Source organism: Vibrio splendidus, from assembly GCF_003345295.1.
Lineage (GTDB): Bacteria > Pseudomonadota > Gammaproteobacteria > Enterobacterales > Vibrionaceae > Vibrio > Vibrio splendidus_K.
Window position 1 is genome coordinate 1,383,540 of record NZ_CP031055.1, and the last position, 56,578, is coordinate 1,440,117.

At 43.2% G+C, this 56,578-nt stretch carries 65 protein-coding genes and 3 pseudogenes (2 of these 68 only partly in view); 42 read left to right on the forward strand and 26 right to left on the reverse strand.

Translation table 11 applies throughout. From position 1 onward, the window contains the following. The 8 genes from DUN60_RS06195 to DUN60_RS06230 all read left to right on the forward strand — a co-directional run. A protein-coding gene (locus tag DUN60_RS06195) for a GNAT family N-acetyltransferase (RefSeq protein WP_114633507.1) crosses the window boundary here: on the forward strand, window positions 1-375 show its 3' portion. Its footprint begins 33 nt before the window's first position; only the last 375 of its 408 coding nucleotides appear in the window; its start codon lies beyond the left edge, outside the window; it ends in the stop codon at window positions 373-375. Between the two features lie 67 nt (window positions 376-442). Beyond that, window positions 443-1,024, forward strand: a complete 582-nt coding sequence (locus tag DUN60_RS06200) for an HD domain-containing protein (protein WP_114633508.1) — start codon at window positions 443-445, stop codon at window positions 1,022-1,024. A 122-nt stretch (window positions 1,025-1,146) separates the two neighbouring features. Then, window positions 1,147-1,533 (forward strand): hypothetical protein, encoded by a 387-nt coding sequence (locus DUN60_RS06205; protein ID WP_065205259.1) that lies wholly within the window; start codon window positions 1,147-1,149, stop codon window positions 1,531-1,533. A gap of 199 nt (window positions 1,534-1,732) precedes the next feature. Beyond that, window positions 1,733-1,990, forward strand: a complete 258-nt coding sequence (locus tag DUN60_RS06210) for a hypothetical protein (protein ID WP_065205258.1) — start codon at window positions 1,733-1,735, stop codon at window positions 1,988-1,990. Window positions 1,991-2,130: 140 nt separating this feature from the next. After that, on the forward strand, window positions 2,131-3,135 hold the full coding sequence (locus tag DUN60_RS06215; protein WP_114634305.1) for a S66 family peptidase: 1,005 nt from the start codon (window positions 2,131-2,133) through the stop codon (window positions 3,133-3,135). A 151-nt stretch (window positions 3,136-3,286) separates the two neighbouring features. Beyond that, complete coding sequence (locus DUN60_RS06220) at window positions 3,287-3,745, forward strand: DUF302 domain-containing protein (protein WP_029222242.1); 459 nt, start codon at window positions 3,287-3,289, stop codon at window positions 3,743-3,745. Between the two features lie 266 nt (window positions 3,746-4,011). Then, a complete protein-coding gene (locus DUN60_RS06225) occupies window positions 4,012-4,527 on the forward strand; it encodes a P-loop NTPase family protein (RefSeq protein WP_114633509.1) in 516 nt (171 codons plus the stop codon). Between the two features lie 132 nt (window positions 4,528-4,659). Beyond that, a complete protein-coding gene (locus tag DUN60_RS06230; RefSeq protein WP_032555842.1) occupies window positions 4,660-4,884 on the forward strand; it encodes a hypothetical protein in 225 nt (74 codons plus the stop codon). 96 nt (window positions 4,885-4,980) lie between these two features. Here the strand turns inward: DUN60_RS06230 and DUN60_RS06235 are convergent, their stop codons facing one another. Beyond that, window positions 4,981-5,313 (reverse strand): PBPRA1643 family SWIM/SEC-C metal-binding motif protein, encoded by a 333-nt coding sequence (locus DUN60_RS06235; RefSeq protein ID WP_004733856.1) that lies wholly within the window; start codon window positions 5,311-5,313, stop codon window positions 4,981-4,983. Window positions 5,314-5,566: 253 nt separating this feature from the next. Between DUN60_RS06235 and DUN60_RS06240 the strand changes: the two genes are divergently transcribed. From DUN60_RS06240 to catB, 4 genes are all read left to right on the forward strand, one after another. Continuing rightward, a complete protein-coding gene (locus tag DUN60_RS06240; RefSeq protein ID WP_114633510.1) occupies window positions 5,567-6,283 on the forward strand; it encodes an HAD family hydrolase in 717 nt (238 codons plus the stop codon). A gap of 35 nt (window positions 6,284-6,318) precedes the next feature. Further along, window positions 6,319-6,702 (forward strand): nuclear transport factor 2 family protein, encoded by a 384-nt coding sequence (locus tag DUN60_RS06245; protein WP_114633511.1) that lies wholly within the window; start codon window positions 6,319-6,321, stop codon window positions 6,700-6,702. Between the two features lie 124 nt (window positions 6,703-6,826). After that, window positions 6,827-7,558, forward strand: a complete 732-nt coding sequence (locus DUN60_RS06250) for a glucose 1-dehydrogenase (protein ID WP_004733853.1) — start codon at window positions 6,827-6,829, stop codon at window positions 7,556-7,558. Between the two features lie 93 nt (window positions 7,559-7,651). After that, window positions 7,652-8,278, forward strand: a complete 627-nt coding sequence (gene catB / locus DUN60_RS06255) for a type B chloramphenicol O-acetyltransferase (protein ID WP_017112034.1) — start codon at window positions 7,652-7,654, stop codon at window positions 8,276-8,278. A gap of 82 nt (window positions 8,279-8,360) precedes the next feature. Here the strand turns inward: catB and DUN60_RS06260 are convergent, their stop codons facing one another. After that, on the reverse strand, window positions 8,361-9,539 hold the full coding sequence (locus tag DUN60_RS06260) for a BamA/TamA family outer membrane protein (RefSeq protein ID WP_114633512.1): 1,179 nt from the start codon (window positions 9,537-9,539) through the stop codon (window positions 8,361-8,363). A gap of 118 nt (window positions 9,540-9,657) precedes the next feature. Continuing rightward, window positions 9,658-10,023, reverse strand: coding sequence for a c-type cytochrome (locus tag DUN60_RS06265; RefSeq protein WP_114633513.1), 366 nt, complete (start codon window positions 10,021-10,023; stop codon window positions 9,658-9,660). Between the two features lie 244 nt (window positions 10,024-10,267). On the opposite strand from DUN60_RS06265, the gene DUN60_RS06270 reads away from it, so the two are divergent. Genes DUN60_RS06270 through DUN60_RS06280 form a run of 3 tightly spaced genes read left to right on the forward strand, consistent with a single transcriptional unit; the run spans window position 10,268 to window position 11,259 of the window. Further along, window positions 10,268-10,519, forward strand: coding sequence for a Rho-binding antiterminator (locus DUN60_RS06270; RefSeq protein ID WP_114633514.1), 252 nt, complete (start codon window positions 10,268-10,270; stop codon window positions 10,517-10,519). A gap of 8 nt (window positions 10,520-10,527) precedes the next feature. Continuing rightward, the gene (locus DUN60_RS06275) at window positions 10,528-10,761 is read left to right on the forward strand and encodes a hypothetical protein (RefSeq protein ID WP_029225054.1); all 234 of its coding nucleotides are present in this window, start codon (window positions 10,528-10,530) and stop codon (window positions 10,759-10,761) included. Window positions 10,762-10,809: 48 nt separating this feature from the next. Next, complete coding sequence (locus DUN60_RS06280; RefSeq protein WP_114633515.1) at window positions 10,810-11,259, forward strand: GyrI-like domain-containing protein; 450 nt, start codon at window positions 10,810-10,812, stop codon at window positions 11,257-11,259. Window positions 11,260-11,483: 224 nt separating this feature from the next. Here the strand turns inward: DUN60_RS06280 and DUN60_RS06285 are convergent, their stop codons facing one another. Further along, window positions 11,484-12,074: a glutathione S-transferase gene (locus DUN60_RS06285; RefSeq protein ID WP_244212216.1), complete on the reverse strand. Its 591-nt coding sequence runs from the start codon at window positions 12,072-12,074 to the stop codon at window positions 11,484-11,486. A gap of 173 nt (window positions 12,075-12,247) precedes the next feature. On the opposite strand from DUN60_RS06285, the gene DUN60_RS06290 reads away from it, so the two are divergent. Then, window positions 12,248-14,503, forward strand: coding sequence for a peptidase U32 family protein (locus tag DUN60_RS06290; protein ID WP_114633517.1), 2,256 nt, complete (start codon window positions 12,248-12,250; stop codon window positions 14,501-14,503). A gap of 132 nt (window positions 14,504-14,635) precedes the next feature. Here DUN60_RS06290 and DUN60_RS06295 read toward each other — a convergent pair whose 3' ends face one another. After that, a complete protein-coding gene (locus tag DUN60_RS06295) occupies window positions 14,636-15,100 on the reverse strand; it encodes an acyl-CoA thioesterase (protein WP_016786146.1) in 465 nt (154 codons plus the stop codon). A gap of 220 nt (window positions 15,101-15,320) precedes the next feature. Next, window positions 15,321-17,156 carry an ABC transporter ATP-binding protein/permease gene (locus DUN60_RS06300; protein ID WP_114633518.1) on the reverse strand — a complete coding sequence of 612 codons (1,836 nt, stop codon included), beginning with the start codon at window positions 17,154-17,156 and terminating at the stop codon, window positions 15,321-15,323. A 576-nt stretch (window positions 17,157-17,732) separates the two neighbouring features. Between DUN60_RS06300 and artP the strand changes: the two genes are divergently transcribed. From artP to DUN60_RS06330, 6 genes are all read left to right on the forward strand, one after another. After that, on the forward strand, window positions 17,733-18,461 hold the full coding sequence (gene artP / locus DUN60_RS06305) for an arginine ABC transporter ATP-binding protein ArtP (protein ID WP_102339720.1): 729 nt from the start codon (window positions 17,733-17,735) through the stop codon (window positions 18,459-18,461). Window positions 18,462-18,581: 120 nt separating this feature from the next. Continuing rightward, window positions 18,582-19,313, forward strand: coding sequence for a lysine/arginine/ornithine ABC transporter substrate-binding protein (locus tag DUN60_RS06310; RefSeq protein ID WP_054546341.1), 732 nt, complete (start codon window positions 18,582-18,584; stop codon window positions 19,311-19,313). Between the two features lie 3 nt (window positions 19,314-19,316). Next, entirely contained in the window at window positions 19,317-20,003 is a 687-nt protein-coding gene (gene artQ, locus DUN60_RS06315; RefSeq protein WP_065205245.1) for an arginine ABC transporter permease ArtQ, read from the forward strand. Then, window positions 20,000-20,668, forward strand: coding sequence for an arginine ABC transporter permease ArtM (gene artM / locus DUN60_RS06320; RefSeq protein WP_017074936.1), 669 nt, complete (start codon window positions 20,000-20,002; stop codon window positions 20,666-20,668). The genes artQ and artM overlap by 4 nt, the downstream gene beginning before the upstream one ends. Window positions 20,669-21,491: 823 nt before the next feature. Further along, window positions 21,492-21,923 (forward strand): hypothetical protein, encoded by a 432-nt coding sequence (locus DUN60_RS06325; RefSeq protein WP_065205241.1) that lies wholly within the window; start codon window positions 21,492-21,494, stop codon window positions 21,921-21,923. A gap of 109 nt (window positions 21,924-22,032) precedes the next feature. Further along, complete coding sequence (locus DUN60_RS06330) at window positions 22,033-22,425, forward strand: hypothetical protein (protein WP_065205240.1); 393 nt, start codon at window positions 22,033-22,035, stop codon at window positions 22,423-22,425. A 30-nt stretch (window positions 22,426-22,455) separates the two neighbouring features. Here DUN60_RS06330 and DUN60_RS06335 read toward each other — a convergent pair. Continuing rightward, window positions 22,456-23,411, reverse strand: a pseudogene (locus tag DUN60_RS06335) (IS110 family RNA-guided transposase). 362 nt (window positions 23,412-23,773) lie between these two features. Here DUN60_RS06335 and DUN60_RS06345 point away from each other — a divergent pair. Further along, the gene (locus DUN60_RS06345; RefSeq protein ID WP_114633520.1) at window positions 23,774-24,202 is read left to right on the forward strand and encodes a bleomycin resistance protein; all 429 of its coding nucleotides are present in this window, start codon (window positions 23,774-23,776) and stop codon (window positions 24,200-24,202) included. 30 nt (window positions 24,203-24,232) lie between these two features. On the opposite strand, the pseudogene DUN60_RS06350 reads toward DUN60_RS06345, so the two are convergent. Together DUN60_RS06350 and DUN60_RS06355 are read right to left on the reverse strand one after the other, a co-directional pair. Continuing rightward, window positions 24,233-24,511, reverse strand: a pseudogene (locus DUN60_RS06350) (transposase); the annotation flags it as partial. A 1-nt stretch (window position 24,512) separates the two neighbouring features. Continuing rightward, a pseudogene (locus tag DUN60_RS06355) lies at window positions 24,513-24,647 on the reverse strand (IS110 family transposase); the annotation flags it as partial. A gap of 91 nt (window positions 24,648-24,738) precedes the next feature. Between DUN60_RS06355 and DUN60_RS06360 the strand changes: the two are divergent. The 19 genes from DUN60_RS06360 (at window position 24,739) to DUN60_RS06450 (ending at window position 35,212) form a co-directional block, all read left to right on the forward strand. After that, a complete protein-coding gene (locus tag DUN60_RS06360) occupies window positions 24,739-25,341 on the forward strand; it encodes a DUF922 domain-containing protein (protein ID WP_114633521.1) in 603 nt (200 codons plus the stop codon). A gap of 422 nt (window positions 25,342-25,763) precedes the next feature. Continuing rightward, entirely contained in the window at window positions 25,764-26,189 is a 426-nt protein-coding gene (locus DUN60_RS06365) for a hypothetical protein (RefSeq protein ID WP_017083679.1), read from the forward strand. A gap of 156 nt (window positions 26,190-26,345) precedes the next feature. Continuing rightward, window positions 26,346-26,687, forward strand: a complete 342-nt coding sequence (locus tag DUN60_RS06370; RefSeq protein WP_114634306.1) for a hypothetical protein — start codon at window positions 26,346-26,348, stop codon at window positions 26,685-26,687. Window positions 26,688-26,879: 192 nt separating this feature from the next. After that, entirely contained in the window at window positions 26,880-27,251 is a 372-nt protein-coding gene (locus DUN60_RS06375) for an acyl carrier protein (RefSeq protein ID WP_114633522.1), read from the forward strand. A 78-nt stretch (window positions 27,252-27,329) separates the two neighbouring features. Beyond that, window positions 27,330-27,974 (forward strand): HAD-IA family hydrolase, encoded by a 645-nt coding sequence (locus tag DUN60_RS06380; protein WP_061024348.1) that lies wholly within the window; start codon window positions 27,330-27,332, stop codon window positions 27,972-27,974. A gap of 116 nt (window positions 27,975-28,090) precedes the next feature. Then, a complete protein-coding gene (locus DUN60_RS06385; RefSeq protein ID WP_065205237.1) occupies window positions 28,091-28,438 on the forward strand; it encodes an SH3 domain-containing protein in 348 nt (115 codons plus the stop codon). A gap of 152 nt (window positions 28,439-28,590) precedes the next feature. Further along, entirely contained in the window at window positions 28,591-28,929 is a 339-nt protein-coding gene (locus DUN60_RS06390; RefSeq protein ID WP_017083684.1) for a hypothetical protein, read from the forward strand. A gap of 148 nt (window positions 28,930-29,077) precedes the next feature. Beyond that, window positions 29,078-29,479, forward strand: a complete 402-nt coding sequence (locus DUN60_RS06395; RefSeq protein ID WP_114633523.1) for a hypothetical protein — start codon at window positions 29,078-29,080, stop codon at window positions 29,477-29,479. A gap of 133 nt (window positions 29,480-29,612) precedes the next feature. Beyond that, window positions 29,613-30,425, forward strand: coding sequence for a class I SAM-dependent methyltransferase (locus DUN60_RS06400; RefSeq protein ID WP_114633524.1), 813 nt, complete (start codon window positions 29,613-29,615; stop codon window positions 30,423-30,425). 132 nt (window positions 30,426-30,557) lie between these two features. Then, window positions 30,558-30,974, forward strand: coding sequence for a GFA family protein (locus DUN60_RS06405; protein WP_114633525.1), 417 nt, complete (start codon window positions 30,558-30,560; stop codon window positions 30,972-30,974). A gap of 119 nt (window positions 30,975-31,093) precedes the next feature. Beyond that, the gene (locus DUN60_RS06410) at window positions 31,094-31,498 is read left to right on the forward strand and encodes an NUDIX domain-containing protein (protein WP_017087944.1); all 405 of its coding nucleotides are present in this window, start codon (window positions 31,094-31,096) and stop codon (window positions 31,496-31,498) included. A 213-nt stretch (window positions 31,499-31,711) separates the two neighbouring features. Next, window positions 31,712-31,909, forward strand: coding sequence for a hypothetical protein (locus tag DUN60_RS06415; RefSeq protein WP_102456313.1), 198 nt, complete (start codon window positions 31,712-31,714; stop codon window positions 31,907-31,909). After that, on the forward strand, window positions 31,906-32,451 hold the full coding sequence (locus tag DUN60_RS06420) for a GNAT family N-acetyltransferase (RefSeq protein ID WP_114633526.1): 546 nt from the start codon (window positions 31,906-31,908) through the stop codon (window positions 32,449-32,451). Before DUN60_RS06415 ends, DUN60_RS06420 begins: the two co-directional genes overlap by 4 nt. A gap of 112 nt (window positions 32,452-32,563) precedes the next feature. Continuing rightward, window positions 32,564-33,043 carry a P-loop nucleotide/nucleoside kinase family protein gene (locus DUN60_RS06425; protein WP_114633527.1) on the forward strand — a complete coding sequence of 160 codons (480 nt, stop codon included), beginning with the start codon at window positions 32,564-32,566 and terminating at the stop codon, window positions 33,041-33,043. A 70-nt stretch (window positions 33,044-33,113) separates the two neighbouring features. Further along, window positions 33,114-33,518, forward strand: coding sequence for a DUF1801 domain-containing protein (locus DUN60_RS06430; RefSeq protein WP_114633528.1), 405 nt, complete (start codon window positions 33,114-33,116; stop codon window positions 33,516-33,518). 193 nt (window positions 33,519-33,711) lie between these two features. Beyond that, entirely contained in the window at window positions 33,712-33,993 is a 282-nt protein-coding gene (locus DUN60_RS06435; protein ID WP_050621360.1) for a hypothetical protein, read from the forward strand. Between the two features lie 64 nt (window positions 33,994-34,057). Next, window positions 34,058-34,507 carry a DUF3291 domain-containing protein gene (locus tag DUN60_RS06440; protein WP_114633529.1) on the forward strand — a complete coding sequence of 150 codons (450 nt, stop codon included), beginning with the start codon at window positions 34,058-34,060 and terminating at the stop codon, window positions 34,505-34,507. Window positions 34,508-34,629: 122 nt separating this feature from the next. Beyond that, complete coding sequence (locus DUN60_RS06445; protein WP_004733816.1) at window positions 34,630-34,962, forward strand: YnfA family protein; 333 nt, start codon at window positions 34,630-34,632, stop codon at window positions 34,960-34,962. Between the two features lie 34 nt (window positions 34,963-34,996). Further along, on the forward strand, window positions 34,997-35,212 hold the full coding sequence (locus DUN60_RS06450; RefSeq protein ID WP_017101670.1) for a DUF6434 domain-containing protein: 216 nt from the start codon (window positions 34,997-34,999) through the stop codon (window positions 35,210-35,212). Between the two features lie 124 nt (window positions 35,213-35,336). Here DUN60_RS06450 and DUN60_RS06455 read toward each other — a convergent pair whose 3' ends face one another. The 17 genes from DUN60_RS06455 to DUN60_RS06540 form a co-directional block, all read right to left on the reverse strand. Further along, window positions 35,337-36,860 (reverse strand): efflux transporter outer membrane subunit, encoded by a 1,524-nt coding sequence (locus tag DUN60_RS06455; RefSeq protein WP_114633530.1) that lies wholly within the window; start codon window positions 36,858-36,860, stop codon window positions 35,337-35,339. 2 nt (window positions 36,861-36,862) lie between these two features. After that, window positions 36,863-39,982 carry an efflux RND transporter permease subunit gene (locus DUN60_RS06460; protein WP_208638355.1) on the reverse strand — a complete coding sequence of 1,040 codons (3,120 nt, stop codon included), beginning with the start codon at window positions 39,980-39,982 and terminating at the stop codon, window positions 36,863-36,865. Between the two features lie 10 nt (window positions 39,983-39,992). Further along, window positions 39,993-41,126, reverse strand: a complete 1,134-nt coding sequence (locus DUN60_RS06465; protein ID WP_114633532.1) for an efflux RND transporter periplasmic adaptor subunit — start codon at window positions 41,124-41,126, stop codon at window positions 39,993-39,995. Window positions 41,127-41,225: 99 nt separating this feature from the next. Continuing rightward, entirely contained in the window at window positions 41,226-42,104 is an 879-nt protein-coding gene (locus DUN60_RS06470) for a LysR family transcriptional regulator (RefSeq protein WP_114633533.1), read from the reverse strand. A gap of 217 nt (window positions 42,105-42,321) precedes the next feature. Next, entirely contained in the window at window positions 42,322-42,981 is a 660-nt protein-coding gene (locus DUN60_RS06480; protein ID WP_017083640.1) for a sugar transferase, read from the reverse strand. Between the two features lie 9 nt (window positions 42,982-42,990). Further along, a complete protein-coding gene (locus DUN60_RS06485; protein WP_114633535.1) occupies window positions 42,991-44,178 on the reverse strand; it encodes a glycosyltransferase family 2 protein in 1,188 nt (395 codons plus the stop codon). Further along, window positions 44,175-45,275 (reverse strand): glycosyltransferase, encoded by a 1,101-nt coding sequence (locus DUN60_RS06490; protein ID WP_114633536.1) that lies wholly within the window; start codon window positions 45,273-45,275, stop codon window positions 44,175-44,177. Before DUN60_RS06490 ends, DUN60_RS06485 begins: the two co-directional genes overlap by 4 nt. A 348-nt stretch (window positions 45,276-45,623) precedes the next feature. Beyond that, window positions 45,624-47,048, reverse strand: coding sequence for a GumC family protein (locus DUN60_RS06495; protein ID WP_114633537.1), 1,425 nt, complete (start codon window positions 47,046-47,048; stop codon window positions 45,624-45,626). Then, window positions 47,045-48,181 carry a glycosyltransferase gene (locus DUN60_RS06500; protein ID WP_114633538.1) on the reverse strand — a complete coding sequence of 379 codons (1,137 nt, stop codon included), beginning with the start codon at window positions 48,179-48,181 and terminating at the stop codon, window positions 47,045-47,047. Before DUN60_RS06500 ends, DUN60_RS06495 begins: the two co-directional genes overlap by 4 nt. After that, on the reverse strand, window positions 48,174-48,959 hold the full coding sequence (locus DUN60_RS06505) for an acyltransferase (protein WP_017094511.1): 786 nt from the start codon (window positions 48,957-48,959) through the stop codon (window positions 48,174-48,176). The genes DUN60_RS06500 and DUN60_RS06505 overlap by 8 nt, the downstream gene beginning before the upstream one ends. Before the next feature lie 92 nt (window positions 48,960-49,051). Then, window positions 49,052-50,428: an O-antigen ligase family protein gene (locus tag DUN60_RS06510; protein ID WP_114633539.1), complete on the reverse strand. Its 1,377-nt coding sequence runs from the start codon at window positions 50,426-50,428 to the stop codon at window positions 49,052-49,054. 251 nt (window positions 50,429-50,679) lie between these two features. Further along, window positions 50,680-51,804, reverse strand: a complete 1,125-nt coding sequence (locus tag DUN60_RS06515) for a glycosyltransferase family 4 protein (RefSeq protein WP_114633540.1) — start codon at window positions 51,802-51,804, stop codon at window positions 50,680-50,682. Next, on the reverse strand, window positions 51,785-53,296 hold the full coding sequence (locus tag DUN60_RS06520; protein WP_065205220.1) for a sigma-54-dependent transcriptional regulator: 1,512 nt from the start codon (window positions 53,294-53,296) through the stop codon (window positions 51,785-51,787). Before DUN60_RS06520 ends, DUN60_RS06515 begins: the two co-directional genes overlap by 20 nt. Window positions 53,297-53,563: 267 nt before the next feature. Then, window positions 53,564-53,968: an Hpt domain-containing protein gene (locus DUN60_RS06525; RefSeq protein WP_114633541.1), complete on the reverse strand. Its 405-nt coding sequence runs from the start codon at window positions 53,966-53,968 to the stop codon at window positions 53,564-53,566. A 307-nt stretch (window positions 53,969-54,275) separates the two neighbouring features. After that, on the reverse strand, window positions 54,276-55,508 hold the full coding sequence (locus DUN60_RS06530; RefSeq protein WP_114633542.1) for a quaternary amine ABC transporter ATP-binding protein: 1,233 nt from the start codon (window positions 55,506-55,508) through the stop codon (window positions 54,276-54,278). After that, a complete protein-coding gene (locus DUN60_RS06535) occupies window positions 55,501-56,400 on the reverse strand; it encodes an ABC transporter permease (protein WP_054547760.1) in 900 nt (299 codons plus the stop codon). Before DUN60_RS06535 ends, DUN60_RS06530 begins: the two co-directional genes overlap by 8 nt. Window positions 56,401-56,544: 144 nt before the next feature. Then, a protein-coding gene (locus DUN60_RS06540) for an ABC transporter substrate-binding protein (RefSeq protein ID WP_065205217.1) crosses the window boundary here: on the reverse strand, window positions 56,545-56,578 show its 3' portion. It continues 959 nt past the right edge of the window; the window shows 34 of its 993 coding nt (coding positions 960-993); the start codon falls outside the window, past its right edge; it ends in the stop codon at window positions 56,545-56,547.

Here is a 56,578-nt window from a genome sequence, read left to right on the forward strand (position 1 = left end):
CTTCCGGTTAGGCATCAAGTGCTTTGGCCTGATAAACCGATGTCGTTTTGCATGGTGCCAGATGACGAACAAGCAACGCATTACGGCGCGTTTGTTGGTGAGCTGCTGGTATGTGTCGCATCTATCTATATTCAAGACAATGAAGCTAGGTTGAGAAAGTTTGCTACGCTGCCTGAATTCCAAGGGCAGGGAATCGGTTCCAACGTGATTGAGCATGCGATCTCTAACCTCAAAGATTTAAACATCCAATACTTTTGGTGCGATGCACGTACAACGGCTTTAGGTTTTTATCAAAAGTTTGGGATGGCTGTAGAAGGCTCTGAATTTGAAAAATCGGGTGTCGCGTATTACAAAATGTCGGTTGATTGGGAGTAACGGTTCTCTGTAGCTCTGTTAACCCTCCGTATCGCCAAATCATCAACTTAAGTTAAGGAAGCTCATCGTGGAAGAAATAAAAGGCATTCTGCAATTCATGGTCGAAATTGAAAAATTAAAGGATGTTCATCGACAAACAAAGCCAGTTGGATTGGCTCGATATGAAAACTCCGCTGAGCACAGTTGGCATGTCTGTTTGAGCGCGCTCATGTTGAAAGGCTATGCCAATGAAGAAATCGATATTACGCGAGTGATGAAGATGTTGCTGATTCATGACCTTGGGGAAATCGATGCCGGAGACACCATCATTTATGCCAGTGAAACCGAAGAAAACAAGCTCAAAGAGAGAAACTGCGTCGAGCGCTTGCTGAAATCATTGCCGAGCCATTTAAGCACTGAGTACTTGGATCTATGGCTTGAGTTCGAAGCGGGTGAGTCACCGGAAGCCAGATTTGGTAAGGCGATCGATAGAGTGCCACCTTTGCTTCATAACATCCATGGAGGCGGTCACAGCTGGAAGAAGCACAACATATCTAAAGATAAAGTACTGACCTTTAATGGCGAGCGTATTTCTAAAGGCAGTCGTGCTCTATGGAAAGAGCTAGAAGTGCAACTTGAAGGGGCTGCGGACAAAGGGCTATTAAAGTAAAAATTAACTATCTTGCCAAGGAATGACAAAGAAGTTTCAACCTAACAACGTTTAAATTAAACTCGAGAATTCATAGTGTTACTTCAGCGTAGCAAGCCCATTGTTAAAGGAATAAGAACCACATGAAAACCACTGCTTTAGCTTTATTGTTGCTTAGTGTTTCTGGTAGTGCATTTGCAACCAATATTGAAGCGATCGATTACCAAGTGTCGGTCACTATCGAGGATTCTGAATCAAAACTCAACTTCCCAACCTTTAAGTTCGACTCTTTCGGACAGGAAGTCTCATCTCAAATTGAAGAATGCATTTATTCGGGTGTTCTTTCTAAGCATGAAGCTAACGCTATTCTATTAGAGGCCAAAATGTCATGCGATTATGAAAATGGTGAGTCTAGTCGTGAGATGCCTGTTTTTATTCTTGATAAAGAGGGTGGAGAAGCAAGTATCGGGCTTGGAGAAGATGAAGCAAACCTGTGGAAATACACGGTTCTAATTAAAGCGCTTAACTAAATTTCAAACGATACACGGTTACTCTTTTTGTTCTGCTATTGAACACCGCAATGCCAATTAAAGTAGATGCATGACACATGGTATTATCTTGTGTCTCATTTCTTTCTAATAAAACTCTAATGGACAACAATAAGTTCGAGAACCGAGTGATAAGTTGTTAGTATGCATAAACTTTATAAATATTAGTTGGTTTATATAAATGCTTGATAATAAGTATATTAAACACCCTTATCACTGTGAACAGTGCAACGCACTGACCCCACACCTTGCAGTTAACTCTTCCGATGCTGAATCTAAAGCGGACGCTGAATCTGAAAAAAAACAATGGAAGTTAGGCGTGTTGATGGAGTACCTGATGACGTTATTGTTTAAAGGTGACAATAACGTTCCCGGTTTTTATGTCGACAGTGATTATGAATACCAATGTGAAAAGTGTGGGACTAAGTCGTGGCATTAATTGGGTATGAAAATTTGATTCAACCCTAATTTTCGAGCGCTAATCCCCAAAATCAATTAGCTTAAAGAACTAGTTAGCTTTAATAATTAATGAGTTTCAATCAGGCGTATTATTCTTACTTTGTTATGGAGGACAAACGAGTGATATACCCAAAAACTTTAAATATCGGTGACAAAATCGGATTTTTCTCACCGTCATCGCCTGCAACTGTCTTTGCTCCTAAACGGTTTGCTCGTTCTAAACGCTATTTGGAAGAGCAGGGCTTCATTCTGGTTGAAGGTTCGTTAACTGGAGAGTCAGAAGGGTATCGTTCTGGTTCCATTCAAGCACGAGCCGAAGAACTCAACCAGCTCATTCGAGACCCAGACGTGCGCTGCATTATGTCGACCATTGGTGGTAACAACAGCAACTCACTGTTGCCATACATCGATTATGATGCCCTTAGAAACGACCCTAAGATCATCGTCGGCTATTCAGATGCCACCGCATTACTGTTAGGCATCTACGCCAAAACTGGATTGGTGACTTTCTATGGTCCAGCACTCGTCGCGTCATTTGGTGAGTTCCCGCCGTTAGTCGACGAAACCTTCCAATCATTTACTGACATCTTATGTTCGGATTCAAGCCAACATCAGTACACGATGCCTGAGAGTTGGACGGACATCAAACACGACTGGGAAACTCAAGATTCGGCAAAGCCAGTTTACAATAACGAATGGCACTTCATGGGAATAGGTCAAGTAAGCGGTCGCGTGATTGGTGGCAATCTGAGTACCATGGCGGGGATTTGGGGCAGTGAATACATGCCAGAAATTCAGCCTGGCGATATTCTCCTTATTGAAGATTCACTAAAAGGCATTGAAGCGGTAGAGCGTTCATTCGCACACTTATTGGCTTGCGGAGTATTCGATAAAGTAGGCGCTATTGTACTCGGCAAACATGAGCTCTTTGATGACAAAGGGACAGGGCGAACACCCCTCGATGTACTTCTTGAAGTGTTGAACGGTAAAAATGTCCCGATCCTGTATGGCTTCGACAGTTGCCACACCCATCCTATGCTAGTCACGCCACTAGGTGTGCAAGGCACTATTGATTTTGATGACCAGACATTCAAGCTTCAAAGCCAATGGTTAGCGTCGAGTTAGCCTAAACTGATGATAATAAGACGCATTAGAAAAGTGATCCTCTCTGCAAACTGAGAATGGAAACGCGTCTATACTGACATGGGTTACGTCGCTGATTTTGGAAGTGGCGCTATGAATGTAAGTTTGATTAGGTTAAATCTCAGAGGTGACGATGAAAAAATTACTACCACTATGCGCCATTTTACTCTCGGCATCATTTTCAGCTGCGGCTTCTGATGGTTTGATTAAATACCAAAGTAATTACTCAGTGAAAGAGACTGCTGACCGCTTTGAAGAAATCGCCAAAAGCAAAGGTTTGACCTTGTTTGCGAGAATCGACCATCAGAAAAATGCGAGTAAGGTCGATCTTGAATTGAGACCAACGGAAGTCATCATCTTTGGTAACCCAAAAGTAGGGACACCATTAATGCAATGCGCTCAAGATGTCGCGATAGACTTACCGCAGAAGGTGTTAGTCACTGAGGATTCTAATAAAGAAGTATGGCTATCTTACAACGATCCTAATTACTTGGTAGAGCGTCACGCAATCAATGGCTGTGACGAAGTGGTTAAGAAGATATCGGGTGTACTAAGCAAGCTTTCAGAAGCGACAGTGGCGAAAGCTGAATAACCGAGCCAATAAGCACTCATTTAGACCATTAATGGGTGCGACTTGACGATGATATAGCTTCCCAATCAACGTTTGGCTGCATTGACAACTAAGCAACAATATATAAAAGTAGTGTTATGAAACTGAATTTAGCGTCATCTAACCAACGAATTACCATCATTCCATAGGAATGGTGGGATTGTTGATGCGCTTTGTTTATCAAACCCACCCGTAAGGTGGGTTTTTTGTCGCTGTCTTATGGGTTTTATCTGAATAGAGGAAGTCATATGAAAAAGGTCTCGGTTTTTGGCAAGCCTGGGAGTGGAAAGTCCACAATCAGCAAGGCGTTAGCTCTAGCTACAGGGATAGAGCTTCACCAGTTGGACTCTATTGTTTATAAGGCCAACGGAGAGTTTGTTGAACGTGAAGTATTCGAGCAAGCTCATGAGAGCATACTTAAGTCAGAACGCTGGATCATCGATGGTTTTGGCCCTCTAGGCTCGTTTAACACACGGTTAGATGTAGCTGATACCTTGGTTTATATCGACCTTCCTTATTCAACTAGCTACTGGTTTGTGACTAAGAGAATGCTCAAAGGTTTATTTGTTAAACCTGAAGGTTGGCCTGATGGAAGTTCAGTGATAAAAGGCACGATACAAAGTTATAAGACACTAAAGCTGTGCCCTAAATTTTGGAATGATGACTTTAGAGCGCAGTTAGAATTGCGCGCTAAAGAGAAAGAGGTTTACATCATCAGAAGCGTGACTGAATTGAATAACTTTGTCCGCCAACACGTCACTTAACAGGTGAGAGCTTACCTTTCTTTGAAACGCTTTAATTTGCTCATAACTTCATGAAAATATTTAGATTTAATTCAACATGTGGCATATTTGCCATGTGTTGAATTTGTGCTTTAAGTTAAGGCTATAGATATTATGTATGGAAGTGAGAAGACGAGAGCGTTCTGCTGTAACTGTAAGGAACTTACACTGCATAAGTACACTATGTTCAGTAACCAAGCCGAAAAAGCGCCACAAGATGTAAAGAAGCCAGGGTTGCTGGGAATGATTTTATCGTCATTAGCTTCAAGCGGCGGAACCGGTGATTATAAATGTATAAAGTGTGGAACCAATTTGCGAACACCAGACAATCTAGACTGAGTTTGGCTTGGACAAATAAAAACGGGAAGACCTCAATGATCTTCCCGTTAGGCATTACTTAACTCAGCGTGCTATTGGCAGTTTGAGTGAGAAGTCTTATGCACAACACTTCTTGTATTTCTTACCGCTACCGCAAGAACATGGGTCGTTACGGTTAGGTGTCTTTTCGAACGTCATTGTTTTTGGCTTATTTAGCAACGTGTCGAACTCAAGCGTGTTTTCTTCTTTAGTTGCATCAACAGATACAGTAACAAAGATTGAATGCTCGGCCGCGATTGCTTCAACTTCTGCTTTACGAGCTTCAGTTTGAACCATTACCGCAACTGGTGACTCTTCAGTACCCACTTTAACATCGCGGTTTACATTGTAGCCAGCAAGAACGTGGTTCTGTCTTGTTTCGATACGGCCTTTGAAAAATAGTTTCGACATTGGGTACTCACAAAATTTGGGATGACGCTATTCCTATGCTAGGTAGCGTTATAGAGCGGGGGATTATACGCATATATTCCAATTGATAAAGCAGTGATGTGAGTAAAGATTGTTGGTTTTTGTTTGCCAGCAATTATTTGTTTTATAGCTTTGTTCTAATTAGACTAATTTTGAAACTCAAGACAATAAGATTTCCCTTAACAGGGCTTCAAGTGATAAATTAAAATCGTCAATTTAAACAACGAGATACCCCATGAAGTTAGATGCCATTCTGTGGGATTACGATGGAACCTTAGTCAATTCAGTTCCGAAAAATATCGCAATCACCAAAGACATTATCTCTGTGGTCGCGCCACATTTGTCCGGTGATAATTTACCAAAATATTTGTTGAGTGAGGCGCTTTATCACGAAGCCAACCACGGCGCAAAAAACTGGCAAGCCTTGTATGTCGACTACTACGGCCTATCGCATGATGAAATGTTGATCGCCGGTGGAATGTGGGCAGAGCATCAAGAGAAAAATCAAACTGCTGTCACCTTGTTTGACGGGATGAACACTGTGGTAAGTCAGTTTGCTCATCTTCCTCATGGGATTTGTTCTCAAAACTCTCAATTGAATATTCGTGGTGTACTCGACAGTTATGGCATTGGCGATTTCTTTAAATCGGTCGTGGGTTATGACGATGTCTCGAACGGCCACCAAAAGCCACACCCGTTTGGTGGCGTGAAATGTGTTGAGAACATATTTGGCGCCGATCAGTCTAACGAGCTTTGTTTGATGTACATCGGTGACCATGAAGCGGACACACAGTTTGCTCGCAATATTGAAGCAGCATTGGGTAAGAACGCAAAAGTGATTGCCGTGGCCGCCGGCTATAGCCGATCTGAGCCTGAAAACTGGCAAACCAAGCCCGATTATATTGCCAACCATGTCGATGATCTTTTAACGATCATCGGCAAGTACGTATAAAAATCACTACACCTGAATGAATTTAAGGAAGAATAATGACACCAAAACAAGTGGTATTAGGTTTTTGGGATGCAATGCGCAGCAACGATTTTGCCAAGGCAAGCGAATGGCTGGCCGCAGATTTTGAAGGCTTTTGGCCTCAGTCGTCTGAATTGACGGTAGGCCGCCACAACTTCACGGCAATCAACGCTGAATACCCAGCCAATGGTGTTTGGGAATTCACCCTCAATTCAATTGTTTGTGAGGGTAATACCGTAGTAACAGACGTTTCGGTTACTGACAGTGTATTGAAAGACCGAGTGATTACCTTTCACACGGTGGTTGATGGTTTTATTCAAAAGCAAACTGAGTTTTGGCCAGACCCATTTGAAGCGCCGGCGTGGCGATCGCAGTGGGTTGAGGTTGTATCGAGCAATTAAGTTTGTATCGATACGATCAGTTTGTAACGAACAACCAGGTCGTATCGAATAATCAGCTTATATCGAACAATCAGGTGCATCGAAAAATCAGGTTATAACAAACAAGTGGTATTAGGAGGTTTCATTGAGCAAGGTAGTGATTGTAACAGGCGGAAGCCGAGGTATTGGCGCAGCGACGTCTAAATTGTTGGCCAGTAAAGGCTATGCCGTATGCGTTAACTTTATACACAATGAGTCGCGAGCTGAAGATCTAGTGAACGAGATTCGCGAACAAGGCGGAACCGCGATAAGCGTGCGTGCGGATGTGTCTGTTGAATCGGACGTGAAATCCTTATTCGAGATTGCTCGTAACAAGCTAGGTCCAGTGACTCACTTAGTCAATAATGCAGGGATCTTGTTTACCCAGTCACCATTGGTTGATATTGAATTGGATCGCTTTGAAAAGGTGATGAAATCCAACGTATCAAGCTGCTTTCTGTGCAGTAAAGCCTTTATCAAACAAGCTGATGGCGCGGGTTCGATTGTGAATGTATCGTCTGCCGCTTCTCGCACAGGCGCACCGTTTGAGTATGTGGATTACGCAGCATCGAAAGGTGCGATGGATTCACTCACCAAAGGCTTATCGCTTGAATTGGCTTCACGCAATATCCGAGTGAATGGCGTAAGGCCTGGTTGTATCTACACTGAGATGCACGCAGACGGCGGAGAACCTGATCGCGTAGACAGACTAGCTTCGCAGCTACCATTACAACGAGGTGGTACACCAGAAGAGGTGGCTAACTCTATTGCATGGTTATTATCAGACGAAGCTTCGTATGTAACCGGTTCGTTTATTGATATTGCGGGCGGTCGATAAGGCACGTTGGCATTTACACTAAGATAAACCTGTTAAAACCATAAACACGCAACAAAAGTACCTAACTAAAAGAACGAAACTAAGAGTACAAACATGAAAAACTATTTTGAGAGCCCGTTTGTCGGAAAGTCACTCAAAGAACAAGTGACCAACCCAAACATCATCGTGGGCGAGCACAGCTACTATTCAGGCTACTACCACAATCACAGCTTTGATGATTGTGCGCGTTATCTGCTGCCTGATAGAACAGACATCGACAAGTTGATCATCGGCAGTTATTGCTCGATTGGTTCTGGCGCTGTGTTTATGATGGCGGGCAACCAAGGCCATCAAAATCAGTGGGTGAGCACTTTCCCGTTCTTCTACCAAGACGACGAGAAGTTTGAAGATGCGATAGACGGCTTCGAACGCTCTGGTGATACCGTGATTGGTAACGATGTGTGGATTGGCACAGAAGCCATGATCATGAGTGGTGTTAAGGTCGGTGACGGAGCAATCATCGCAAGTCGAGCTGTTGTGACTAAAGATGTAGCGCCATACTCGATTGTCGGCTCAAACCCTGCGCGTCACATCCGTTATCGTTTTAATGAAACTGAAATCGCTCAGTTGCTAGAAATGAAATGGTGGGAGTGGAGCGAAGAACAGATCAAAGGCGCAATGTCGTTGATGTGCTCTTCAGATATCAATGGGCTTTATCATTATTGGAAAGCGATCAAGTAATCGCTGTTACCTGAGCACTTTGTCTCATCGTTACCGCTTTAGTTTATCGCTCTAGTTTGCCGGGTAAGCACAGCGTAATGAATTAGATACCCGCACCGACTTGGAAGTAGAGGGCGGTATCTTCTTCACTAAAAGCAATATCAATCCCTGAAATCAAACCATAGCGTCTTGCGATAAGGTATCGGAAACCGACGCCATAAGCAGCGTGAGAACTTTGATCAAACATGTCTTTATCGCTGTCACCCGCATAGCCAATTCCCGTAAACACCGCGGTTGACCAACGTGGTGTCCATTGTTTGCTTACTTGAACTTCTGCCGCGACGGTGTGTTCACCTTGATAGCGATTGCGGGCGATACCTCTGAGTTCAATGTCTGGGTAATATTGAGGGGAAAGCACGCGTTCATTGGTCGACAATGATTTGTACTGTCCTCGCAATGCTAGGTTCCACTCCTTGTTTAACTCCCAATAGTTCAGCCCTTCCAAATTAAACGTTTGGTAGGTGTAGTCACTGCCAATCGCATCACCAAACCAAAGATATTCCGCGACATAGTTGTATCCTTGCGTCGGATTCAAGAAGCTGTTCTTGCTGTCGTACTCGGCGATGAGACCCAAACCGGAAGAGGTCGGTGAGGTGTTGCCAATGTTGTTTAAGATTTCTTGCGCTTTAGGATGATTATTAAGTGAGAGTGTTGGTGCGAAGAACTGTTGAGAAAAACCCAGTAACCATTGCGAGTCGGGTATTCTAAATTGGAGCTTCTGTATCCCGCCCATGCCTTTGAGTCCTAGCTCAACACCTTCGTTTGGATCGAGTGGAGACAAGGCGTTCGGAGAGCTTTGTCTATAAAAGGTCATGTTGATATCGCCATAACCTAATCCACCAAGGTAGCGTATTGAGTCTTCATTCCAACTGCGTTTGTGACCAACAAACGCCATCCAAGTGCCATTTTCTGTCGCAAAGCCGCCAATCGCAGTGATTGCAGGGGTGAGAAGTTGCGCGCCACCGTCGATGGATTTTTCGGCGAGTTCTTTACGCGTGTTTTTTTGCTCTTCAGATTCGTGCATGAAGATACCAGTGAAGCCGCCACCGTATCCTACCGCAGGCTCTGTAATGAGAATTGGGACAGGAAGAAAGCCGTAGGCATTTTCTGCGAGGTATTCTCCCATATCGAGTTGGCCATCAATTTCATCGATAAAGCTGACGGAGTGTGTCGCCGTAGAAACAAGGATCAGGCTACTTAGTGCTAAAGGTATAAAGGTCATAACATTCCGTATTATTCACTATCCATTAAATTGAGTGTAATCAATCAAGTAGATAGCGCAATAGAACGAGGAGTATTAACCGATATCTCTGTTTAAAAGGCGAATGGAACAGCGTTTACTATTGGATAGTTTCTACGTACGTCAGAATATCCAGAGCATCTTGCTTGGTAATTGTACCTTTCCACGCTGGCATGCCTTGTTCTACATCGCCCTCTAAAATGTCATCCGCCAAAGAGCTTGGGCTGGCAAAAAAGCCGCTCAGTTTATTAGCGATGTTGGCAGGTTTGTGTGGTGATGAAGCGGCAGTGGGGCCATCACCGTGTCCTTTGTCGCCATGACACACCTGACAAAGCTGCGTGTATTTGGCTTTACCATTGGCAAAGTGCCTCGCATCGATTTCTGAGGCGGCACTCGCATTAAACGTCATCATTGCAGCGACTAAACCTAAGAAAGCTAACACGTGTAAGTGGTTCATGGTTTTCATTGTATTGTTCTCAATTATTATTTAACAACGAAAGAATAAGCAGTCGCGAGTAGAAGAAACGTGAATAGGTAAAGCGGGATTAAGCTAAGTTTACAAGTAAGTTTAGAAGTAGCTTTAGACGTAAATTTATAAACAAGTTTAGTTGCGGACGAACATCAATGTGATTTGGGTAAATGATTGATTATATGCATATTGCATAGTATGGCGTGTCGCATTAGCGTGGTGGATGAATTGGAGGGGTATTATGATTAGTTGCAACGATTACGATTATATTGAGATTGTGTGTATGCACCGATACCCAATCAAATTAACGCTGAAGTCTGGTGAGCAGATTGAATGTGTCGGATTAGATACTCAACGCAATGACAGCCGTGAAGAGTGCATTAAGGTCAGTATTCAAGGTGTAGAACAACTTGTCGTACTCACTGATCTTTCCACACTAGAAGTCTGTATCGACAATCCTCATTTTCAGCAGATTTCATTCAAAACGTCATAGGCTTTCAAATGAATAACACCATAGAGCAATGCTATTGCACCGCGTGCCGAGAAGACACACAACACGTTGTTGTGTTGGTCAGAAAGACGAGTGCGTTTGCAGACAAACCTAATCAAAAGCGACACGAGTTTTGGGCGGGAGTGGTTAAAGGTTGGTTCCTTGGCCCGTTTATCGCGTCAATGGATGAGTTTTCTCGTCACCTTGTGTGTGAGAAGTGCGGCCATAAAGAGATTGAAGACTAAGTATTGATTTAATATGCTGAGACTAACGTTGGCTAGGAATGAAAACAAATGAAAGTTGAAACGATTGAAGCCGTAAAGGCGTATGGTTTTTCAGTAAGAACCACTAATACCGATGAGATGGACTCAGCCAAAGCCAAGATAGGGCAATTGTGGCAGGGCTTTTTTGACCAAGCGTTTCCAAAATTAACGCCGGATTCAAAAGTGTACGGTGTCTACACCAACTACGAGTCAGACTTTACGGGTGAATTTGATGTTATCGCTTGTACTAGCGCACTCACCGATAACAATTTAGATGCGCTTGTAGAAACCGAAATACAAGCAGGCAAATACTTAACGTTTTCTGCTGAAGGTGAACTCCCTCAAGCGGTGATCGATCTATGGGGTGAAGTCTGGGCGTATTTCAACGCAGTGGATTGCCCACATGTTCGAACTTACACGACAGATTTTGAATTCTACAAAGGCGAAACTGAAGTCGAGATTTCGATAGCGATTCAGTGATCAGTTTAAAATAAACAAAAGGCTTAACTTAGACTCTAACATCCGGTTAAAGGACTGCAGTATCCAGTTAAGAGACAGTAGTTATCGGTAAAGAGACTGCGAAAAACCAGTTAAGCCTTTGAATATCTGTTCATTCCAAATAAGATACAGTGTCACGTAATTACCTTAATACCCACGCCTTATCTAACCCTGAATTCCCCTAGCTCACCCCAAATTCCCTTAGGTCACCCAAAAAGGCATTCTTGCTTGGTTTCATTCCACAAAGGGTATTGCTTCATGACTTGGGTGTAGAGCTTACTTTCCAAGTGAGCTCTTAACCAACGTCCTACGTTTTGATATTCAGATTGCACAAACCACTTCTTTTCGACTCGTACAAACTGGCTGACAAAAGGCATCACGGCAAAGTCGGCTAAGCTTGGGGTTTCTCCGAAAAAGTAGGGCTGTTCGGTGAGTAGCGTTTCTAGCTGACTAATGAACGCTTCGCAGGCTTGTCGACGTAGTTCAACATCGATGTTTCGATAACGAACAGACGCTCTGTACTTTTCTAAGTGGCCAATAAAATCTTCATCGTTGATTTTGATGAGCTGGTGGACTTGTTGGCTAAGTGTTGGATTACTTGAACGAAGAAGATCTTGAGGATCGTTTTGCTGAAGTGCCCAGTTCATCACATCCAAGCTCTGCTCAATGATTTGTCCATCTGGCAACACCAATACCGGAACGGTACCTTTTGGCGAACTGGCCAATAGTTCGCTAGGCTTGTCTTTGGTAACGATTTCTCGAAGTAACACTTTTTGCTGTGATAGTGCGATGCCCATTCGTCCGCGCATGGCGTAAGGGCAGCGACGTAAAGAATAAAGGATAGGTAAATCGGATTCGTTTGGCATTATTGAGGTCATTTAGTTTGAAAAGTGTTGTTAGGTGGTAAAGAGATCGTGATGTAGGTAGAATACGCGGCTTAAAAATTATAAGTAAGTGAGCGACTTCAAAAATGAGCAGAAAGATTGAGTTATTAGCCCCAGGTGGCGATGTAGAGGCGATTAAAGCAGCTATCGTAGCGGGTGCTAATGCGGTTTATTGCGGTTTAGACACCTTCAACGCTCGTAACAGAGCCTCTAACCTATCGTTAGATGAGTTGAATGGTGTGATTCGCCTTGCTCATGAATACGGTTGTGAAGTGTTTCTGACTCTTAACGTTGTGCTGCTGGAGCATGAAATTAAGAGCATCACTAAACTGTTGAACCAGCTTGTGAACACTAAGCTTGATGGCATCATCGTTCAAGATCTTGGTTTGTTCGATTTGGTGAAAAAGCATTTCCCATCGTTAGATGTTCACGCATCGACTCAGTTAACGACACACAACGAAGGCCAGATTAAGTTCTTGTCTAAAATTGGCGCAACACGCGTTAACTTGTCTCGTGAATTGAACCTGCCAGAAATCAAAATGCTGACGGAAGTGGCACACGACCACGATGTTCTAACCGAAGTGTTTGTACATGGCGCTTTGTGTATCGCATTCTCTGGCCAATGTTACTCAAGCTCAGTAAGTGTGGGTAACTCAGGTAACCGTGGCCGTTGTAGCCAAGCATGTCGTGATGAATACGAAATCACTGATGCAGGAAACAAGTTCCCACTGAACCTGAAAGATAATTCAGCGTACTACGACCTACCTGAATTGGTTGACGCGAAAGTCGACTCATTGAAAGTTGAAGGCCGTATCAAAGGCGCACACTACGTATACACAGTGGTTGATACGTGGCGCAAACAAATTGATAGCTTTGTAGAAAGTGGTTTGTTGATCGAAGACGATTCAAACCTGCACAAAGTATTCAACCGTGATTTCACTAACTCTTTCCTTAAGGGCAACCTAACGAAAGACATGTTCATTGATAATCCTCGTGACAACAGCATGAACTACGCCGTTGATAAAGCGACGAAAGAGAACAATGAAATCTCAGTGGTACAAATTCAAGAAGTGACCAGCGATCTTTATGAAGCGAAAAATGCCCTAGGCAGTGAAATGCGCGACAAGATCGAGTTCCTTGATATTCGTAAAACACCCGTGTCATTGTCGTTTAGCGCTAAGGTGGGTCAACCATTTACGGTGACAGTGAACACACCAAAAGAAAACTTTACGGTTCAATCTCAATCGTTATTGGCAACAGCTAAAGAGACTGCGATTACTCAGGCGTTACTTGAGAAGCGTTTCAAATCAGTGAAGAGTGCGGTTCATACGCTAGAAAACTGTAACTACGACAACTTAGATGAAGGTCTGATTCTTCCTTTGAAAGAAGTGTCGGTCTTAAAAGACGAAATCGATTTCATCTTAAACGGTTCTGTGAAAGTGATTAAGCACGTTGACGTGCCAGCACTACCACAACACCCTAAGGTGAACGAGAAGCCAACCATGTCGATGCTCATCGCGGATGTGGAAGACTTGCACCTGTGTGATGTAACTGAAGCGGACGTTTACTTCAAACTGCCTGAAAGCTTCAAGAAGCGTTGTAACAAGTACATCGACATCTTGGCTGCAAACCCACGTTTGATTCCTTGGTTCCCAGCAGTATTGATCGGTAAAGACTACGACGAAGCGGTTCGTATTCTTGAAGAGATCAAGCCAACTCGCATCGTAACCAACAACACGGGTATTGCCTACAAAGCTTACGAGATGGGTATCGAGTGGGTTGCAGGCCCGTTCATGAACACGACCAACTCTCACGCACTGGTTACGCTGAAAGAAGAGCTGAACTGTGCTGGTGCTTTCATTTCGAACGAGATCAACAAAGGTCAGATTCGTCATATTCGTCGCCCTGAGAACTTCAAACTGTTCTACAGCATCTACCACCCAATCTTGATGATGACTAGCCGTCAGTGTTTCTTCCAAAGAACCGTTGGTTGTAACAAGCCAAGCATCGAAGCAGGTTGTATGTTGAAGTGTGAGAAAGCGACCACGATTACTAACGTGAAAGGCATTTCTTTCGCGGTTGATAAACAGAAGGGTGGCTACCCAAGCATTTACAACCACGAGCAGTTCTTAAACCATGACGCTGTAACGGATTTCTCAGGTCTGTTCGACGAGTTCTTCATTGACCTGACCAACATCGGCGCGGGTTCGAAAGAAGTACAAGACAAAGTAGAGCTGATTAAGCACTTCCAAGGTTTGATTGACGGCGTTGATGGCTCACAACAGAACCTAGAGCAGATGGTTGAAGTTCGAACTAATGCTCAATACGTCCAAGGCTTATAGGGTTCAAAAACTATAAGCTCCAACGTCTATAGCCAAAAGCTTATAAGCCCAGAAGACCAAATAAAAAGCCACTCAATCGAGTGGCTTTTTAATGTCTGAAACTTTCTGAGTCTTTCTCAATCAGCGAACACGTTATTCCGTTACGGCTTCCTGTTTGAAGCATGGGCTCTTTAACGTGTTCATCTTTTCAATTTCGTTGGTTAAGCGTAGCGAGAGCAGGGCTTTTTGGTTTGAAGCAAAATCAAACATCACGATAGTCGCGGTGCCTATGGTCGTCAGTTTCTGCTGAGTTTTACTGACAATCGCGTATTCCATGGTGAATCGGTCATCTTGAATATCAGTGACACGAGAGCCAATCATCAAGGTATCTGGATACGTGACTGGGCGGAAATACTTACAGTAAGTGTCACCAAGAACAGGGCCAACTTTGGTAATCGCCATCTCTTCCATCAGCTCAACGTGCTTGAAAAAATCTAAGCGAGCGGTTTCGAAATAGCGAAAATATACGGCGTTGTTAACGTGATTGAGTGCGTCCATTTCTCCCCAAGCGACAGGGATTTCTGTTACTACCGGGTAGTCAGATAATAGTGCTTCCATGCGAACTCTCTTATTGTTATCTGTGTAGTTAATGTTATCTGGGTAATTAATGTTATCGGCTTATCCTTCATCGGGATAAGTTGTTATTGGAATAAAAACCCTACCGCTAAATTAACAAAACTGCAACACGTGTGATTTAAGTTTTTGAAGCTTGAAACCACACAATGTCAGTGACTTAGTCTTTCATTACTTAATGACTTAAACGCTTTTGCTCTATAACTTAGCTACTCAGGTGTTTGAATTGCAGTTCAACTAGGCGTTGGTACAATTCGCAGCTATTGATGAGAGACTGGTGGTCGCCGATGTCTACTAGCTGTCCTTTATCGAGCACCGCAATCTGGTCGGCGTGTTTAATTGTTGATAATCGATGGGCGATAATGATCGTCGTTCTACCACGCATTAACTCTTCTAAAGCTTGTTGAACGTGATGCTCACTTTCGCTGTCTAGTGCGCTGGTTGCTTCATCTAACAATAGAATATTCGGATCTTTTAGGATGGCACGAGCGATGGCAATGCGTTGTCTTTGTCCGCCAGACAATCTCACGCCACGTTCACCAAGAAAGCTGTGATAGCCTTCAGGCAAGTTCTGAATGAACTCGTGCGCGTGCGCTTTTTTCGCCGCTTCGATCACTTGCTCGTCCGTTGCTTCTGGGTTTCCGTATCGGATGTTATGGAACACATCGTTACTGAACAGAGCAGGCTGCTGAGGAACTAATGCCATCTGCTTTCTTAGCTCATTTGGATCAAACTGATTCAGTTCAACACCGCCTAATGTTACTTTACCTACTTGTGGGTCGTAGAAACGTTGCAGCAGTTCAAATAGGGTGGTTTTACCTGCACCTGACGGGCCAACCAATGCCAACACTTTACCTTCATGAGCCGTTAGCGTGAGGTTGCTTGTTGCGGGCTGGTCTGGTCTTGATGGGTAACAGAAGGTCACATCATCAAAAGCAACTTCTGGTGTCACGTTATCCAGTGGTGTTGGGTTTTCAACAGGCGCAACAATGTGGCTTTCAACTTGTAGAATTTCAATTAATCGTTCTGTCGCACCTGCCGCACGTTGCAATTCACCCATCACTTCAGAAATCGTACCTAGTGATGAAGCAACCATGATCGCATAGAAGACAAATGCAGCCAGATCACCCGCCGACATAGTGCCGTTAATAACATCACTGCCGCCAACCCAAAGCATGCCTGCAATCGCGCTGAACACGATAACAATTACACCAGAAATAAGAATCGCGCGCTGTTTAACGCGCTGGCGTCCAATCTCATAAGCCTTTTCCACTTCTACCGCGAATGAAGCTTTCTCTTGCGCTTCTCGGCTGTAGCTTTGCACCGTTTTAATATGCTCAATCGCTTCACCTGCGTAAGACCCTACATCAGACATAGAATCTTGGCTTTGACGAGATAGGGCTCTTACACGACGCCCGTACACAAGAATTGGAATCAAGATAAACGGCACCGACGCCAATACAATCAACGTCAGCTTAATATTGGTCGCAAACAGCATGATGATTGCACCAATACACATCAACGCGCTGCGCATCGCCATAGAGAACGACGAACCTATGATGCTTTGAAGCAGAGTGGTATCCGTTGTGATGCGCGACATGATGTCGCCACTGCCATTGGTTTCGAAGTAACTCGGATGCAGCGTCACGACATGATTGAAAACTGACAAGCGAATGTCCGCACTTACACGTTCCCCAACAGAAGAAACCAAATAGAAGCGGAAGAAAGTACCAATCGAGATCAATACGACCACGACCATGATGAACTGAATTGCGCTGCCTAAATCTGAGAGTGATTGTTGGCTAAAACCTTGGTCGATAAGAAGACGAATACCGTGTCCGACTGAAAGGGTTAAGCTCGCCGTAAAGATCAGGGCGAGTAGTGCGACGAGCACTCGACCTTTATAAGGCTGAATGAATTTGCTTAGCTCAAATAAAATGCTGAGGCTTTTTTTCTCTGGCTTGGGCTCTGGCGCTTGTTGAGTCGATCGCTGAGTCTGTCGCTGGTTCGAGTCGAGCGTAGAAGAGACATCGTTTTGCATATGACTGCCTTAATGTGTTGTCGCTTTAAAAATAGATGGCTTATTACTTATTACTTGTTACTTGTTACTTCTTGCTTATGGTTTATGGCTTGTTGCCAGTACTGCGCGTTGTTCGCTGGGAAGTAGTTGTTGTTGAGAATAGAACCCATTAAAGCATTTATTGCGCTGTGACGCTCCCTAGGAAATTCAATTTCCAATATTTCATCATAACCAACTGCATAGTTCAAAACGACATTAAAGGAAAACTAAGCATTCTGGTCCAGTCAGTTCGATAGGAAAACGAGGGATTTAACCCTAATTTTTATGCAAGCAAATTGGCGTTAATAGGAGAGTGCGCTCATAAGTTAGCAATCGAGCAATGATTTATAAATTGACAGTAAAACGATTGCTTTTTGTCTCGATATTAACTTTATCAATGACTTGCAATTTTTGGTTGTAAGACCAGTTATAGCGACTGTTTTTTGTGCAATATTTGTTACAAAAATTCAACAAAGTAGTTTTTTATACATTTTTCTTGCATAAAACCTCGGATTGAATAGAATAACCAACAAATGACAATTAATGCAGTATTGTGGCATGAGTATTCAAGTAAAGAGCATCAACAAATCATACGGTGATACCCAAGTTCTTCATGACATCAGCTTCGACTGTGAGAGTGGCGAAACCTTGGTATTGCTTGGCCCAAGCGGCGCGGGCAAGAGTTCACTACTGCGTGTTTTGAACCTGCTAGAAATCGCGGACAACGGCGAATTAGACATTGCTAACGAGCAATTCGACTTTGCTGGTCAGATCCAAGAGAAGCAAGGGCTTAAACTGCGTCGTAAAGTCGGCATGGTGTTCCAGCAATACAACTTATGGCCACACATGACGGTGATGGAAAACTTGATTGAAGCACCAACGAAAGTTGCGGGTTTGGACAAGCAAGAGGCGATCAAGCAAGCTCAAGAAGTACTAAAGACACTTCAACTTGAAGATAAAGCTGACGCTTGGCCACTTCAACTGTCTGGCGGTCAACAACAGCGTGTTGCGATTGCACGTGCGCTGATGATGAAACCGGATGTGTTGTTGTTTGATGAGCCAACAGCGGCGCTTGATCCTGAGATCACCAACCAAGTCGTGAGCATTATTAAAGAATTGAGCGGAACGGGCATTACCCAAGTGGTCGTAACGCACGAAGTCGATTTCGCGAAGAAGATTGCTAGCCACGTTCTGTACCTAGAGAAAGGGTACATCGTTGAACACGGCACCAGCGATTCATTCGTTAATCCGCAGACACCTGAGTTTGCTGAATATTTGACTCATTAAGTAAGTCACTTATTAAAAGAAAGTTGACTCACTAGATTTAGCTAAAAACAACATCGATCAAAACAATCAAATTATAAGAATGGCCACAGGCCGCTATCAAACAGTATTCGGAGTAACAACATGAAAAAGATTCTACTAGCTTCACTTATCGGCCTTGCTTCTTTCAACGCAGCGGCGCAAGAAGAAATCAAATTCGCAATGGAAGCAACTTACGCACCATTCGAATACATGGACGAGAACAATCAAATCCAAGGTTTTGACGTAGACCTAGCAAACGCACTTTGTGAAGAATTGAAAGCAACGTGTACTTTCCACAACCAAGCATTCGATAGCTTAATTCCTGCTCTTAAATTCAAACGTTACGATGCGGCTATCTCGGCAATGGACATCACTGAAGCGCGTCTTCAACAAGTGAACTTCTCTAACGCATATTACGACAACTCTGCAGCATTCATCTCTTTCGAAGGCAAAGTAGCAGACCAAGCAGCACTAGAAGGTAAGCGTGTTGGTGTTCAAAACGGTTCTACTCACCAGAGCTTCCTACTTGAGCAAATGACTGGCGTAACAGCGGTACCTTACTCAAGCTACCAAGATGCATTCATCGACATGAAAAACGGTCGTATCGATTCTGTGTTCGGTGACACAGCCGTTGTAGCAGAATGGTTCAAGAAAGAAGACAACCTAACGTACGTTGGCGACCAAGTAACAAACCAAGAGTACTTCGGTAACGGCTTTGGTATCGCAGTAAACAAGAGCAATCAAGAACTTGTAGACCAGCTTAACGTTGCACTTGCAGCAGTGAAAGCGAACGGCGAATACGACAAGATCTTCAACAAGTACTTCGGTAAGTAATTTATGGAATTAACGGGTTACTCTTTAGGGCTCGTCGAAGCAAGCTGGATGACTGTTCAGCTTGCATTCGTAAGCCTATTGGTTGGATTGGTTCTAGCAGTTTTGTTTGCAAGTGGTGAGATGTCTCGTCGTATTGCAATCAAATGGCCAACGACTGCATTTGTGACGATTGTTCGTGGTTTACCAGAAATTCTGGTCGTACTGTTTATCTACTTTGGTTCGACACAAGTTCTGTTCATGATCACTGGCGACTTCATCGAAGTGAGCCCGTTCTTATCTGGTGTTGTTGCACTGTCACTTATCTTTGCTTCTTACGCTTCACAAACCATCCGTGGTGCTTTGAAAGCAGTTAGCAAAGGGCAGAGAGAAGCAGCAAGCGCGCTTGGTATCTCTCAATCACGTTCATTCTTTCGTATCGTGTTACCTCAAGCGGTAAGACACGCGCTACCTGGGTTAACCAACCAATGGTTAGTGTTACTGAAAGACACCGCATTAGTATCGCTAATTGGCGTAACGGATTTGCTGAAACAAGCACAACTAACATCAGCTGCAACGCACGAAGCATTCACTTGGTACGCGACAGCAGCAGCAATCTACTTGGTCATCACTTTAATCACACAAAGATTGGTAAAAGTGATTGATAGTAAGTTCTCTATTCAAGGTTTGGGTAACAAAGGGGCAATGGCATGAATCAACAATACCTCTCTCAAATGCTTGAAGGCTTAGCGACTAGCCTTCAACTCACAGGCGCTTCATTGCTGGTTGGTTGTATCTTATCGTTGTTAATGACAGTAACGCTGATCCTTAGATTACCAGTAATACATTGGTTCACTCGTGGCCTTATTACGCTGTTCACCGGCACACCATTATTGGTGCAAATCTTCTTGGTGTATTACGGCCCGGGTCAGTTCGATTGGATTCGTGAAAGCTTCCTATGGACTTGGTTAAGTCAACCTTGGTTCTGTGCGATGTTGGCATTGGCTTTGAACACGGCGGCATACAGCACGCTACTGTTTAGAGGCGCATTCAACGCGATACCTGCAGGGCAGTGGGAAGCATGTCGTGCACTTGGCATGGACAAAATCGCAACGCTTAAAGTGTTACTTCCATACGCACTACGCCGGGCCGTTCCTGCTTACTCGAACGAAGTGATTCTAGTCTTCAAAGGCACGTCACTGGCAAGCACCATCACCATCATGGATTTGATGGGCTACGCTCAGCGTATCAACGGCCAAACCTACGACACACTCACCGTGTTCGGTATTGCTGGCGCATTCTACTTAGCAGTGAACGGTGTACTAACGTTGATCTTCCGCCAAGTAGAGAAGAAAGCCCTCGCATTCGAAGCCGCGTAAGCTAGCCACTCACAAGCTTAACTAACGTATAAAGCCTGCCATTTATGTTCGCATAGATGGCAGGCTTTTTTGTGTTTGGGGTATGCGTACAGGTGCTATTTTTATATCCAGTAGTTCGGTTTTTTTGCGAAATTCATACTATATGGAAATATTCTGCATTTTGTCATTCAATGAGCCTATCTATGTTTTAAGTCACTGAAATACTGTGATTAATTGTGGTAGAGTTCCGCTCATATGAAACTAGATAGAATACTTCTGTATTTAAATGCAGAATTTTTCTGTCTAAGAACTGTTAAATGTCACTACTTTTTAGGTTGTGTTTTTAGTGTTTTATATACGCTTTGTTTACTGTTTTACCATGCTGTTTGTTGAGGTTTTTACAAATAGCAAAGCTTAAAAGTAGCGTCGATTGTGCTGTCACTTTCATTGGTTAACTTGTATTTCGTCAATTTGTAAATTGCGGTTTTTTAGCTTTCCAATGTGGCTTTATTTTCAATTCGTCAGCTAGTTTTTGATTTTAGGTTTGAAATCTAAAAGGGTGTTTATAAGCGTTCGTAAACTGTTTAATTATTAGTTTTTTGTCATCTTCGTAAAGTGTTTTCTACGGAGTTCAAAGTTAATAATTAAGTGGCTTTAAATCGTGATTGTTTACGTTATTATTCCAATTCGTTATGCACTTGTATTTGTTTGGTTTCAAACTGATCGTGAGCATTTAACAAGCACTTTAAACGGAACAAAAACAGTTGGCTACGTTTCGCTTCGCTCCACATTATAGCCAACCATTTTTGTCCGCTTAAGTGGGCGTTAGCAGTACAAGGAAGTTATGAGCAAGCAAATTTGGGAAATCACAGTTCAAGACTTATCGGATCATAGTGTCTGGCAGTTTCCTATGTGGAAAGACGATAGTTTTGATGAAACCGTTATTGTTCCTGCAAGTGAAAGTGATGCTTTAGATCCTAATTCAAACATTATCGTCAGAGCTAAATTTCTCGATTCAGAAGGCTTTGAGTTTGTTGGTTTTATAAATTACGGTTTAACTGAGATTGAATATTCTCAACCATGTATGTTCGTAAAAGATGAGGTTGTAGGTTTTTGGTTTGGTATTTCTAAACCAAGTAAAGCTGACTTAACTAAGCTTAATTTTCCAATTGTAGCAACTTCAACCCCAGTTTATGGGTTAAAACCTAAGTCAGTAATCATTGAAGGCTACGGCTATATAAATGAGGGTTCTAGCAGTTGTGTAGTGCACTGCTAACAAGGCACTTAAACGGAACTAAAACAGTGGGTTACGTTTCGCTTCGCTACACATTTTAACCCACAATTTTAGTCCGCTTAGTGCGGCGTTAGTTGCTCAAAGGTAAATCATGGAAATAGCGAATATCTTAGAAAGTCTAGAGCAAATCAGTGGGAGTGAACTAGTCTATTGTTCGATTCCATTTATGGATGTTATGACAGAGGTTTATGTTGTTGGGCAGGTACAAACAGATGTTCCAGGCATTGTACTTGGTGAACGAGAGCCATATTTGTCACACAAAACAGTCTCAGAGTTTATTGCAGAACTTCGAACTTTTGGTGCAAGGTTTCAAAATAGTGATTTTCTCATCGAGTTGACACACATACTCAATGATAAAGAATATGAGTTGCGTTATTACAGATTAAACCGCATAGAAATAGCAGAAAGCAGTGTTACATTGTTTACAGAAAACTCTGAGGTCTACGATTTCAGAGAACGATATGTAGAGCCTGAGCTGGAATAGGCAACTAACAAACGACTATGGCGTCAATGATTAGTTTTTGGCTGTATTTCCATCCCACATGGCGCCATCTCTCAGCATAGAGTTAAGGGTCACAACCATCTTTCGGACACACGCGATTATTGCGACTTTTTTAGGCTTTCCGGCAGCTAAAAGTCGAGCATAAGTCGCTTTGAATACAGGGTTACATTGCATGGCTGACATCATTGCCATATATAACACTGTGCGTACTTGCGCTCGACCGCCTTGGATCACGCGCTTACCTTTGTAGCGTCCACTTTCGCGTGTGATTGGAGCGACACCAATCAGTGATGCCGCTTGTTTATTCGTGATGTAACCAAGTTCAGGTACGTTGCTAATTATTGATGCGGCGGCAATGTTTCCTATTCCGGGGACGCTTTGCAATATTGTGTTTTTAGCCTGGTATTCAGGGCTATCTTCAATGAGTTTAACGAGCTTTTCTTCTAACTTGGTGATTTGATTTTTTATCGTGGTTAGCATTGGCTTGATAGTTGGATGGAGAGAAGCGGGAAGTATCTGGATTCGGTTTTTTCCATGGTTTGCATGGATAACAACTGGTTTCGGCGAATAACTAAGTCACTCATTAAACGTATGTTTTTTGGCTTTATTACAGTAAGAGCTGGTTTGATTGCTTCTCCATAGTGAGCGATCAACTCTGCATCTAAACGATCATTTTTAGCTCTGCGGCCAATAGCACCAGCGAATCGTTTTATGTGGACAGGATTTGCTCTAACAATAGGTAGTTGAGCTTCTGCACATGCAAGAACAAAAGGCATTTCTAATCGGCCTGTTGCTTCAATAACTATACGTTCAGGATTATGACTTTTAATTGTTTTGAGTGCTTTCTTGATTCCTTTTTCATTGTTCTCTACTGAGAAAAATAGGTCTAGTGGCCTGATATGGATGTCTAATTGTGTTTTGCCGGTATCAACTCCAACGTTGATGCTTTGATTGATTTTGGTATTCATAATAAGCTAACTCATGCTTGCGTAATGCGGGTTCAAGACCCAGTCGACTATTCGAGGTTTATGCTTGAAGTCCTATGTAGCGTTCATGTTTGTTATCGGTCTCTCGATAGAGGAGCCAGCGTTTAAACGAACTGCTACATAGAAAGCTTTAGTTGCAGCTAAAGCCTGGGTCTCACATTACCCGATTGGAGTGCTTATTATCCATACAAGCGTTTAAGACAGATTCGCAACGCTTGGCGTTTTCGGTTTGATTCGGCTTTAGTGTTTACGGCACAATACTTTAAGTTTGGTGGTCGCGCTGCTTACTACTTAACGCGGCGTTATAACACAAGCAGTATTACAGCATATAGCAAGGATAGATTATGGAAGAATACTGGAATCCGATGGTTCCCGAATTATCAGTGAGTAATTTTGAAGCGTCGTTATCATTTTACGTCGATGTGCTTGGCTTCTCTGTACGTATTAAGCGAGAAAATCCTGATTTTGTATACCTTGAACAAGAACAGGTTCAGATAATGCTCGAACAAATCACGGATTCAGGGTGGATTACTGGTGAGTTAGTTACTCCATTAGGACGTGGAGTAAATTTTCAAATAGAGCTTTCAGACTTAGATCCGCTAGTTGAAAGACTGAAGAAAGCTAACGTACGTTTTTTTCGTGATTTAAAAGAAACATGGTATGACATTGGTGAAAAGCTATCAGGTGAACGAGAGTTTCTGATACAAGATCTAGATGGTTATTTACTAAGGTTTACCCAGCACCTTGGAGAGAAAGCGAAACCGTCAGAGTAGTGTTATAACAAACGACTATGGCGTCAATGATTAGTTTTTGGCTGTATTTCCATCCCACATGGCGCCATCTCTCAGCATAGAGTTAAGGGTCACAACCATCTTTCAGACACACGCGATTATTGCTACTTTCTTAGACTTTCCGGCAGCTAAAAGTCGAGCATAATTCGCTTTGAATACAAGGTTACATTGCATGGCTGACATCATTGCCATATATAACACTGTGCGTACTTGCGATCGACTGCCCTAGATTACGCGCTTACCTTTGTAGCGAACACATTCGCGTGTGATTGGAGCGACACCAATGAGTGTTATTTGCTATTGAAGTCTGTAGTTTAGAGCGGGTTACTGACTTATGAAGTATGACCTTACCATTTTGGTCATCGGCATGAAGACTAAAGTGGTTTTTGGCTAGGTCGATACCGCAGAAATAAGAATAATCAGACATGGTGCCTCCGATGCATTTAAGTACCGCATAAGTGTGGCAGATCCTCGGTAGGGGGAATCCATGTCATTCGCTATATGCTTCAAGGAAGATGATGAAAAAAATAGTACTTTCAATATGTTGCTTAATGGCGTCCAGTCAGGCTAGTGCTGACGTTAAGCTAGACTTTACCTTCGAGAAAAAGTTTGAAGTGTATGAGGTTAGCGGGAATAGTGTTGAAGAAATTGAACGCCCATTTAACGCTAGACCTGAGTTTCTCGTAAATGAAGGCTTTGACGGGTACACCGCATGGAAATATGACTTCAATACTAATGATGATACTTGCGAAATTAATGAATTTAAGCTGGAAGTTACCTATACACTTCCGAAGTTCGAAATGTCTAAGACTTCAGTTGAATCGGCGGAGGAGTTTCGCCTATATCTAGAAAAGCTCTATCGGCATGAGCAGATTCATTGTGCTCTTGCAGTTAAGTCGATGCATGAAATTTATTTAGCCTTTAAAGGTGGGCAGCGCGGAGGGTGCAGTAGTGCTAATGATAGAGTCATTGAACTTGAAAGTGACTTAGTGAAAAGTAATGCTCTGTTTGACGTTTATACATCGCATGGAGAGATTGAATTAGCAGAGTCTCCTTTTGGTGAGAAGCCTTACTTAAAAATATGCGAAATACCTTTCGCGCCGATGTCACCACGCATATAACAATAAATTTAAGAGTGATTCACAACGCTTGGTGTTATAACTTTCATAGTCTTTATCAATGATTTATCGGTGTAATATTGAAAAATTAGATTTATATTATTGGATTTACAATCCACTATATGTATATTGAGCTCTCTTTTATAATTAAATCAGTGGTTTAAAGGTGAATGCGTTAAAGATCTCTTCAGTAATTATCTCAGGACTACTGATGTTTGGTTGTGCATCTCCAGTTAAAAATAGATAAATCAAATATAGAACTTGTTACGAAATTATAACAAACAATTTAACCTGACTCGCGACGCGTAGCAGTATTACTTCTAGTCAGGTTTAGTGTTTAAGGCGCAATGCAGAATCTTTGCATTGCGTTGCTGCACAAGTTAATTGGGAGTTATGCGCTACTCCAACTTGAGAAGGTAGTACAAGTGGAAACTAGAGTTAAAAAGTCAGTTCGGTATCTTGCCTTGGGTATTCTTATCTATCCGTTTCTTTACATGATACTCAATTTTATTATCCCGATTCTAATGGCGACTTTGGGCGAAGGTGGTCGCTCGTTAGTTGAAATTCTTGAGTATTTTACTTGGTTTATAATGCCTTTTTTTTCGGTGCTCTATTTGTTAGCTTTCTATCATTTCTCGCCAATGTTAGGTAAATGGCATCAATGGGTTGGGTATACTTTGGTTTTTGCCGCTGCGCTAATCGAAATAGCGATGCCCTGGATGGAATCTGGCCTGGTGTTTAAGACAGCATCTTTTCTATGTCAGCTTTTCGAGATAGGCATTTTGGTTAGTTGTCTGTTCGTTTTTAGCAATAAGTTGAGGCCAAATTCTGAGCTTGGAAGTAACGTATAGCAAGTCTTGGTCTCACCTTACCCGATTGGAGTGCTTATTATAAATGCAAACTGCTTCGTGATAACTTTCAACGCATGGCACGTGATAATTTTGTGTTTCGTTGCTCAAACCTTAGCAAGGCGTTATGTGCCAGATAGTCTCGAACAGGTAGGTGTCATGAATAATTTGTTCACATATATATCTGCGATGAAGAATGAGCCTGATGGCCTGTCGATAGTAGAGAAAGTAATAAACAAACAGACTTCCGAAGAAGATGGCATTCTCATGGAAAACAGTGATTTGTTCGTAAAGTTTAACAATGGCGTTGCTATAAAAAAGCTAACTGAGCGTGAATTATCCGGACACGTAACGGGCGCAGTTTGCGAGGAGTGTTGGATTTCATATGAAGTAACAGAACAGCCGAGCGCTTTAAATATAGCGCCCAAGAAAAAGAACTTTATTAATCAATGCCAAGAGTCGTTTGGGCTAAAAATCAATAAGGTTCAATCAAGCACATGACAGACTACTAAAGAGTGATTCACAATGCATGGCATTTTTACTAAGCCTTCATTTTAGTGATTAAGGTGGTGTCTGGCATCTTTGGTATTCCGTTGTTCACCCCTTAACAAGGTGTTAGCTCTACTTGTCAATTCTGCGTATTGGCGGGGTTGTTAGCTACTCAATTGGGTGTTAGGCATCAAAGAGGAAAATATGAAATATCCCAAACTTGTGTTCTGTTCAGTGTTAGCAATCACGTATTCAAATTTCGCTTGGGCTAATGGCTGTGATGCAGTAGACGATAAAGTATTAAATGCAATGGCTAAGGCTTTCGATGTTCGTGTGGATGAAATTGCTATTGATGGTACATTTTATGATCAAAACTTTGATACTGATGTTTTAGATCTCATAACTGTAGTTGTTGATATGGAAGAGGCTATTGGAGTTGATCTTAAAGACGAAGATGTAGTTGACCCGATAGTTTATTTCGATGAAGAAGAGTTTGAGCCAAAAATTAAAGGCAAGGTAACGGTCCGAGAGTTTCAAGAGATTGTCCAAACAGCGTGTGCTAACTCTCTCGGCTAGGCGTTGGTTGTTGGAAGTACCTAAAGGCGTTATGTTTCATTTCTACGTTCGTATTTGCACATTTAAGGAATAGGTTTGATAAATAGATATTCATGCAATGGTTTTATATTTGATGTAGATGCAACTCTTGTAAACACCACACTGGTTATAAATAATATTTGGAAAGAGTGGGCATTGCAAAAAGGAGTTGAGTTTTCAATAGTACATCCACACGTTCACGGCAGAAAAATTAGCGAAACTTTAGAATTAGTAGGTTTTCAATATGCAAATGCGAATGAAGAAAACGTAGTTAAAAAAATCGCAATAAAAGCAATGGAATCAGCTACTGAAATTGATGGAGCACTGAGTTTTGTAAAAACCATACCTAAGTGTTCGTGGGCAATCGCAACGAGTGGTCCAAGAAATGTGGCTGAGACAAGTTTACGTGCATCCGGGTTTGAGTTACCTGAGATTATGATATGTGGTGAAGATGTTAGCATCGGTAAGCCACACCCAGAACCATTTGTGCTTGCCGCTGAAAATCTAGGTTTGAATGCGATGAGCTGTGTTGCCTTTGAAGATTCGCCAGCGGGTGTCAAATCGGCTAAAGAAGCAGGGTGTTTTACTGTTGCTATATTAACTAGTCATAAAGAATCTGAATTAGCTTTAGCTGATCTAATTGTTAATAGCTTTTCAGATCTGGCAATTGAAAACAGAAACGGTTCATATGAACTATGTTGGTGAAAACTTAACAAGGCGCTTAAGTATGATTCGTGAAAGCATACTATTCTCGCTTCGGTCCAATTTGGGCACACGTTCACTCACAGCTTAACGTTATGTAAATGGAGCAGAAATAAGCTATGGAATACAACGTCGTTAAAAATTATAAGGATGATCCAGAATTACCTATTCGAATCGTAAAAGATGAAAAATTGCAGTTTGTAGAAGAATCCAACCCAGAAGGTGATTGGGCAAATTGGATTTTTTGCCGAGGAGAAAATAAAGAAGGCTGGGTTCCAAAACACATATTAGCTGTAAATAACAGTGAAGTAACCGTACTTGAGGACTATTTTTCCAAGGAACACCGTTTGATAGTTGGTGACATTCTAGTAAAGGAACATGAATTAAACGGCTGGATCTGGAGTTATAAATTAGGTAATTCGGAAGAATTAGCTTGGGCTCCTTTAAATCATCTGTGCGCTGTATAAATTCATATCGAAAGTTGCTAAAGCAAGCAGCTAACACTTAGCATTTTCGTTTTGCGTTACGTTTGTGTTTAAGGTTGTCCACTCAAGATTCAGTATTTCCTTGATCACACCTTAGCTTTGTGTTTTGTAACAATGAGGAAAAGATAAATATAATGAACAAGTTAATGTCATTTGTAGTTACGTCAAACTTTCTATCTCTTGGTTTTGTTTATTTGTTCGAACGGTTGACAGGTTCTTTAGCAATCCAGTTCTTGAGTGACTACGCCTTTTACTCAATGCTCCTACTTATTGGGCTCGGCAGCATCTTCTCTTTTTCGGGGCACAAAGTAGGTTACAGCGATCCAAGTAATGTGGCGGGTGTAGCGGCAAGTAGTTTGATTGAAAATAACTCTTCTAAACATACTGTTGTAACTAAGCTTGAAAGTACCGGGTTAGGTGGTCGTTTTTTACTCGCTAGTTTATTCCCTTTAGCTTATTGCGTGATCGCATAGGTCAACTAACCACAATAAGAACTTTAAAAGTGATTCACAACGCATGGCATCATCATTTCAGTAAGTTTAATGACGATTGCACTATGGTCTAAGTAAGGTGCTAGCGTTGTTCATACCTTAATTTGGCGTCATACGAATGGAGTAAATAATGTACAAGGAAACTGATTTTCAACTAAGCCAAAAAGAGTTTAGCTTCAAAAAAGATTCATACCCTTTATCAAAAATTAATGATGTGAGAGTTAAAAAACTCGGTTTGCTCGACAATGTGGGGCAAATAATATTTTGGTTATTTGTCTTCTCTGGAGCAGTTTGGCTAGCAGTTCCAAGCCTTGAAAGTACCCCGCTTTGGCTTAAAGCTATAGTTGTTATCTTAACTTTTGTAGGCTTTGGGTTTGGTCTACTTCATTGTTCAAAATATGCATTACAAATTGAGTTTCGTCATATTGACGATACAGGAGTTCAATGGGTAAATGTAGCTAAGTCTACCTCTGAATCTGACAATGGGTTATTTGAGCAACAAGCTGCGGCACTAAAGGTAGCATTCGAATAACAAGCGCTTAAGTAGACTACCAACACTTGGTATTTTTAACACGGTTTAGCTTGAGTGATTTAGGTGGCAAGTTTGAGTGTATTTGTAACGTTGTCATTTACTTCATTTGGTGTGAACTGGATAGGAGTGAGTCGTGCAAGAAGAGTATATGGATTACTACGCGAAATTTGACGAAGAGAAGCGTCTACTTTCTCAAAACATAACGCGTATTGAATTTGATACAACAATTAATGTTTTGGGGTCTTATCTCGAATCAGCAGGTCGTTTGACGGAGCTTGGTGCGGCTACTGGTCGCTATTCACTTCATTATGTTCGACAAGGTATGGATGTGACAGCAGTGGAGTTAGTTCCAGAATTAGTCGAGCAACTTAAATATAATGCTGAGACCCAGAATTTAGACTTGGTTGTTCACGAAGCAAATGCAACTAACGTGAGTTTTATTGAAAACGGTACTCAAGACGTTGTTTTAGTATTGGGGCCGCTTTATCACATACAATCGAAGTCAGGCCGAGAAGCAGTTTTAAAAGAGGCAAATCGAATATTGAAACCAAATGGTGTAGTTGCGATAGCGTATATCAGTCGTTTCTTTGTGGCGGGTTTGCTTGCCAAAATGTCCAGTAGCTTAGTTTCCCCTGATATTCTAAGTGAATTGAATGAAAGTGGCTTGGTCTCTTCTCCCGATGTAGATCCATTTTTTAGAACGGGATACTTTGCTAAGCCTTTAGAGATTGAAAGCTTGGTAATTGAATCTGGATTTAGTATCGAAAATCATATTGCAACCGATGGGTACGTTCGGTTTATTGGTCAGGAAGTTAATCAACTAAATGAGCAACAGTATCAATCATGGTTTAAGTATCATTTATCGACATGCTCCGAGGTTTCATTGCTTGGTAGCAGTAATCATGGTTTAGTTATTGCAAAAAAATGCATAGGAAAAAGCGCCTAGAACCGATTCTCAATGCTTGGCATTTTCACTGTGCATTGGTCTTAGTTATTAAGGTTCCTTTTAGCGGCTTAGTTATTGCGTTGCTCACCAATAGGGCAGCGTGTATGTTTCATCAATCTAGGAGCTCTTTCAATGTATTATTCTGAGGCTAATTGCCTTTGTGGTTATGTCAAAATCACAGCTAAAATCATCGATCCTAAGTTTACAGTTTGCCATTGTCAGTCATGTCGAACTTGGGGTGGTGCTCCGTTGTTTGCTTTGAAATGCGGTACTCAAGTGAAACTGGAAGGTGAAGATAAAGTAAAGATGTACAAATCTTCTTCTTGGGCTTCACGAGGTTTCTGCAGAAAATGTGGAACCCACTTATTTTTTAAATTCAAAGAAACAGGCGAGTACAATATGCCAGTGGGCTTGTTTCCAAGTTTGGAAGGGTTGGAAATGGATATGCAATATTTTAGTGACATGAGACCTGGTTACTATTGCTTTTACAATGAAACTAAGGAAATGACCACCGAAGAAATCATGGCCTACTTTGCAGACAAGGTATAACTATATGCATAACAATCAGTTTAAGGGTGACTCTAATGCTTGCAGGTTTATCTTACAGTATTGCAGCGTTTGTAGCCCCTTCAACGTGAGTATTGTTTTCCAAAGGAAGATTCATATAAATGAAAAATGTAGTTCAACTTGTCTTTGTCTCTAGAAATCAGTTATTGCTCGCCTTCCGCCAAAATACTGAAGCGTTTGACCAGTATTGGGGCTTTCCTTCTGGACGCATAGAGGACGGTGAATCTCCTCTAGACGCAGCAGAACGCGAAGCTTTGGAGGAAACTTCGGTTAGCACTAAAGAATTGAATTTAGCGGCTGAATTGGTTGACCCTAGTTTGCCGATTCGTCATTATTTTTACCTATGTTTTGATTGGGTTGGCAAAATAGAGAACGCAGAACCTAACTTGTGTCGAGAGTTGCGTTGGTTCAATCTCGACGAATTGCCAGAAAAGTGCACTCCAATAACTTACGTAGCAATGAAAAAAATTAAAAACGCGTTGCGTGACCATCAGCAACGAACTTAGCGCTATAACTTCTTAGCGCTATAACCTAAGAGGGAGATATGGGACTTAGATCATTTGAAAAGGAAGACTATGGCCTACTTATTTGTTGGATCGATTCAGATAAATTGAATTATCAATGGGGCGGCCCAAACCTAGAGTTTCCATTGGATTAAGTTCAAATTAGTTGGCACTGCTCATATCTATACGCCAAATTTTTACTGCGAGGGAATGAACATGAAACAACGACTTTTCAAGAACTTGAAGCTGGCATTAGGGGGTGGCTTTGGTGTTGCCATTCATCAGTACTTTTTTATGACGGATGGTGCGTTTGATTTCTATCGGCCACTTGTGGCGTTTGCTTTTACGTTTGTAGTGAGCAGTATTGGTACACTTCTAAAAGAAAGAATCATGGGTAAGAGGGAAGTTACATGAGAATAACAGAAGCCGTTCGGTCGGATTTAGAATCCTTTTTCGAATACATAGGAGTACAGCTTCTTGAAAATGCGGATGATAACTCTCCACTTTTCCAACCGATCTCTAAAAAGAATTGTGTGGTTTCAGAACAATTTAAAGACAAGTTTCGAAATGGTTTTGAGGCAAGCCTTGGTGAACATGGCTGGAGAAAGCTCTGGGTAATCAAAGACTCTAAGGAACGAGTGTTTGGTCATATAGACCTACGTCATTACGGTGAAGAGTATAAGTTTCATCGTGTGCTTCTGGGCATGGGTGTTGATTCAAGTCTAAGAAAGCAAGGGTTGGGTGTAGAACTGATTAAGTGCGTGACTGAGTTTTGTAACGAAAGCCCAAGTGTCGATTGGTTAGATCTCAATGTTCTCTCGAATAATCTTCCTGCAAAAAATTTGTATTTGAAATGTGGTTTCGAAGTGATTGGAGAAGTAACAGATTGTTACCTTATAGAAGGACAGTTTGTGTCTGAAACAATGATGACACTATGCACAAGAAATTCCGGGTAAGAACGCTTTGAAGAATGAATTATGACACTTGGCATCCTAAGCTTATGTTAGTGCTTAAGCTTGGTGTCAGCGCTTTTACACGGCAACTCTACCTATGAGCTAAAGAGGAATCATGACTAAAATCTATTTCGTGTGTGGCTTTATCGGTTCGGGTAAAACGACTTACTCTAAAGCGCTTGCAGAAAAGCATGGCGCCTTTCGTTTCTCGATTGATGAGTGGATGATTCCTTTGTATGGCGAGCATATGGAGCGTGAGGTTTTTGATAGCCGGCTGGCTACGCTTCAAGGTTTATTCAAGGACTCTGCAATGCAGCTGTTTTCCTTAGGTGTTCCTGTGATTTTTGACTTTGGTTTTTGGCGTGAGTCTGACCGAGATTCTTTTAAAAGCTGGGTATCAAACCTAGGTGTGGACAGCGAAGTTCACTACCTTGATGTTTCCTTTGAGACTTGTAAGCAGAAGGCATTTAGCCGTAACTCTGAACTGGATGGTAAGTCTTACGAAATGACACCTGAAATGTTAGATCTGTTTTGGTCTTGGTTTGAGGTTCCAACTTCAAATGAAAATGTTGTTTGGGTTCAACAGGACACTTAGCAAACTATATAGCCAAGCATAGTTTGAGTTAGCTGATCCTTTATATCGCAACAAGTGAATCGGAGGTTCAATGGACAAAGCAATCAAAACACATTTCGACGAGTATCCCGATGATGTTCGAGGCCGACTTGAAGAGTTGCGCTCATTTATCTTTGAGCTTTCATCTGATTTGGGTTTAGGTGAAGTCGAAGAGTCTCTGAAATGGGGCGAACCAAGTTACAGCGTTAAGACGGGTAGCCCAATTCGAATTGACTGGAAATTAAAATCACCAAACAACTATTACTTGTTCTTTAACTGTAAAACGAAGCTAATCGACACATTCAGAGAATTGCACGACGGCACATTGGCATTTCAGGGTAATAGGGCAATCGTCTTGAACCTAACTGAACCACTTCCTAGGGCACCGATTAAGCAGTGCTTAGAGCTAGCCTTAACTTATCAACAACGAAAACATCTACCGCTTCTTGGCGCGTAGTTCTTACGTGTTGTCATCATATTTCCTAAACTGGTTATCTGTGCTCTAGCTATCACTCTTTAAATCACTAAGACTGTACCATCTTGATTAGTATCAAGAGGCTAGGGAATCTATATAACCAACGCTGATTGTATTGCTTACCGTTTAAAAAGGTGTTCTAGTCACCTTGTATTTCAGACTTAAAGGTAGTTGTATGAATTTAGATAAAGCTAAGAAACGTATCGCAAAGCAGGTTAAAAAAGGCGACCACGGATACCCAAAAATCACGTTAGCGTATTACGGGGCGACCAAAGATCTTGCAACGGAAGTCGCGGTTCAATTTATGTTGGGTGAGGGCGATGGTGTCCAAGAAGAGCGTTTTTCTTGTGAAACCGAAATCCGAGATAATGAACTAATCCAAACGACGTTACTCAAGATAATCGAACGCGCTAATGTTAACTCAGTAATTGAAGTTGAAGGCGTGACGGTTCTTTAGTTGTCTTAGTATCAGTCGGTGCGTTTGAAATTTTCTATTCATAATTTATCAAGGAAGAAACATTATGAAATTAGCTCAGTTAAATATCGCTCTGGCAAAATACCCGTTAGATGCGCCGGAAATCAAAGAGTTTATCGATAACTTAGAGCTGGTTAATGGAATCGCAGAAAGCAGTGAAGGGTTCGTTTGGCGTCTGAAAGATGAATCTGATGACGCCACCAATATCCAAGCTTTCGATGATCCTAATATGATTGTGAACATGTCGGTGTGGGACTCTGTGGATTCGTTAAAGAACTTCATGTTCCGCACACATCACCGTGATTTTATGCGCCGAAAGGGTGACTGGTTTCATCGTTTACCTGAAGATACTTATGTGCTTTGGTGGATTGAAGCAGACCATATTCCCACACTCGAAGAAGCGATAGAGCGACTTGAACACCTCAGAGAAATTGGTGATTCGCCGTATGCCTTCACTTTTAAAACCAACTTTACAGCATCAGAAGCGCCAAAATAGCATTCGTCCAACCAACGTTATGTTCCATTGAAACTAAAAGAGGGGCATCTGTGGTGTGTGGGAGTTGTTGTTGGATGGATCATCGATAGTGTTTTCTGCATTTAAATTGATAAAGGTAAGTTGTGATTGAATTTAAAACGGTCGGTCTTTTTGTACTTACGGCGGTCGCCGAGATTGTAGGGTGTTATCTACCTTATCTTTGGTTGAGAGAAGACAAGAGCATTTGGTTATTGATTCCTGCTGCGATAAGCCTGGCGTTATTTGCTTGGTTATTGACGCTTCATCCTACCGCGACAGGGCGTGTTTATGCAGCCTATGGCGGTGTGTATATTTCTGTTGCCCTAATATGGCTGTGGCTTGTTGATGGCGAGAAGCCGACAACGTGGGATCTGGTAGGTGGCTCAGTTGCACTACTCGGTATGGCGATTATTATGTTTGGCCCTCGAAACGCGTAGTGCATGCATTGAGATGACAGGAAGAGAATAAATCATGGAAAAGGTTGATTGGCACAAGAATCAGATTGATGACAGTACCGTCATAACGGACAGCTACAAAACGACTCAGAACGTGCGTCGATATTTTAAGTCCAAGCTTGGCGAAGAGTTTAAATTTGACCGTGATTTTATGCAGTGGATGAACAATGCGACAGGATTGACTATGGGTGATGCCTTACAAGAGTGGGCGAAGCGTAACGATATAAAGTAACGGATTATCTTGTTGGTAAACTTATTTACCAGCTAACCAGTTCACAAAAATACCGCCGTAATCAACGGCGGTATTTTTTATTACGCTTATTGCATTATTCAGCTGAGAACTGAAAGCAGAGAGCCTAGTTAACGTGGGCTAATTCAACACTCTGCGTTTCGTTTGCGACTTTCCAATCGCCACCTAAGGCTTTATACACGGCAATCGTGGTGTTGGCGGTTTGAAGCTTGGCGGCGACTTGGCGATCTTGCATCGCTTTTTGTTGTCTTTGTGCGTCTAACACCGACAAGTAATCGACTAGGCCCGCTTTGTATAGCGACTTTGCTTTGTTCACCGCGTTATCGACGGCAAGGGTGGCTTCATCGATGCGCTTTTGGTTTTCTTGGCTACGACCATAGGCAAACAAGCTTGAATCGACCTCTGCAAAGGCGCTGTCTACCGAATGTTGGTAATTAAGCGCTGCAGAACGGAACCTTGCTTCGTTCATTTCCACCATGGCTTCGCCTCGGCCACCATCGAACACATTCCAACTGATACCGGCAGATGCCGCCCAACCAAATGAGTCGCTACTGAACAGATCATCAAAGCTTCCAGCCGTCACACCTGGCGTGCCCGTTAGGAAGAACTTTGGATAGCGATTAGCAATGCTTGCGCCGAGTTCTTCGTTAATGGCTGCCATTTCTCGCTCTGCGATTCGGATGTCTGGGCGTTGTTCTAACAAGTCAGAAGGTAAACCTGTCGGAATCACATCGTTCATTCTCGGCAAAGTAAAGTCACCTACTAAACGTTGGTTTACGCTCGTGAGTGATTCGCCTAACAACACCGCCATACGTTGTTTGTGGACTTGCTCTGCTATTTCAAGTTGAGGAACAATAGATTCAGTCGCGGCAAGCATGGCTTTGGCTTGAGCAAGATCTAACTCCGAGCCGTAGCCGCTGCGAACCACTTTGGTGACCAGTTCTAAAGTCTGCTTTTGGTCGGAAATGTTCTCTAGTGCGATCGCTTTTCGCTCTTGAGCGCCGCGATATTGCAGGTAGTTGTGAATGACATCGGCAGTGATCAAGGTATTCAAACCCGATTGGAATATCTCGGCTTGTTCCACTCGAATCGTCGCGGCGTTGGATTGCTTATCTATACGTCCAAACAAGTCCATTTCCCATGCGATGCTTGCACCTAAGAATCCGCCATCGTGTTGCGCTTCCAGCAAAGACATCCCCGTAGCTGATTCAACCGCATCAGAGGCGCCAAATACCGGGCCGAGTAGGGAGTCGTTCTCACTTAACTGGTAGTTGTAATAACCGCCTCCGACATTGATGGTCGGGACTTTGAATGACTCCACAACGCTTTTATATGAGTTCGCCATGCTGATGCGTTCGGCGGCCAGTTTAAGTGGGATGTTCTGGCTTTGAACATCGGCCACTAATTGATTGAGCGTTGGATCATTGAACTGCATCCACCAATGATTGTGCTGTTCATTTTTGCTCACATCGCCTTGATTCACGTCGCTTTGGTTTACATCACCTTGGCTATATAAGAAGGTCTCAGCCATGGTCGTTTGTGGTTCTTCGTAATCAGGGCCAACCGCACAACCTGTCAGCAACAAGGCGAGGGCAATAGGAGCCACTTTAAACTTCGTTAATGGATACATGTTTATTGCTCCTTGTTGAATGAGGTTGGAGTGCCGCTGTTTGTAGACTGAGGTGTTGCATCAAGCACGATCACTGCGTCTTTGATGGCTTCTGCTACCGTCTTCTTTTCTTCAGTTCGATAGAAAAGCTTGTACAGCACAGGCATTACAAACAGAGACAACACGGTTGCCGCAGCCAAGCCACCGATAATGGTTGCCGCCATCTGGTCAAACAGCAGGTCACTGAGCAGCGGGATCATGCCTAGTGCTGTGGTGAGTGCGCCCATTGAGATCGCCATAGTACGGTTAACGGTTGCTTCTTTGATGGCATCAGATAGTGAGCGACCGTTTTTACGTTCAAGTTCAATTTGGTCCATCAATACAATACCGTTCTTGATGATCATACCGGTCAAGGTTACCGCGCCAATCAAGGCCATGAAGCCGAACGGTTTATCCAGCAGTAACAAGCTGAATGTTGCACCCGTCGCCGCAAGCGGTAGGGTGGTGAAGATAATCACTGGCTGTTTGAAGCCGTTAAACATCGCAACCAGGATAATTACCATTAACAACATCGCTTTAGGTAGTTGCTTAAGAATATCGCTGACGGCTTTGTGCTCGTCGTAATATTCGCCACCCCATTCCAAGTAGTAACCGTGTGGAAGGTGGATGGATTCAATTTGCTCTTTAACGGAGTTTCTTACTGCTGCCGGTGTGGTGTAACGACCAACGCCAGCTTGTGCAGTGATGGTTTTTACTCGGTCACGACGCCAGATCATGGTCTCTTCGCTTGTAAGCTCAAACCCATCGATGACTTGACCAAGTGGAACGCTGTGGATGCCCAACAAAGAGCGAACCGGCAAAGTTTCTAGCGATTGAATAGAGCTTTCTGTACCACGCAGTTGAATCGTCACCAGTTCGTCGTTTAAGTTCATACGACCCAGCGGCATGCCTTCTGATGCACGTTTCATCGCGAATGCAATATCTGCGCGGTTAATGCCTGCAAGGCGCATCTTGTCTTGGTTGATGACAGGTTCTAACACTTTGCTCTTTTGACGCCAGTCGTCACGAACGTACTTGGTGTCTGGGTGTTGAGCGAATATAGCTTTCGCTTGCTCTGCTAATCCATGAAGCACCTCGACATCTGGTCCGGAGAAGCGCGCTTCAACACTGAATTTATCCGCCGTCGCCAATTTTAAGCTTATAAAGCGAGGGTCTGCATTTGGAAACTCTTCCATTAACCATTTATCACCACGTGCAATCAACGGGCTGAGTGACGGGAAATCGGTAGCGTTAATCAATATCTGACCGTAAGCCGGGTCAAACGGTTCTGGTTCTATAGTCACTGAGAAGCGAGGAGCACCTGCGCCAACATAGGTTGAAATACTGTCGACTTCCGGCTGTTCTAACAACCATTGTTCGATGCGCTTCATATCCTCTGAGGTTTGTTCAACCTTGGCACCATTTGGTAGCCAGTAATCTAAGAACAGAATAGGTCTGTCGGCTTGTGGAATAAAGTTAACGGCAATGTTCGGGATAGCCAATGCCGTCACTAAAATCAGCGGAATAAGCCCCGTCAGTGCTTTTAGTGGGTTGTCTACTGTCCAGTTTACGCTTTTACGGTATAAGCTCACTTTGGTGTCGTCAGCTTGCTCAGTTGGCTTGATAAAGAACCAACACATCAAGGCTGTGAACGTCATCGCGACTAGCCAAGACAGCAACAGTGAAGAGGCGATGATAAGGAATACTGAGCTAGCGAACTCAGCGGCATCTGTTTTTGAAAAGATAACAGGGCTCGCACCCATGATAGCGATAACTGTTGCGCCAAAGAGTGGTGTTGCTGTCTCTTTAACAGAGTCAATTGCGGCTTTGGTGCGGTCGATGCCTTTGTTGATTTTCACAATCATCATATCGGTGATGACAATGGCATTGTCCACCAACATGCCGAGGGCAAGAATGAAGGTACCTAGCGAAACTCGGTGTAAATCAATTGAAGTCATGTTCATATAGGTAAGGGTCAGCAAGATAGTCAGCAGTAAGCTTGAGCCGACAATAGTTGCGCTCTTTAGCCCCATGAATATGGCTAGGACGATGAATACAATCGCGACACTCTCAAGCAAGTTGCTTACGAAGTTGTCGATTGATTTTTGAACTTCTTCCGGCTGGTTAGCTACCGTCGCGATGTCAACGCCCAATGGCAAAGTCGCTTGGAAATCGCTGACGATTTGATTAATTTCATCGCCAAGTGATACCACGTTAACGCCGGTGACTGGGCTCATCGCTAATGTGACTGCAGGTACACCGTTGTAACGGTTCTCTGTCATCATTGGCTCTTGGTAGCCCATTGTGACGTCTGCAATATCGCCTAAGCGGATTAAGCTGGTTCCTAATTCACTAACGCCACCTTTGATCATCAGGTTTTTGATGTCGTCTAATGAACCAAACTCACTCGACTGTTGAACTCGGATTCGTTCCGTTCCTGCAGAAAACTTACCGGCATCGAAGGCCATGTTTTGCGTATTCAGCTGCGACCAAACTTGTGTGATAGATAGGCCGTATTGCGCCAACCTTTCATCTGGGATGTCGATATGCACAACGCGGGGTTTAACGCCATGCAATTCAATCTTCTTGATACCATCGACGGTCTTGATTCTGCGTTGAAGCTCTTCTGCGTAACGTCTTAGTTCAGCGGGCGATGCATCCTTACTGTGGATAGAGAAAAGCATGCCGTAGACTTCAGAAAACTCGTCTTGTACGACACTGATCTGTGCAGTCGAAGGTAGCAATAACTTCATATCAGACACTTTACGGCGTAATAAGTCCCACTCTTGAGGAAGTGCTTTTGAATTAAGAGACTCTTTTAGATCGACAAACACCATCGACATGCCAGGACGAGACAGTGAACGAAGTCGGTTTAATGATCCCATCTCCTGCAGTTTAGTTTCGACGGTATCCGTAACTTGCTGTTCCACTTCTTCAGCAGAAGCGCCGGGATAGAGTGTTACTACGACGGCCGTTTTGATGGTAAAGCTTGGATCTTCGAGCTTGCCAAGATCAAAGTAAGAAAATAGGCCTGCGATGACACTCAATGCAGTGAAAAACAGGATGAAGGTACGTTGTTTGATGGCGAAATCAGCTAGATTCATCATGATTTACCTACAGACTCTTAACTTGAATATCGGAGAAGTGTTGGCCTTCCATGACGTACTGAGCACCACTCACCACGACGAAATCGCCATCGTTGAGCGTTGATTCAACACATACGGTATTTTGAGACATCGAAACCACGTCCACAGTCACGCCATGAGCTTGTTCGTTCTTAACCGTGAACACTTGCTCGATGCCAGATTGATTCACCAACGCTGAATACGGCAAACAGAAATTACTGCTAGCGTCGCCAAGTTGAGTTGTCAATGTGACGGCTTTTCCTGGCAATACTGACATATTGGTTGTCTCTACATGGTAGGTAACCGCGTAGGTTTGTTTAATAGGGTGAGGTGACGTTGCAATTTCAGCGGTGTACCCAATCAACTTTTTCTCTGAGCCATACCAATTGATAACAGCGGTTTGATTCGGCTTGAATTCATGAATCAAGTTTTCTGGGACTTGGATTTTAACTTCGAGCTGATCAGGATTGTGAATAGTGAAAGCCGAAATGCCCGGCAGGACTTGTTCAAACTGATCGAAGTTCGATGCCGCAACCACACCATCAAATGGGGCGAGTAATTGGGTATAACGAATCGAATCTTTCGCACGGCGTATGTTCTGTTCCACGACTTTAACCGCCGCTTCACTTCTTTCGTAACCGCTGATTGCACGATCCAGATTAACATCGGCAATCGCGTTGTCATCAATGGCTTGTTTCACTCGAGCAAGTTCAGCCTTAGCTAGCTTGTGTGCGGATTTGGCTTCAAGAGAGCGGGCTTGTAACTCTTCCAAGGCGACTTGGTAATCATGAGGGTCTAACTGCGCAAGTGGTTGGCCTTTCTTTACTGACTCACCAACCGAGACCATCATTGTTTGAATAGTGCCAGGCACACGAAATGCGACGCCAGCCGTTTGTGATGATTGCAATTTACCGGTGAAGGATTTTTCAACCTGATGAGAAAGAGGCTCAAGTTGGATCACTTGAATCGGTCGCGTTTGTTTTTGAGGCGCTGTCGCCTCTGAGGTATTACAACCAAACAGGGCGGTTAGGCTTAGTGCAATGACTGTATATTTGAAAATAGGCGTCTGTTGAAATATCGACGAACGCTGAAAAATAGATGAATGTTGAGATATAGGCTTCATGGATTACTCCTGTCAATTTATGGAGTAATTCTATCTTTCAGTCTTGTTTAGATAATCTAGTCTACACGCGAAACACTGTCACATTATTCGTTACAATAGCTATAGTTTTGGAAGTTCTTGTAATAAAAAATCAATCAAAAGCTGCGCGGAATGGCTTAACGCTTTCCGTTGAGGGTAGAGCAGCCATGCTTCTTCTCTTTGGAGATTCTCGTCAGGGAACAGGTTAATCAAGGTGCCGTCTTTGAGTTGTTGTCGTACCAAGAGTTCTGGTAACAACGCGATGCCTCTATGTCGTATTACGCCGCCTTTCACGAAGCCAATGCTGTCGCTGACGACCGAAGGTTCAACTTTGATGGTGTGATCTTTGATCTCCCATTGTTTATCGATGTCGCCACTTGGCCACCTGAAGCAAACAAATGGGTAATTGGTGAGCTCTCTTAGGTTTGAGGGCGTACCTTGTTTCTCTAGAAACTCAGGGCTTGCGACAAAAATACGTTGCAGAACCATCACCTTACGAGCAACCACGTTAGCGTCGCTCAACGTACCACCATGCATCGCGAGGTCTAATCCTTGACGGTACATATCGACAAAGCCGTTGCTAATGTTGCGAATATCGAGCTCAACCTTAGGGTACATATCTTGGAATTTAAACAGAGTCGACTGCATGATGTCGCTGGTTTCAGGTAATAGACCAATCTTAATTTGCCCGTGTGCAACTTCTGAAAGGTTGGAAGCGACATAATTCGCTTTGTCGAGCGCACTTAATGCATTGAGGAGTTCTTTGTAATACAACTCGCCAGATTTGGTTAAGGATAGGCTTCGTGTGGTTCTAAAGAACAGTTGAATGCCGAGAGACTTCTCAAGGTCATTAATTCTACGGCTAACGTTAGCTCGGGGAAGGTCAAGTGCATTGGCGGCGGCAGTAAAACTACCCAGCTCGACGACAGTGGTAAAGAGCTTAAGATCTTCGATTTTCATAACAACGGCATTTAATCGTTTTTAGAACAGTATGTTGGCATCGTATACCAATTGGATTTTAAAATCGAAGCGTTCTTGGTTTTGGCTTGTTTTAAGACAGTAAAAAGCCAGCTGATCAATCATTATCAAAGCTGGCTTTGTGTTCACATCGGACAAGACTGCTCTATTTTTTACCTTGGACTTGGCAACTTGTTCTTTCACCTCACACCATATCAGTTTAGCGACCTCGACCGTCGACCATCACAATGATTGTTTTAGAAATGATGGAGAGGTCAGCGGCAATCCAAGACTTAACAGAACATAGGCTTAATGCGTAACTATGGTCAAAGCCCACTTTACGACGTACATCATCAATACAGGTATCATAACCTTGATTTACTTGTGCAAGCCCCGTAATACCAGGCATTACGCCGTATGTACGGTCAGCAAAATAAGGGATTTCGTTTTCTAGTTTGGTGTAAAAAGTAGGGCGTTCAGGGCGTGGACCAATTAGAGACATTTCACCTTTCAATACATTGAACAACTGTGGGAGTTCATCAAGACGTGTCTTTCTCAAAAAGCGTCCAACGGGTGTAATTCGTGGGTCATTCGCGGTAGCCCAGACTGCGCCAGAACGCGTTTCTGCATCTTCGTACATGCTACGGAACTTCATGATTTCAAAGATTGCCATTTTCTCCGGCGTAGATTTACCGACACGCAATTGGCGGTAGAAAATAGGACCGCGAGAAGTAAGTGCAATTGCCATCGCTATCAATGGAAATACTGGCGCTAACAAAATCACCGCAATCAATGAGCTAACGAAATCGAACGTACGTTTAGCACGTGAGATTTTGTATTGGTATAAGTTTTGAGTAGATAGCTGTTCAATGTTCATCATAATAAGTCCTTAATGATTCGCTCGTGTCCAAGGTGAGTTTTCTAGTCCGATTAGGTAACGAATGCCACCAATGAAGTTGGCATAGTGTCCAACTATCAAATAAGAGATTAATGAAATAGGTTTGTTTACTAGACGCTTTGGCAAGATACAACCAAGTACGCCAATGGTATAAACGGTAACTTGAGCCCATAACAGTGCTTCAAACACCAAGTAGTTACTAAGCAAGATGGAACACACTAAACACACGATCATTAAATATGGTGTTAGGAGGCGAAGTCCTTTTCCTGAGAAGAACGCAAATGCGATGCCCTTGAACTTAGGGCTGAATAAGCCAAACAATCGAATCGCTTGTTGCATGTTGCCCGCTGATATACGAAGTCTTCTTTTGAAGTCTGTTTCTAAATTTGATTCTTCTAGCTCTAATGCAACCATTTGGGTTTCGTATTCTGCGATGTAACCTTGTTTAACGATTTGCATCGGTAAGATGAAATCGTCATTAATAGTGTTGAGTGGAAGCAGTTCAAACAGGTGTGTTCTAAACAAGTAGAAAGCGCCATGAGAACCTAAGCTAGAACCTAATGATGCCTCAGACTCTTTAACGGCTGTTTGATACTGCCAGTAGGCGTTTTCGCCTTCATTGCCTGTAGGGCATAGTTGATACGTTGCGTTTACCACACCAACCTTGTCACTTTCAAAATGAGCCGCTGCAATAAGCAATGCATCCAATGAAATAAGGGCTGATACGTCACTTAGCGCCGTAATATCGCTTTTTATACTTGTCACTTCTTCATTGATAACCGCAACTTTTCCTCGGTTGGTCTTGTGGTCATGTATCTCGAAATAGATATCGCTGCACATCGCTTCTTGAATCGTCATTTCGGCGATTTCTACCGTGTTATCAGTGCAGCCATCACAAGCAATAATCACTTGTAGCTTCTTTTTTGGGTAATCTAATGAAGCAAGGTTACGAACTTTATCTGCGATCCATTGTTCTTCGTTAAATGCGGGCACAAGAATGGTAATGGTGGGTAGTGTGCAATCTTGTTGTTCGTCTTTATAACAACGATGGCTCTCTTCAATTTGACGCGCAGGGTGACTTTTCGCATACCAACGCAGTAACAGTGGATAGGCGGCGTGATGGTAGACAATCAGCGCACCAGAGAATAAGCAAAGTCCTGCAAGCAACCAGTCAATCATGCGCAAACTCCTTCTGAGATATCGTTGTAAGAGGCAACCATTTTTACAATGTCGAAGTTGTCGAGTACGTAACGACGAGGTGATAAAAAGCGTTCATTTTGCTTTTCTAATAGCGCACTAGCTAACCCCACAATGCTGCCGCTTTTGACGAGGGCGCCGCTGACTGGACATAAGGTTTCATCGACAGCTCCTACATTCATCGCGACGGTAGGGATGTTGCACGCCTGAGCTTCTAGTGTAGAAAGTGGCAGCCCCTCATGACGAGAAGGTAAACAGAAGGTATCCAAAGCGCCGTAAAAGGTGGTCATGTCTTCAATAAGGCCAAGGAATATCACACGGTCGCTCAAATTCAAGCGGTCAGTGAGTTGTTCCAGTTGCTTGCGTTTTGAACCATCACCAGCCAATGCGACAACAGTGTTAGTAGGAAGTAAGGTAAGCGCTTTAATCAGTTGGTCTTGACCTTTCACGTGTTCTAAACGTCCCGCACAACCTACGATGTGTTTATCGGTTGGTAGATCGAGTGTTGCTCTCGCGTTTGCTTTTGACATCGGTTTGAACTTCTCGCAATCCACACCGTTTTTAATCGTGATGATATTGTTGTATGAAAAGGCAGAGCGAAGTTGGTTGTAAACACGGGTTGCATCGGCCACCAAAGTTGGCTGAGCGGCTTTAAGTGCTAATGCTTGTAAGCGACGACGTTTGTTATTTTTCAAATGCCATGCATCATGCTCAGTATGAATTCGAGTGGGAACCCCTGATACGCGGGCAGCGTAACCCGCGTAGAGCAGTGGGCCTATGTGATGCGTGTGAACAACATCAGGGCTAATTCCTCTAAATGCTTTGATGAGTTTTATGATGATGTTGAATTGAACACCGGGCTCTTTGTCCAAAAACACGATTTGGTTGTGGTAAGGCTTCAGCTTCGGCCAGTTTGCGATGGATTCTGCTTTCGTGCCTTCAAGACTGACGATCAACACTTGGTCTGTTGGTTTAGCAAGGCGAAGCAAATCTAACGTTAGGGTTTCTAATCCGCCTGGGGCAAGGTGTTGAACAACGTGTATGATCTTCTTGCCATGCTTTGTTATCTGGTTATTCATAATTTGGACCCTGCCTTTATAATTCTTGTTTCGCCTTTCTGACGTTTCTCTTGAAGTAACTTCTTTAAAACGTTTGACTACACAAGGAGATTGCAGGAGTTGTGCCAATTAAATAGTTGCTATATTTCAGTGGCTTATGGCGAATGATTCTAGGGGGATTTTCATTTCTCAAAATGGGAATCAAAACAGAATACGAATGAATGGCTGTTTGAATCATGGTGTTAAATCATGGAGAAAGTTCAGGGGAAATCGAAAGTGGGATCAATAATTGAAAAACGCCAACCGAGAGTTGGCGTTTGCACTAGGAAGCTAAGAAGCTAGCAAGTTAAAAAATGGCTTTAAGGCTAATCAACTCATTTTAGGGATAACAGTAATCACAGGGACACCTAAGATTTCTTCAATTTCATCTTTACGCTTGATTGAAGAGTCAAACAGCTCAAACAATATCGCCAACCCAATGCCAAGGCCGATACCGGCAACGAAACCAGCCAGAACAAATACAAAAGAAGGTATGTTAGATTTGATACTAGGCGTGAAGGGCAAATCGATAATCTTCACACGTTTGTTTTGCTCGAACACACCAAGTGAACCCGTTAGTTGAGCCATTTCATAACGCTCTGTGAGTTCATCGGATAGCTGGCGCTTGATGTCTACCTGACGTTTAAGGCGATACATCTCTTTTGCATTCTCGCCGAAGTTATTCGCCTTGTGTTCTAATTCAAAGATCATAGTACGAAGGCTTTTAGTCTCTTCTGTCAAAGATTCAAAGCGAGCGCGAACCAGTTGTAAACTGTGTAATTGGGTGACTAAAAGAGGTTGGGTATCCGACAGTTTGTTCAGTGTCGTGCTACTTGCAATGTCCCAAAGCTGGTCACTGTTCATCGTAGGTTGAGTTACATCGAGTAAACTCTTTCTCTCATTTTCAAGTCTGTCTAGTTCACGAACTTTAGCCTGTACGGCACTGTGTTTGTTTGTGTATTTGGCTTGAAGTAGAGCCAGTTCACTGCGAATATCGATGATCTGATCTTCTATTCGACCTATCACTGGGTTGGTTTTTGAAAGCTGTTGATCGATTGACCCTAAGCTTTTTTCAACACCGGATAACTCGGCCTCTTTTTCTGCCAGTGTTTGCTTGAGTGACGCTAAGCGATTCAAACTTTGGCTTTGTACCTCAGGCGTCGAATGAACATTCTCATTCATGTATAAGGCAAGGGCTTCTTCTGCTACTTCAAGTTCAGCACTGCGCTTATCTATATGAATTTTCAAGAAGTTACTCGAGTCTTCAATCGAAGAACGTTCTGGTGCTAACAGTTGCTCAATAAAATGTTCACTTACCGAACGAAGCGTCGCTTCCATTCCATCTGGCGTATTTGAGCTTAAGCTGATTTTTAGAAAATCTTTTCCAAGCTGAGTCACCGTTAGACGTTGAGATAGGTCAGTAATGATCTCTTGTTTCTCAATTTCAGGCATATCAGGCGTGGTTAATTGCAGTTCATCAGCGACCGAGTAAAGCACATGTCGACTATGAAGTAGTGTTCTCAACGCGTTAAGGCGGTCTTTGAGCATGGTAGAAACGGCGATGTCTTCCAAGAATGGATTCATCTTGGCCGTTTCTTGAATCAACATACTGGTATGCGCGTCATATTTAGTCGGAGCCAACTTGCTCACACCAAAGCCTACAAAGGGCAAAATAAGGATTGGTAGAACTATAACGTAGCGTTGGCGCCACATGGCATTGATGATGACTAATAACCGCAATTTCAGATTATTCATAATAGCTCCAACATCCAATGTACGAAGTTACCGCGGTTCTGCCAACTGTCTTTGGAGACAACAGATACTGGCGAGTTTTCAAGGTGACGGCTTTGCTCGAGAGCTTCGACCATCTGTTGTCCATTATCAACGGACGTAACGTGATTCTTATAAGGAACCATTGCAGGAAAAGGGGTGGTCACGATAGGAGTTCCCGCGGCTAGGTATTCCATCAACTTTAATGGACTGCATGCTCGGATCTGTTCGTTATCCACGAAAGGTAATAGGCTTACATCCCAGTGTTGTGAATAGCTTGGCAACGTGTGATGTGGGCGAGGCCCCAAGTAATGAACATTATCGAAGTTAGGCAACGACAATGTATCAAGCTCATTAGGGCCGATGAATACAAAGTCCCATTCCGGCATTGCTGTCGCCACATGTTTGACCATGTCGTAATCCAGCCATTGAGATAAGCTTCCGTAAAAACCTGCAGTCGGGCGGTGGTGGCTTGGCAAGTCGTGTGCTCTTGGAGCTGGTGTAGAAAATAGCCCGACATCGACACCATGTGGTAAGAGTTGAGCTTTCTCACTAGGGAATTTGCCCATCAGCTTTTCACTAGCAGCGAAGATCAGATCTGATTTTTCAATCAATTCCAATTCATGCTGTGCGACAGTTTTGTGGTCAACGCCCGCGAGCGCACTAAAGTCATCCCCGCAGTAATAAACAACCGCTGACTCGCCTAAGTGTCCGCACAAATCAACAGCGGTAGGAAGGGAAGTCCATAAGATAGGAGCATGAAGCTTCAGCTCGGCAATAACTGGCTTCAACTGGCGTAACATCATTTGCTGAGCCAGTTTTCTAGACAACTTAGAAGAAGGCGCAGGAATGGTTTTCAAGTTCACAACCGTTATGTTGCCTTGGTCGTTTGAATCAGCGACGTTTTGTGGATCCAGCATGTTTTGAGTAACAGCGTTGCTTCGCCCTGTCAGTTTGTTGAATGCACGATTGATGTCTTTAACTGACAATCTTGGCTGTCTAAGACCAATAGAGTTGACCCATAAGACTTTATGTTGTTTAGCCAAGTGGCGAACCAAGTGTTGAGTCGATGAAGGCAGACCGCCAAAGTCTTCACCAAATACAATTAAATCACGCATGGTCGCCTCCATGAGTCTCTAACGAATCGAATACATCGGACTCTGTCACTTCAACGGATTTAATCTGACCGACAACTCGAGCAGGGTTACCGCCTGCGATTGCAAAGGCAGGGATGTTCTTTGTTACCACGCTGCCTGCGGCTATTACGGCACCTTCGCCGATGGTTACGCCACCTTTAACGGTAACATTGGTGCCTAGCCATACATCTTGTTCAAGAATGATGTCGCCGATTTGCTGAGGGTCATCTCCTTCACCTAGTGCTCGACGTTTTGCATCAAGCGGGTGTCCAGAGTATCCAAACAGGAAAGCGCCGCCAGCGATGCGTACGTTGTCGGAGATAACGACTTTACCTCCAACTGCGATAGTCGATTGCCAACCGATGTCTACATTGTTGCCAATCGACAGTAGTGGGTGTTCCAAGCCTTCAAGCGGTTGGGTACAACCAGAGAATGTCGTGTGGCCAGAGATACGGCAGTTATCGCCAATCGTAATTTGTACCGGACCGCTCACGAAAGGGAGGCCACCGTATAAATACAGGCGTTTCCCACATTGAGCGACACGACCTTTGAAAGCTGGTGTCCAGTAGAAGAACCGAGTAAAACCAGAAACCAAATTCACGACAAGCTTGTGTGCTTGGTATAGGCAGCGATTAAGTACTTGAGGGGTAGGTAGCTCTGTGCTTCTGATGTTTTTCAAAATGATAAACACATTTCTAATTCGAGAATTAGGGTGAAACTTAAGCCAATGTTTGAATTGATGTATAGATACTGACGTCATAATGAAAATCCTCTTTTTTGTTATATAGAAGTACTTTCATATATTGTGCCATTTAATAAGTTTATTATTTTCAATGTGTTACAAGTTGGCTTTTAGATTTTCTCATTTTGACAGGCAGTATGAGATACGTTCGCAACAGCAACAATCAATGCGGAAAGGATATAGATAGGCCAGTTGAAGCCTTGTGTTAGGAAGGTACCCGAGACGATGGTGCCAATTAACCCAGCATATACGGCGTAAGCCGCGGCATTGAGATTTGGGTCGATTGCGTTGGTCGTATCTGAAAGCTGTTTGAGGGTCGAGCGTATTGTTTTTATCAGTGAGCCAATCAATATCAGAAAGATAATCAACCCTAGAAAGCCAGTTTCAGCGAGCACGCCAAACCAAGTACTGTGAACCGCATGATTCAGTCCGTCCCAGTGCGAACTATAAAAGAAGTAATTAGAAAAGAAATTGTTTAGGCCGACTCCGGTTAAAGGGTTATCCAATGCCATTTTGAACGCGGCTTCCCATGCATAGATTCGCCCCATTGCAGATTCATCAACCCCTTGTTCAGCAGCACCGCCTGATGCTCTGTCTGAAATTCCAGCAACAAAGTAAAGGCCAATCGCTCCGATCGCGCCCAAAGTGATCAACAGTGATTTTGAACGTATTACTTTGAACGCAAAAATCCCGACCACTGCTAGCGCACCAAGTAATCCACCACGGCTTTGGGTTGCAACGATAGCGGCCAGTAACAATACAGCGACACCAATACTCAATACACGCTTAAAAGCATGAATGCCATGGGTGGTCGTCTGACTGAGCGCAAACGCAAGTGGAAACAAAAGAACCAGTGCTAAATCATTAGGATCTCCTAACATCGAACCAAAATCACGCCCAATAGTGACACGTGACCCTTCGACTAATCCGATACCATTGATTGAGTTGTTAATTGCAATAAGTGCGACTAACGAACCGGCCATCATGATGATTGTCGATGTCTTTGCTAAGTTTTCGACGCTGTTTACCAGCCACACGATAGCGAGTGTCATCACCATTATTTTCCAATACACGCCTTTAAATTCAGCTAACGCTATTGGACGGTTAGACGCGAAGACCAGGCCGATAAAGACGAGAGCCCAAAAAACAGCAAGCCAGCTCAATGTAGGGTGCCAGAATATTTTAAGTTCTTTGCTGATTAAAGCATGCCAGAGCAAAGCGGAAAGCGCGCCTAGCGAGAGTAATAGCGGTATCTTTAACGAATAGAGTTGAGGTATCGCTTCGTGGATTCGAAAAAATGAAAAGACAACGAACAGTATCACCATCCAAAAGGTTTTGTTAATAACAAACATTCCAGCCAAAGGAAGAAGTGCTAGCGCAACAATAACAGCGGGATGCGGCACGAAGTACCAGACAATACCGAGCCCGACACACAAGGCGCTGATCGTGATGATGACAGGCAATCTATTGGCTTCAGGATTGACCATTGTGACCTCTATTCGCAAATAAACTCTTAATGACTCGGCTCACAATCTTTTGAGACGTAGTTACACATGATGTTAAATATTGCAAAGCGAGTGCCAGTTATGCATTTTTCTTAACTAACTGATTTAGATTTAGATTATTAGGATAGGGCTTAGCCTTGAGTTGAGTTTTGTCATTTTGAGAATCAGTATAAAACTGACTAAAGTACTTAAATCATCAAGTCCAAATAACCAGTTATCTACTAAGACGAGTATTAACGGTCGAGTTGATAGATTTCTAACAACTGCGGGACAACGGCTTGTGGCGAGTATTGGTGTTTGACGGTTTCTATCGCGTTATTCTTGAGGGAGTCACGTTGTTCGCGAGTCAATGACATCCATGAGGATAAATTCTGCTCTAGAACTAACGCGGTTTCTGAATCAGATTCTGAATTGGCGAGGTAACCATTAACTTGGTGAACGATGAGCTTAGGCAAGTTACCAACTGAGGTGGCGAGAACGGGAATGCCGCGAATCATGGCTTCTAATGCCGCCATAGGTAAGCCTTCAAAGCGGGAAGGGATGATTAACAAATCGATTTGGCTCCAGACGTCGTCCATATTGGTCTGATGCCCATGAAAGGTAACATTATCAGGCTGCGATTTAACTAAGGCCTCCATTTCGGGTCCGTCCCCAAAAAGCTCAAACCGAACATCAGGAAACTGTTTGGCTAATGCGACAAATCGATCAGGCGCTTTTTCATGGCTCAATCGCCCCACAAAACCAACATGGAATGGGCCTGATGAAGGAGAGCTTGTTAACCCGGTTGGGACTTTAACAAAGTTATTCAATTGATGGGTTTTACTCGGTACTTTCGCTTTGATCTTCTCACTAACCACGAGCGACTGATCAGAAAGGAAGCTGCTGTAACGGTCGAGCCAGTCATAAAGCCATACTTTGCCTGTTGGGGTTTCACCTGCGTGATAAGTGGTGATTTGTTTGGTATTGCTTAAACGAGGTGAGATTTTTATGAGCTTGCTGACCAAACTGGCTTTGTAACCATGAGCATGGATAAGCCTTGGCTGATAATGTTGAACTGCACGTTTAAGCTGTGTCGCGCTATTACTGCTTGAATCCGCACAGCCAGAGGCTAAATCGGAGAGGTAACTATAAGGGATATGCAGCGCATCTAACTTTTCAACGATGATCGCTTCAGGCTTAAACTTAGTCAAAAGGACGATTCGAACAGCACCTGAATACTGAGCGCTTTCAGATATCAGGCCTTGTGCTAATTCTAAAACATGTGTTTCTATACCTCCAAAAGTTTGGCTGTCAATCAACAGCCAAATCTCATGAAGGTTTACGTTGAGTACACCTTGTTTAGGCTTGATTGTACTCATCTTCCGATTCCCAAGCCTGCTTCTTACGGTAAACGGTAGAAGGGCTAAGTTCTAACAACACAGCAGCGTTTAGCACATTCCCATCGCAATGATTGATCGCGTGTTGAATGGCTTCGCGCTCTATTTGCCACATTGGACGAATAGCACCTTCGTTTGTTGTAAATGCGGGCGTCATCGGGTCGTTGTTAGCGGGAACAACTGACGATTGCTCCAACTCTTCAGGAGTAATCGGTGGCAACTTAGCTTCGGGTGCTTCCACAACAGCAGCTTGGGGCGCCGCTACTCGAATCGGTGTCACTGATTTCGAAGTTGGAGCCGCGTCTACTTTATTAATTGGAGGCGGTAACATGTCTTTGGTCACGCTCGTTTCATTGTTCAACACCACGATGTTACGGATGATGTTTTGCAACTGACGCACGTTGCCTGGCCACACATAACGTTTAAGTAGATTCTGCGTTTCTTTGTCTATGGATTTGAACTTCTTCTTGTCTTGCTTCGCATACAATTTCAAAAAGTGATTAGCCAAAGTCACAATGTCACTTCCTCGTTCACGAAGTGGTGGCATCTCGATAGGCACAACGTGAACACGATAGTAAAGGTCTTCTCTAAAACGTCCTTCTTCGACCTCAACCAGTGGGTCGCGGTTGGTCGCACAGATAATTCTGACATCTACTTTAATCTCGCGATTACCACCGAGTGGAGTAAACGTACCTGTTTGCAGAAATCGTAGGAGCTTCTTTTGCATCTCCAGTTCCATTTCGCAAAGCTCATCGAGAAATAGGGTGCCACCATGCGCTTGCATCGCCGCGCCTTTACGGTCGGTTGTCGCACCGGTAAACGCACCTTTGACGTGACCGAAGATTTCACTCTCCATTAGGTCTCGAGGGATAGCACCACAGTTAATGGCAACGAAGGGCTTACCGTTACGCTGACTCTCCTGATGAATAGCCTCCGCGCACACTTCTTTACCCGTACCACTTTCGCCGTTAATAAACACGCTAGCGGTGGTTGGCGCCACCGAATCAATGATCTTATAGACAGCCTGCATAGGTAGGCAAGAGCCAATGAAATTATGAAAGCGGTCACGATCAAACTTGCTTTGCATATCATCAACGAGGTTCTCTAGCTTAGCTCGTTTCAAATGCAAGCGAACAGAGGTCTTAAGTCGATCGGCTTGAATTGGCTTTTCCAAGAAATCTTCCGCACCGCGTTGGATAAGGTCTACAGCAATATTAACTGAGCCATGTGCTGTCGCGATAATGACGGCGGTCGGTATTTCATTTTCGCTAATCCAATCTAGTACTTCTTCACCTGGCATGTCGGGCAACTTAAGATCGAGAATAACAAGCTGTGGAGAGTGCCTTTCAATGAAGATCTTAGCTTCTGCGCCGGTTTCGACGTGGAAAATATCGTAGGGTTCGTCTTTTACGTACTGCTTGTAGAGTACGGCGAGTGAGGTGGAGTCTTCAACTAACAATACCTTAGGGCGCATTGTGTATTCCTTTTGAAACTTTATCCTAACCAATCAATAACATAGTGGTATGCATCCATCAATACGAGTCTTGTTTATTTGTTATCTACCGCATGCAATCTCTTAACAAACTATAGATGTACTTCTCGCGTTGTTGGTCACGCCGGAGTGCATGTTAATGGTGGCTATATTGATAACCACTATATTGATAACGACTATGTTGATAACGACTATGTTGATAACGACTATGTTGAGTTTTTGTCTGATACTTATGATGAACATCCAAAGTTAACTGAAACCAGCCTCTTTTCTTTCAAGCAAGGCTTTGATTGAACGCTCTGCGAGTTCTAATAATTCGTCAACTTGTCGAAATGCCGCATCATGATTATGTTCTAAACATTGCTTCTCTAGAGCGCGAGCTAACTCACCCAAGGGGCGATTACCTAATGAGAGCGCGGTGCTGCCAAGAGTGTGGACCTCGAACTCAAGTGTTTGAGCGTCTTTCTGAGCGACAGCCTCTTTTATGGCGACCAAGCGTGTTTGTGATTCTTCGACATAATGGTCGATCAAGATCGGGATAATATCCGCACTTGTATCTCGAATCATTTGCTCTAGAACGCTTTCATCAACAAGCTCGCTAACTTCTTGTGAGTTTAGATGTGCAGCTGTGTCTGACGCTAAAGTGGAATTCATCAAACTAAGTCCTTCTATTGAGCCTAATATCCGTGAGTACTAATAAGTTCTAGTCATTTTCTAGAATAATTTCAACTGCTTGCCGTATAAACAGAGCAATTAATTACTATCTCACTCATATTGCTACAGGGTTTGTGACAAGCCTAACGGACTGATTTAAATTTGTTTTCTCTTATGAAATATAAACTTAGGTGCCTATAAACGTAAAGGGCGGGTAGAGCTCAGGAGAAAACGAGGCCGATACAAATAAAAAGACCACTGCAGTGAATTAACAACAGTGGTCTTGGAGGGGGTTAAGTAGTTTAGGCTACGAAGCTTTATCAATCTTTGGCTTTGGGTCAGCTTCTACTTCTTCCTCGCTACTTTCAGAGAAGATATCAGCAACGGCGCTTCTCTCTAATTCACCCTTCAGATTTCCATCTTCGTCGACAACTGGAAGGGAGTAGTCACAAGACATGGTGTCTGGTAGAACTTCTTCAATGACCGCATCAGGTAAAACAGCAGGAACCTCTTCGTAAATCTCATCACTGAAGTCATGAACAGAGGCATCTTCAACGGCGTCTTGTAGGCTCTCTTGTGTGACTAGGCCTTGATAGCCGTCATCCGTTACGTGATAAGCGTAATCGTTTTTCAGCATCTTCATTTGTGCCAGAGCACCTTCAATCGTTTCTGAAGTGATTCGATAGAGAGGAGGCTGCATAACCGTTTCAACCGTCAATGCACGAGCACGGTTTACGTCTTTAACGAACGCCTCTACATAGTCATCGGCTGGATTCAGCAGAATCTCATGTGGTGTGCCTTGTTGTACCAACTCGCCATCTTTCAAAATTGCGATTCGATCGCCGAGACGGAGTGCTTCATCCAAATCGTGGGTGATGAAAACAATCGTCTTATGAAGCTTCTGTTGAAGTTCGATAAGCTGATCTTGCATTTCACTTCGAATCAAGGGGTCGAGTGCCGAAAAGGCTTCATCCATTAACAAGATTTCAGCGTTAGTACATAGAGCGCGAGAAAGGCCAACACGTTGTTGCTGACCACCTGAAAGTTGCGCAGGGTATTGCTTGCCGTAACCTTTCAAACCCACCGTTTCTAACCATTCATTGGCTTTCGTTAAACGGTCTTCTTTTTTGATGCCTTGCACTTCCAACCCGTATGCAACGTTTTCTACCACGGTGCGATGAGGCATTAAGCCAAAGCGTTGGAATACCATCGACATTTTATGACGGCGGAACTCTTCTAATTGCTTGGTATTGAGGCTCATTACATCAATGCCTTCGACCATGATTTTACCCTGAGTTGGGTCAATTAAACGGTTGAAGTGGCGAATTAGAGTCGATTTACCCGAGCCGGAAAGCCCCATGATAACGAAGATTTCACCGCGGTTAATCTCGAGATTAATCTCTTTTAAACCGACGGTATGACCTGTGTCCGCAAGAATCTGATCTTTGTGTTCACCGTCCTGAACTCGGTTCATAACAGACATCGGTTTCGGTCCAAACACTTTGTATAGACCACTAATTTCAATCAATGGTTTAGTCATGCTTGAGTCCTCCTAAATGCGCATTGGTTCTTCTTGCGTATGCCTGTGAAGCGCGGTCAAAAAGAATTGCGAGGGCAACAATGGCGAAACCGTTCATCAAGCCTAATGTGAAATATTGGTTGGTGATGGATTTAAGAACTGGTTGTCCTAGGCCTTTAACGCCAATCATGGATGCGATAACAACCATAGACAGTGCCATCATGATGGTTTGGTTGATACCCGCCATGATCGTTGGCATTGCTAGGGGAAGTTGAACACCCCATAAGCGTTGTTTTTTGCTCGCACCAAATGCGGTAGCGGCTTCAAGAACTTCTTTGTCGACCAAGCGTATGCCTAGGTTGGTTAAACGAATCACGGGTGGGATAGCGTAGATAACCACGGCGATTAGACCTGGAATTTTACCGATGCCGAGTAACATCACCACTGGGATCAAGTAAACGAATGCTGGCATGGTTTGCATGATATCAAGCATCGGTGTAACGATAGATTGAGCTCGATTTGAACGAGCCATCGCAATACCAATCGGAATGCCTAAGAATATCGAAACCAAGGTACAAACAGTAATGATACTGAGCGTCCGCATGGTGTCTTCCCACATTCCAAAGTAACCAATAAGGAGCAAAGAAACGACACAACCTAAAGCCAGTTTCCAAGAACGACTCGCGGCGTAGACAAGGCTGGTACAAACGGCGAGGACTATAATCCAAGGGGTTGAGATAAGAAGTTTTTCAAACCAAACAAGGAATGAAAGAAGTGGGTCAAATAAAGATTCAATCATTTCACCGTATTCACGAGAGAATTCACGGTATGCGCCATCTAGCGTCTTTTTTATGGTTCGTAAATCAGCGCGTTCCATCTCTGGAAAGCTTGATAACCAATTGGTGTCAGCCATTTTATATCCTTATAGTTCGGAGCCACTTGTTCATGCGATGAGGTAATCGCCTATGAAAAGGGCTCCGAATCATGAATAACATCAAGTATAGCGACGTTATTTCCGTATTATTGAAGCGTAATTGCTTGTTATTAAACCAAGCTCTTACAGCTCTGCTTCAACTTTCTTAGCGACTTCT

Coding starts and splice junctions, on each gene's coding strand:
- DUN60_RS06205 (WP_065205259.1), top strand. CDS start 1,147: ATGAAAACCACTGCTTTAGCTTTATTGTTGCTTAGTGTTTCTGGTAGT.
- DUN60_RS06210 (WP_065205258.1), top strand. CDS start 1,733: ATGCTTGATAATAAGTATATTAAACACCCTTATCACTGTGAACAGTGC.
- DUN60_RS06220 (WP_029222242.1), top strand. CDS start 3,287: ATGAAAAAATTACTACCACTATGCGCCATTTTACTCTCGGCATCATTT.
- DUN60_RS06225 (WP_114633509.1), top strand. CDS start 4,012: ATGAAAAAGGTCTCGGTTTTTGGCAAGCCTGGGAGTGGAAAGTCCACA.
- DUN60_RS06230 (WP_032555842.1), top strand. CDS start 4,660: ATGTATGGAAGTGAGAAGACGAGAGCGTTCTGCTGTAACTGTAAGGAA.
- DUN60_RS06235 (WP_004733856.1), bottom strand. CDS start 5,313: ATGTCGAAACTATTTTTCAAAGGCCGTATCGAAACAAGACAGAACCAC.
- DUN60_RS06240 (WP_114633510.1), top strand. CDS start 5,567: ATGAAGTTAGATGCCATTCTGTGGGATTACGATGGAACCTTAGTCAAT.
- DUN60_RS06245 (WP_114633511.1), top strand. CDS start 6,319: ATGACACCAAAACAAGTGGTATTAGGTTTTTGGGATGCAATGCGCAGC.
- catB (WP_017112034.1), top strand. CDS start 7,652: ATGAAAAACTATTTTGAGAGCCCGTTTGTCGGAAAGTCACTCAAAGAA.
- DUN60_RS06260 (WP_114633512.1), bottom strand. CDS start 9,539: ATGACCTTTATACCTTTAGCACTAAGTAGCCTGATCCTTGTTTCTACG.
- DUN60_RS06265 (WP_114633513.1), bottom strand. CDS start 10,023: ATGAAAACCATGAACCACTTACACGTGTTAGCTTTCTTAGGTTTAGTC.
- DUN60_RS06270 (WP_114633514.1), top strand. CDS start 10,268: ATGATTAGTTGCAACGATTACGATTATATTGAGATTGTGTGTATGCAC.
- DUN60_RS06275 (WP_029225054.1), top strand. CDS start 10,528: ATGAATAACACCATAGAGCAATGCTATTGCACCGCGTGCCGAGAAGAC.
- DUN60_RS06280 (WP_114633515.1), top strand. CDS start 10,810: ATGAAAGTTGAAACGATTGAAGCCGTAAAGGCGTATGGTTTTTCAGTA.
- DUN60_RS06285 (WP_244212216.1), bottom strand. CDS start 12,074: ATGGGCATCGCACTATCACAGCAAAAAGTGTTACTTCGAGAAATCGTT.
- DUN60_RS06290 (WP_114633517.1), top strand. CDS start 12,248: ATGAGCAGAAAGATTGAGTTATTAGCCCCAGGTGGCGATGTAGAGGCG.
- DUN60_RS06295 (WP_016786146.1), bottom strand. CDS start 15,100: ATGGAAGCACTATTATCTGACTACCCGGTAGTAACAGAAATCCCTGTC.
- DUN60_RS06300 (WP_114633518.1), bottom strand. CDS start 17,156: ATGCAAAACGATGTCTCTTCTACGCTCGACTCGAACCAGCGACAGACT.
- artP (WP_102339720.1), top strand. CDS start 17,733: ATGAGTATTCAAGTAAAGAGCATCAACAAATCATACGGTGATACCCAA.
- DUN60_RS06310 (WP_054546341.1), top strand. CDS start 18,582: ATGAAAAAGATTCTACTAGCTTCACTTATCGGCCTTGCTTCTTTCAAC.
- artQ (WP_065205245.1), top strand. CDS start 19,317: ATGGAATTAACGGGTTACTCTTTAGGGCTCGTCGAAGCAAGCTGGATG.
- artM (WP_017074936.1), top strand. CDS start 20,000: ATGAATCAACAATACCTCTCTCAAATGCTTGAAGGCTTAGCGACTAGC.
- DUN60_RS06325 (WP_065205241.1), top strand. CDS start 21,492: ATGAGCAAGCAAATTTGGGAAATCACAGTTCAAGACTTATCGGATCAT.
- DUN60_RS06330 (WP_065205240.1), top strand. CDS start 22,033: ATGGAAATAGCGAATATCTTAGAAAGTCTAGAGCAAATCAGTGGGAGT.
- DUN60_RS06345 (WP_114633520.1), top strand. CDS start 23,774: ATGGAAGAATACTGGAATCCGATGGTTCCCGAATTATCAGTGAGTAAT.
- DUN60_RS06360 (WP_114633521.1), top strand. CDS start 24,739: ATGAAAAAAATAGTACTTTCAATATGTTGCTTAATGGCGTCCAGTCAG.
- DUN60_RS06370 (WP_114634306.1), top strand. CDS start 26,346: ATGAATAATTTGTTCACATATATATCTGCGATGAAGAATGAGCCTGAT.
- DUN60_RS06375 (WP_114633522.1), top strand. CDS start 26,880: ATGAAATATCCCAAACTTGTGTTCTGTTCAGTGTTAGCAATCACGTAT.
- DUN60_RS06385 (WP_065205237.1), top strand. CDS start 28,091: ATGGAATACAACGTCGTTAAAAATTATAAGGATGATCCAGAATTACCT.
- DUN60_RS06390 (WP_017083684.1), top strand. CDS start 28,591: ATGAACAAGTTAATGTCATTTGTAGTTACGTCAAACTTTCTATCTCTT.
- DUN60_RS06395 (WP_114633523.1), top strand. CDS start 29,078: ATGTACAAGGAAACTGATTTTCAACTAAGCCAAAAAGAGTTTAGCTTC.
- DUN60_RS06405 (WP_114633525.1), top strand. CDS start 30,558: ATGTATTATTCTGAGGCTAATTGCCTTTGTGGTTATGTCAAAATCACA.
- DUN60_RS06410 (WP_017087944.1), top strand. CDS start 31,094: ATGAAAAATGTAGTTCAACTTGTCTTTGTCTCTAGAAATCAGTTATTG.
- DUN60_RS06415 (WP_102456313.1), top strand. CDS start 31,712: ATGAAACAACGACTTTTCAAGAACTTGAAGCTGGCATTAGGGGGTGGC.
- DUN60_RS06420 (WP_114633526.1), top strand. CDS start 31,906: ATGAGAATAACAGAAGCCGTTCGGTCGGATTTAGAATCCTTTTTCGAA.
- DUN60_RS06425 (WP_114633527.1), top strand. CDS start 32,564: ATGACTAAAATCTATTTCGTGTGTGGCTTTATCGGTTCGGGTAAAACG.
- DUN60_RS06430 (WP_114633528.1), top strand. CDS start 33,114: ATGGACAAAGCAATCAAAACACATTTCGACGAGTATCCCGATGATGTT.
- DUN60_RS06435 (WP_050621360.1), top strand. CDS start 33,712: ATGAATTTAGATAAAGCTAAGAAACGTATCGCAAAGCAGGTTAAAAAA.
- DUN60_RS06440 (WP_114633529.1), top strand. CDS start 34,058: ATGAAATTAGCTCAGTTAAATATCGCTCTGGCAAAATACCCGTTAGAT.
- DUN60_RS06450 (WP_017101670.1), top strand. CDS start 34,997: ATGGAAAAGGTTGATTGGCACAAGAATCAGATTGATGACAGTACCGTC.
- DUN60_RS06455 (WP_114633530.1), bottom strand. CDS start 36,860: ATGTATCCATTAACGAAGTTTAAAGTGGCTCCTATTGCCCTCGCCTTG.
- DUN60_RS06460 (WP_208638355.1), bottom strand. CDS start 39,982: ATGAATCTAGCTGATTTCGCCATCAAACAACGTACCTTCATCCTGTTT.
- DUN60_RS06465 (WP_114633532.1), bottom strand. CDS start 41,126: ATGAAGCCTATATCTCAACATTCATCTATTTTTCAGCGTTCGTCGATA.
- DUN60_RS06470 (WP_114633533.1), bottom strand. CDS start 42,104: ATGAAAATCGAAGATCTTAAGCTCTTTACCACTGTCGTCGAGCTGGGT.
- DUN60_RS06480 (WP_017083640.1), bottom strand. CDS start 42,981: ATGATGAACATTGAACAGCTATCTACTCAAAACTTATACCAATACAAA.
- DUN60_RS06485 (WP_114633535.1), bottom strand. CDS start 44,178: ATGATTGACTGGTTGCTTGCAGGACTTTGCTTATTCTCTGGTGCGCTG.
- DUN60_RS06490 (WP_114633536.1), bottom strand. CDS start 45,275: ATGAATAACCAGATAACAAAGCATGGCAAGAAGATCATACACGTTGTT.
- DUN60_RS06495 (WP_114633537.1), bottom strand. CDS start 47,048: ATGAATAATCTGAAATTGCGGTTATTAGTCATCATCAATGCCATGTGG.
- DUN60_RS06500 (WP_114633538.1), bottom strand. CDS start 48,181: ATGCGTGATTTAATTGTATTTGGTGAAGACTTTGGCGGTCTGCCTTCA.
- DUN60_RS06505 (WP_017094511.1), bottom strand. CDS start 48,959: ATGACGTCAGTATCTATACATCAATTCAAACATTGGCTTAAGTTTCAC.
- DUN60_RS06510 (WP_114633539.1), bottom strand. CDS start 50,428: ATGGTCAATCCTGAAGCCAATAGATTGCCTGTCATCATCACGATCAGC.
- DUN60_RS06515 (WP_114633540.1), bottom strand. CDS start 51,804: ATGAGTACAATCAAGCCTAAACAAGGTGTACTCAACGTAAACCTTCAT.
- DUN60_RS06520 (WP_065205220.1), bottom strand. CDS start 53,296: ATGCGCCCTAAGGTATTGTTAGTTGAAGACTCCACCTCACTCGCCGTA.
- DUN60_RS06525 (WP_114633541.1), bottom strand. CDS start 53,968: ATGAATTCCACTTTAGCGTCAGACACAGCTGCACATCTAAACTCACAA.
- DUN60_RS06530 (WP_114633542.1), bottom strand. CDS start 55,508: ATGACTAAACCATTGATTGAAATTAGTGGTCTATACAAAGTGTTTGGA.
- DUN60_RS06535 (WP_054547760.1), bottom strand. CDS start 56,400: ATGGCTGACACCAATTGGTTATCAAGCTTTCCAGAGATGGAACGCGCT.